Here is a 57,671-nt window from a genome sequence, read left to right as displayed (position 1 = left end):
AATTCGAAGTCCGCGCCGAGCTTGTCCATCTTGTTGATGAAGCAGATGCGGGGGACGTGATACTTTTCGGCCTGACGCCAGACGGTTTCGGACTGCGCTTCGACGCCTTCCTTGCCGTCGAACACGGCGACGGCGCCGTCGAGGACGCGGAGGGAGCGTTCGACTTCGATGGTGAAGTCGACGTGTCCGGGGGTGTCGATGAGGTTGAGCGTGTAGTCACGATCATTGCGCTTCCAGAGGCAGGTCGTCGCCGCGGACTGAATGGTGATGCCGCGGTTCTGTTCGTCCTCGAGGAAGTCCATCGTCGCCGTGCCTTCGTGCACTTCGCCCATCTTGTAGATTTTGCCCGTGTAGAACAGGACGCGTTCGGAGACGGTGGTCTTGCCCGCGTCGATGTGCGCGGCGATGCCGAAGTTGCGCACGTGGCTCAGGGCGCCGCTGTTGGCGGTGGACGGGGTGGGCGTGGCTTGCGTGCTCATGGTCGATCTCGTGAAAAAAGAAGGATGCCGTTCGCCGCACGCTCGGTGCGTTGGCGGGTCTTGAACGATGGATTGACGTGGGGGTCACGCCCGGCGAAGGCCCGTCCATCGGTCCCGACCCGATGGACGCATGCCGATCGGCGGGTTCAGCGGATTGGATTTCCTCGATACAAAGCGATGGCCCTCATGCCCTTGCGGGACGCGCGGATCGCTCAAAATCCCCGGAGCGCAGCCGCTCGGGGTAGCCCAAAAGCATACCCCTCGTTTTCTGACCCGTCAAGCAACTTTCGGTTACAATTCCGCTTCCCCTGTAGTCGAGGGCTCAGCGCAGCAGAGCCCCGGATACGGGCGCCTTCGCCAAGTGATCACAACCCCCGGACCCATCAGATCATGCCCAAACGCCGCCCCAATCAGCTCCGCCCCGTCAAAATCACCCGCCATTACCCCACCGCCGCCCCCGGCTCCGTCCTCATCGAAATGGGACAAACCCGCGTCCTCTGCACCGCAACCCTCAGCACCACGCCCCCCAACTGGCTCCCCCGCGATCCCAACACCGGACAGTTCACCCGTGGTTGGGTCACCGCCGAGTACAACATGCTCCCCGGCTCCACCCCCGACCGCCAAAAGCGTGGCCCCAACTCCCGTGCCACCGAAATCCAACGCCTCATCGGCCGCTCGTTGCGCGCCGCCGTGAATCTCGAAAAACTTCCGGGGGTCGCCATCACCTGCGACTGCGATGTCCTCCAAGCCGACGGCGGCACACGCACCGCCTCCATCACCGGCGCCTACGTCGCCCTCGCCGACGCCCTCGCCTTCGCCCGTCGTGAGAACATCATCCATCAAAACCCCATCCTCGGCCCCGTCGCCGCCGTCTCCGTCGGCCTCATCGATGCCAAACCTTACCTCGACCTCGACTACGCCCTCGATTCCAACGCCGACGTTGACCTCAACGTCGTCATGAACCACCGCCGACAGTTCATCGAAATCCAGGGCACCGGCGAGCAAACCACCTTCACCCGCAAACAACTCGACACCCTCCTGAACCTCGCCTCCCGCGGCATCACTAAGCTCCTGTCCGCCCAACGCAAGGCTCTTGCCGTTTAGCGACGGGGCACCGCCCCGCGTTCTCCTCTATAATGGCGCAACCACTTCCCTCACGACGGAGCGCGCCATGTCCCAACGCCTCCCACTATCCCTCCTCCTCATCGCGCTGTTCTCTCCCCTCGCCCGCGCCGACGAATTCAAAGCCCAACTCGACCTCTCCGCCGGTGACGCCAGGCAATCGGGCGTCGAAGCGGATGGCGCCAAGCTTGCCGACCCGCTTGTCCCTCGCCCCGTGCTTCACCTCAAAGTCGGCCAGCTCGCCGCCGCCCACTGGAAAGTCTCCTGCATCTCCGATCAGAAAATCCCCAACATGCTTGTGCATTTCTACATCGCCGGCGAGGACCACGTCGGCGACCGCACCGAGCCGGACCTGAGCAAGAAGAACGTCGCCGTCGAGAGCGCCGTGTCGATGGACTTCGAGCCCGGCGACGCGACCTCCGCCGACATGCCCTTCCGCATCGACGAGCCGGGCGCCTACCGCGTCCAGATCGAAACACTCGACGCCGCCCGTCAGCATCAGCACGAGCACGCGAGCGTGATGGACATCATCGTGGAGGCGGACAAATGAAACGACCGCTCGCGCTGCTCATGGTGTTGTGCGCCGCCTCGATCGCCCGCGCGGAGCATTTTGATGTGCGCATCACCGTCGAAGCCGGTTCGGAAGTGAAGACTTCCTACACCGATCCGCACGACGACCCGAACGCGGAGAATGAAATTCCGACGATCGACGTGACCCACGATCAGACGTTCATCTTCCAGTTCACGATGACCAACGTCTATCCGCACAAGATCCGCAAAGACGTCGGCGTCCACTATTCGATCACCCGCCAGAACAACACCAACAACACTACCGCCGACCCGAAGATTCTCGACGGCGAATTTCAGGTGAACTTCAAGCCGCAGGGCATGGCGGGCCTGCGCCAGAAGCTGCAAATTCACGACCCGGGCCAATACCTGATCTTCGTCACTTCGCTGCACAGCGGGTCGGATCATGAACACTTTTCGAAAATGATGCTGAACGTGAAATGAAGTGGAGGAAGCGCGTGCGGAAGGCCCGTTCGATATGACCAATGACAAATACCTCATGCCTAATGGCAAATGCATTGGTCATTAGGCAAGAGGTATTTGTCATTGGTCAAGTAGAGCCAAAGTCAGGAGTCGCATCATGAGCGTTCACGTACCGCCGATTTCCCGCCGCCGGTTTTTGCAGGTTGCCGCCGCGTCGGTGCCGGGGCTTTTGGCGCTGCGGTACGTGCAGGCGGCGGATGCGGACGCCGATCTGTTCGCGCTGCTTTCCGATACGCACATTCCGGCGACGCCCGACATGGTTTCGCGTAATGCGAACATGACCGACAATTTCAAGCGTGTGTCCGACGAGTTGCTCGCGCTGCCGACGAAGCCCGCCGCGGTGCTCGTCAATGGCGACTGCGCATTCACCAAGGGCCTGCCCGAAGATTATGCGCACCTGGCGACGCTGCTCGATCCGCTGCGGCAGGCCGGGCTGCCCCTGCATCTGAACTTGGGCAATCACGACAACCGCGACACGATTCTGGCGAGCATGACCCACTACCGACCGTCGGACGAGCCGGTGCCGGGCCGCCGCGTGACCGTGCTCATGACCCCGCGCGTCAACTGGTTCATGCTCGACACCCTCGACAAAACCAACTCCACGCCCGGCGTCATGGGCGAACCGCAGCTCGCCTGGCTCGCCAAGGCCCTCGACGCCCACGCCGATAAACCCGCCGTCATCTACGCCCATCACAATCCCCAGTGGGCCTCCCCCGAAGCGCTCTCCGGCCCGAAGATCAGCGGGCTCACCGACACCGCCGCGCTCTTCGATGTCCTGGCCCCGCGCCGTCACGTCAAGGCCTTCATCTTCGGCCACACCCATCACTGGTCCCTCGACCAACGCGACGGCATCCACCTCATCAACCTCCCGCCCACCGCCTACGTCTTCTCCGCCGGCCAACCCAACGGCTGGGTCAGCGCCCAACTCGCCGACAACGCCATGACCCTGACCCTCCACTGCCTCGACAAACAACACCCCGACCACGACCGCTCCGCCACCCTCCCCTGGCGCGCCTGACCGTTCCCCCGTTTAGCGGCCGGGCAACGCCCGGCGCTTCGGTCGCGCGCGCCTCCGAATCGTCTCGCGCGATATGATGCCCATTGATGAAGACGTTTGAATGTACATGCGGCGCGCGGTTGTTTTTTGAGAACAGTCAGTGCCTGGCCTGCGGGCGCGATGTGGGGTGGTGCCCGATCTGCCGCGCGATTCGGTCGCTCGATGTGGATGCGGACGGCGGGGCGACGCGCTGCGGGTACTGCCGGGCGGCCCTGATCAAGTGTCACAACTACGCGGTCGAGAACGTGTGCAATCGGTGCGTGGTGAGCGATGTGCAGGGCACGGCTCCGGGGGCGCTGTGCGATTACTGCCGATTCAATCAGACGATTCCCGATCTGACCGTGGCGGAAAATCGGCAGCGGTGGTATCGGCTTGAGCAGGGCAAACGCCGCCTGCTCTACACACTCGACCTGCTGGGCCTGCCCTACGGGACGGCGTCGGACGGCGTGCATCCGCCTCTGTCATTCGACTTCAAGGCCGACGCTTCGATCGTCCGTCAGAACTGGTTCAGCTTCGGCCAGCATGAACAGGTGCACACGGGCCACCTCGACGGCAAGATCACGATCAACCTGCGCGAGGCCGAGCCGGTCGAGCGCGAGAAACTGCGTGTCGCCTTCGATGAAGCGCATCGCACGATCATCGGGCACTTCCGCCATGAAATCTCGCACTACTACTGGCAGATGCTCGTATCGGGCCGATGCGAAGACGCCTTCGCCGCCGCGTTCGGCGACCATCGCGCGATCAGCTATGAGAACGCCCGGCAGAACTACTATCAGCAGGGCCCCGCGCCCGACTGGCGCGCCCGGTTCGTCAGCGCCTACGCGAGCATGCACCCGTGGGAGGATTTCGCCGAGACGTTCGCCACGTATCTGGACGTGGTGAGCGTGCTGGATACGGCGGGGAACATGGGCCTCTACGCCGTCGACCCGCGCCATGCGGAACTCGATCCGATGCTCGAGCGCTACGAAAAGCTCGGCGTCATGTTCAACGAGATGAACCGCGCGATGGGCCTGACCGATCTGGTGCCCGAAGTCTTCAGCCGGCCGGTCGCGGGAAAGATGAAGTTCGTCCACGACCTGATCCGCGCCGCCGTGCGAACCGAGCGGCAGGGCGGGTTGTTTGATGATCCCATGTGAGGGCGGCACGGGCACAGGCGATTCGGCTTTGTGCCTTTCAATGACCAATGACAAATGCCTAATGACCAATGCATTGGTCATTAGGCATTCGGCAATTGTCATTGGTCATATCAGACCGCGCGTTCAGCGGCGCCTGCGGAACATCGCGCCGGCGCCGAGGAGGACGATCGCTGCGGTCGTCGGCTCCGGGATGGGCAGCATGTTGATGACGCCGTTGGCGAACGGACCGTTGGGGCCGTCGACGATGTACTGAAGCGCGATGCCGGACAGGCCGGCGAGTCCGGTGATTTCGGTGCTGGTGATGAATCCGCCGGGGATATTCGTGGCGGTGGCGTTGAACTGGCCGGTGTTGCTGAGCGTCGCGCCGAGGATGTCGCCGTAGGTCGGATGGCCGATGACGTCATCGAACAGCACGCTCAGATCGCCCTGCACCGTGCCGGTGAGCGTCAGCACATCGGGGTCGGACCCGCCGAAGACGTTGCCGTCGAGATCGAGGACGAACGTCACCGTCGGCAGCGAAACATCGAGCGTCGCCGCGGCGGCGCCGGTGGACATGAACGTATTGTTGAACCACGATCCCTGATACTGGACCATGATCGCCGACGCGCGCGGCACGAAGCTCGCGCAGACGGCAAGGACGATCAGACTCGCAAGACGCGTGAGTGCGATGGGCTTCATCATGTCGATCCCCTTTGTGTGAAGCGATGGAACAGTTTCGATTATGGTCCGATCGCCGCGGATTTCAACGGGAATTTTGATCTTTTTTGAAAATCGCGCCGGTCATCGGCGACCGCGATGCGCCTAAGCGTCGGCTATATCTCTTTTTCGGGTCCCTCGAAAATTTCATGTGTTACAATGCATTTTTCCATTCATGAGGAGCCCGCCATGTCCGATTCCCTCTCGCGTCGTCATTTCATCCAATCCTCCGCCGCGCTGGCCGCCTCGCTCGCCGTCGCCTCGCGCGGTTACGCCGCCAACGACACGATCAACCTCGGCGTGATCGGCTGCGGCGGGCGCGCCCGCGGGGCGCTGATGCCCGCCCTCAAGAAGATGGACAAGGTCAACATCGTCGCGGTCTGCGATGTGTACGACCCGCGCGCCCAGGCCGGGAATTTTCTGGCCGGCGGCAAGGCCTTCATGACGCGCGATCACCGCGCGCTGCTCGACCGCAAGGATGTCGACGCCGTCGTCATCGCCACGCCCGATCACTGGCACGTGCCCATCACGATCGACGCCTGCGCCGCCGGCAAGGATGTCTACGTCGAGAAGCCGCTGACGCACAACCTCGCCGAGGGCGCCGCGGTGATCGAAGCGCAGAACAAGCACAACCGCATCGTGCAGGTCGGGATGCAGCAGCGCTCCATGCCGCAGTTCGCATGGGCCAAACAGGTCATCGCCGAGGGACTCATCGGCCCGGTGCACAAGATTCACATGAGCTGGAACCGCAACTTCCTGCCGTTCAACAAGCCCAATGTGCACGTCAAACCCGAGGAAGTCGACTGGCAGCGCTTCTGCGGCAACGCGCCCCAGCAGCCGCTCGATGCGTATCGCATGCTCGACTGGCGGTGGTTCTGGGACTTCGGCAACGGGATTCTCACCGACCTGATGGTGCACTGGCTCGACGGCGTGAACATGGTGCTCGACCTGCCGCTGCCCGACACCGCGACGACGATCGGTCAGAACTTCGCCACCGAAGGCGTCTGGGAAACGCCCGACACGATTCAAACGCTCTTCGAGTATCGCGAGCGCAAGATTCAGCTTCATTTTGAAGGCACGTTCGTGAGCACCTACGGGCGCGCGGGCACGACGCTCATGGGCGAGAAGGGTACGATCTATCTCGATCGCGGTCGCTACGAACTGCACGGCGAACCCAACCGCGGCATCGAAGACAAGGAACAGATCTACAGCGACGGCGTGCGCGGGGCGGACTTCTTCAAGGTGCCCGACGGCGAAGCGCTGCATCTGGGCACGTGGCTCGACTGCGTGCGCACGCGGAACAAACCCAACGCCCCGGCCGAAGCGGGCGTCCTCGCGGCGGCGGGAGCGCACATGGGCAACATGGCGTACCGGCAGGGCAAGGTGATTCGGCGCGAAAGCTGATCGCCGAGCGCGGTGATTCACAAGATCAAAACAACAGCGCCGACCGGGCAAGCCGATCGGCGCTGGGGTGGTGTTGGGAGGATTGAATCACTTGGCGTTGTAGCTGAACTTCTGGCCGCCGACGCTGGCTTCGAACATCAGGCCCTGCTGTCCGCGGGTGAAGATTGCCACGCCGTGGGCGTAGTCGGCATTGGCGGCGGCGCCTTCGGCGGCGGCGACGGCGGAGGCCTGGGCGCTGAACTCCATGTTGCCGCCCTTGAACTCGTCGACGGCGGCCTTATCCTTGAAGAAGATCAGCTCGCTGTACGTCTGTCCGCCGAGCTGGAGGCCGATCGAGCCCTGACTCAGGCCGGTGTAGCCGACGATCTGACCGCCTTCATAGAGGACGCCGTTGCCATGCGCCGCGCCGATGCCGGCCGCGCCTTTGGCGACTTCGGGGAACACGGCGTACGCCGCGGCGCCGTCGAAGAACCTCTTGAGCGACGAGTCGGCCTTCTTGTACTGATCGACCGTGCTCATCGCCGCCTTCTCCAGACTCATCTTCGGCGTCGAGCCCTCGGTGTCGGACTTGTAATCCGAACAGGCGGCCATCAGACCCATCATCAATAAAGCCGCAAGAAGCGTGCAGGTACGTGTGCCGAACATAGGACACCTCCAAAAGATAGGGAATTGCGTGCCGGGGGGCTTGTGAAAACCGGGCCAACACCCGATTCGCCCGCCCGATACCCTGCCGCGTCCTATTATACGTCAGACCTCGCGCTCGCGTGCGGTCCAATTCGTGTTTGCGTTTCTCAAAATGTCCGTGACGCCATTTCGAAGGGAAACACGCATGTCCAAGTTTTTTTGTTTTATCTCCGTGTTCGCAACCTGTGTGGTGATGTCGTCGATGTTGTGCGCGGCGGGGCTTGAAGGCGACGCGATCAAAACCGACGACGGCGATCTGATCATTCACCCGATCAATCACGCCACGCTGGAGATGAGTCTCGACGGGAAGGTCATCGCGGTCGACCCGGTGGGCGGGCCGGAGGTGTTCGCGAAGTTGCCCAAGCCCGACCTGATCCTCGTCACCGACATTCACGGCGACCACTTCAACGTGCCGACGCTGACGGCGCTGGCGCGGAAGGGCACGGTGCTGGTGGCGCCGGCGGTCGTCGTCGAGAAATTGCCGCAGGAACTGGGCGCGACGATCGTGCCGCTGGCCAACGGGCAGACGACGACGCAGATGGAGATCACGATCGAGGCGATCCCGATGTACAACCTCACGCCCGAGCGCGCGCAGTTTCACACCAAGGGCCGGGGCAACGGGTACGTGCTGACGCTCGGCGGCAAGCGCGTGTACCTGAGCGGCGACACGGAGGATATCCCCGAGATGCGTGCGTTGAAGAACATCGACGTGGCGTTCGTGTGCATGAATCTACCGTACACGATGGACGTCGAGCACGCCGCCGACGCCGTGCTCGAGTTCAAGCCCGCTGTCGTCTATCCCTACCACTACCGCGGCAAAACGGGCATGAGCGACGTGAACCATTTCAAGGAACTCGTCAACGCCAAGGACGATAAGATCGACGTGCGTCTGCGCGACTGGTACGCCAAATGACGTCCCTGTAAAGCCGCGACCGCCGGTCGCGCTTCGGCGCATTTACGGATTGACGCCAAGAGCGCGACCGCCGGTCGCGGCTTTACAAAAAAGAACCGCGACACTCGGCCGCGGTTCTCAGTCGGATCAATTGAATCGGACACTCAAAGCTTCGTCGGATGCAGCAGCGTCAAATCCTGCCGGCCGGCGAAACCCGCGGCCGTCTCATGCCATGCCACGATCGTATCCTCGCCCCGCCGCCAGCACAGGCAGACTTCCCGCCCTTCGTGCAGCGCGGGGAAATCGATCAGGCCCAGGTCGTAGTCCTTAAGCTCCACGCCGACCTGATGCAGTTCGTCCACGAAGTGGTTGAGCTGATCGATCGATGCGGCGTACTGGTCCTGAAGCGTGTCGGCATCCTCGCCGGGCATCGGGCGTTCGACGCGCTCCTGAAGCGCCACCGCCTCGCGATACGTTTGACGCACATCCTCCACGATCCGCCGCACGTACGGCAGGGCGCGGTTGGCCTCGGCGACCGAGAAATACTTGCGGTCGGACTTGGGTTCGGACGCGGTTTCGTAGTCGGGCTGAATGGGCATTTTTTCTGTGACTCCAGCGAAAAAAACCTTCGCTCCCGCGACCGTGTTCAGGCCGCTTATTTCATTATGAATCGCATTTGAGCATAGTCAAATCAAACGCGATTTCCATGCCTGAAAACCCCATATGGGGCTTATCGGTCAGGAAGGGCATGGAGGATCAATTCGCTTTTGGGATCGTCGCGCCGCAGGTTACACGTTAAAGAGGAAGTGACACACATCCGAGTCGCGCATCACGTAATTCTTGCCTTCGACCCGCATTTTACCGGCCGCGCGGATCGCCGCCTCCGTCTTGTGCTGCACCAGGTCCTCGACCTGATACACCTCCGCACGTATAAATCCGCGCTCAAAGTCCGTGTGAATCACGCCCGCCGCCTGCGGCGCCGTCGCGCCGATCGGAATCGTCCATGCCCGAATTTCCTTCGGCCCCGCCGTGTAGTAGCTCTGCAAGCCGAGCAAGTGGTAAATCCCCCGCGCCACCGTCGCCAGCGCCGGCTCCTTGAGCCCCAGCGACTCGAGCATCTCCGCGCGATCCGCTTCGTCAAGCTCGCTCAGCTCCGCCTCGATCTTCGCGCACACCGGCACGACTTCCCCGCCGTGCGTTTTGGTGTACTCGCGCACCTTCTGCACGAGCGGCCCGACGCCCGTCGGGTCGCTCTCGTCGACGTTGGCGATGTACAGCACGCGCTTGGCCGTGATGAACCCGAAGCTGCGCAGCTCCTTTTTGGATTCCTCGTCCATCTCGATCGCCCGCAGCGGCACGCCTTCGCCGAGCGTCTTCTCGCATTGTTCGAGCAGGGCGACGCGCAGCTTCGCCTCCTTCTCGCCCGTCCGCGCCTGCCGGGCCGCCCGGTCCTTGGCGCTTTCGACGACCTGAAGGTCCGCGAGCATCAGTTCCGTTTCGATCGTCTCGATGTCCCGCACCGGATCGACCGACCCGTCGACGTGCGTGACATCCCCGTCCTCAAAGCACCGCACGACTTCGACGATGGCGTCGACCTGCCGGATGTGCGAGAGGAATTTGTTGCCCAGTCCCTCGCCGACGCTCGCGCCCTTGACCAGCCCGGCGATGTCGACAAGGCGCAGCGCCGCCGGGATGATCTTCTCCGTCGGCATGAACTTGTTGATCGTCGAGAGCCGCGTATCCGGCACGGGCACGATGCCGACGTTCGGCTCGATCGTGCAGAACGGGTAATTCTTCGCTTCGATCCCCGCCGCCGTCAGGGCGTTGAACAGCGTGCTCTTTCCGACATTGGGCAGACCGACAATCCCAGCTTCCATGATCGATTCTCTAAATAAGGTTCCGGGGGAAGGTTCCGGGGGTCGGACATGGTATGCGAACCGCCCCGATGCGTCATCCGCCCGGCGAATGCCGCTTGCGGCTTAGCAATCCGCCTTGTGCCATTCATTGACCATTGACAAATGCCTAATGCCTAATGACAAATGCATTGGTCATTAGGCATTAGGCATTTGTCATTGGCCATATCCAGCCCCGTGCCCCCGGTGGCAACACGTTCCTAAATGTTTACCCAAGCCCATAAGATTCACCCCCGCCTCGGCTATTACTGAATAAAAGGTGCGCCCCGATCTGCTCGGGTCAGCGGCAAGAACACAAGCATATGCCTGTCGATAAAGAACTTGCGACGCTTCTGGCGAGTCATCAGAATCGGCTCTACGCCTATGCCCTGTCGCTGGTGGGCGAGGCGCGGTGGGCGGAGGAGCTTTTGCAGCAGGCGAATCTGGTCATCTGCGACAAGGCCGACGACTTCGTCCGCGGCTCGGATTTCATGGCCTGGGCCGGGGCCATCGTTCATTACACCGTGCTCGCCGACCGCAAAAAGCGATCGCGCGATCGGCTCGTGTTCAGCGATGAAACTCTCGCCGCCCTCAAACAGACGATCGACGCCCGCACCCGTCAGGTCGATCGCGTCTCGCTCGCCCTGCACGAATGCCTCAAGCACCTGACCGACCGCCAGCGCTCGATCCTTCGTCACCGTTACGACCTCGATCAGACGGTGCTCGCCATCGCCGAGGCGCTGAACATGACCGGCAACGCCGTCGATCAGGCCCTGCTCCGCATCCGCCGCGCCCTGGCCGGCTGCATCCGCAGGAAACTCGATGAGGACGCCGTCTGATGAATGAAGTCAATCAGACCATCCCGCGGGTGCAGGAACTCTGCTCCCAACTCCTCGACGCCCGGCTCGACGCCGCCGCCTTCGCCGACCTGGACCGCCTGCTGCGCGACGACGCGGAGGCGCGCGATGCGTATCTCCAATTCGTCCTCATCCACACCGGCGCGCGGCGACAGAGAGCCGCCGACCAGACGCTTCGCCCCAAGGCGGGCTCAGCGTCGGCGTGGGTTTCGTACGAGCGTCTTCCACCGCGCGCCACGCCGACGCTGAGCCCGCCTTGGGGCGAAGCGTCTGGTACGCCGCCGCCCTGATCACCCTCGCCGCCGCGCTCTACTTCGTCCTTTTGCCTTCCACTCCCCACTCCCCACTCCCCGCTCCGCACTCCGCCGCCCCGGCGTCTTTCGCCGTCCTCAGCGACCTCTCCGACGATGCGCAGTTCGACAACACGGACGGCTCCCTCCCCCTCGGTTCCGACCTGGCCGGCCCCATCAAACTCACCGCCGGCCGCGCCCAGCTCATGTTCAAATCCACCGCCGTCGTCGACCTGACGGGCCCATGCGAATTTGAAATGACCGGCCCAAACCGAGGGCGGCTGACCTCCGGCAAACTCGAAGCGTACTGCCGCCCCGAGGCGCATGGGTTCACGATCGACCTGCCCGGCGGGGTGCGCGTCGTCGATCTGGGGACGCGCTTCGATCTGGTGATGCATGCCGAGGGCGATGGACGTATCACGGTTCGTGAGGGACGCGTCGAGGTTCGGCTGCCCACGAACCCCACGGCCGCGCGCCTCGAAGCCGGACAGACCGGGCGGTTGACGATGACGCAAGGCGTGGCGGGCCTTTCGGAGATTGGGCCGGCCAATTTCGTCGTCAACGGCGGCTTTGAAGACGCCGCCACCATTGATCAGCCGGGCGCCTTGGGTCTGTGGAATCTGGCGCTGTCGAACACGCGCCCCGCCGGTCAGCTCAGCACGATCAGCGGTTGGACCGTCGCCGGCTGCGGGCGCTGGCTCATGGGCCCCGATTACTTTCAGCCGTCCGAAGGGCAGCGCTGCCTGAACCTGACGAATTATCCCGGCCAGTCGATGGCCATCGAACAGGCCGTGCGTGTCGTACCCGATCAGCGTTACGTGCTGCGTTTGGATCTGGCGGGCCGATTCGATTCGCCGCGGCGTTCGTCGTCGCAGTCGATTCATGTGCAGATGAGTGATGACGCCGGCGCACTGGTGGACCGCACGCTTTCGGTCGCGCGGCCGGAGGGATTCGACCGTGTGACGCGGCCGGGCTGGCAGCCGCAGTCGATCAGCTTCCGCGCCCGGTCGGAGCGGATGATCCTGCATCTTCAGACCGCCGCCGGGTCGGACGACTTCGGCGTGGTCGTGGACAATATCCGGGTTGAACAGGCATCGGACAATGACGAGCTGGTAACGTCGCCGGTCTCCTCAACCCCCCCAACCTTGATCGCAACCCCCAAGCTGGAGAAATAAAAAATGACGCGCCATCCGACGTTCCTCCTTGTGCTTCTGGCCGGTCTGTTCGGTTTCGCCGACGCCGCCTCCGCCGCCATCATCTCGATCAATCAGGCGGCCCTGACCAGCGTTTCGCAAATCGACAACACCGGCACCTATATCAGCGGAACGAACCTGTTCGGCGCCAATACCTCCGTCACCGTCAACGGCGTTCAGTTCAAGGCCACCCTCAGCGGCAGTTATTTTGAAGGGCCCGCCAACACGCCCGGCACGTTCCGCTATGTGAACGGGTCGTCGGCGACCAGCGGCATCTTCCCCGGCAGTTCGCTCGATACGAATCTGGTCACGCTGCTCAGCTCGACGCTCTTTAGCCCCAACGTCGCGGATATGGCGGTCGTCGGGCTCGACGCGACCAAGACCTATCGCCTTCAGTTCGTCAGCGGCGAGAATCGAGGCACCGTCGGCTCCGTCGAGAGCCAGGACTACATCCTCCGCAGCGGCACCTTCACCCCCAACGGCGGCATCGGCACCTACACCGCCGGCGCGACCGTGGGCTCGTTCACGCTCAACCTTGTGAACAAAACGGCGGATGCCGCCAAGATCGTCACGGTCCTCTTCACCGGCTACACCGCCTTGGACCTCAAGGCCGCCGGGGGCGGGACGCAGGCCTATATCAGCGGCCTGGCCCTGCATCAGGTCACCTTGGTGCCCGCGCCCGCCGCGCTGCCCGCGGGGCTGGGCCTGTTGAGCATCATGACGATGCGCCGTCGGCGCGCCTGATTCGGAATGTCCGCCTGCTTGCATTCGCGCGGCGAGAGCCGCGCGAATGCGTTGGACCTCGTTGACCTTCGCGCGCCCGAGGCGCGGCTTGTTCGTGTGACTCGATCCGTTAATCATGGAGCGGCATCGTGCGACGTGCTGCATTCACCTTGATCGAAATGCTGGTCGTGGTCACGATCATCGCGCTGTTGGTCGCGCTTCTGCTGCCGGCGATGAAACGGGTCCGGCTCGCGATGGATCGGACGATGTGCGCGACGCATCAGCGTCAGGTGCAGGCCGCGTTTCTGGGCTTCGCCACCGACCGGGCGGGCAAGCTGCCGGACATGGCGAGTGTCGTCACGTCCGGCCGGCATATGCTCTGGTGCTGGCCCAACGCCATCGCCGACACGCTGCGCTACGACTACGCCGGCGGATCGTGGGAAGTGATGACCTGTCCCGCGGACAAGTACGCCGACGAAAAGCTGTTTCTCTATCAGCCGCCCACGTTCTCCGCCGTTTCCGGCGCCGGGCAGTTCCGCATCACCAGCTTCTCCGCCACGACGACAAGCTGGCTGACGCCCGGCGGATCGGGCGGATCCTTTGACACGCTGGGCAACAACTACGCGCTGTTGCGCGTGCAGGACGGACAGGCGTCAACCCCGCTGCTGATGGACACGACGTATCGCATTCCCGCAAGCGATGTGTCGGGCGTTTGGGCATGGCGCTGGAATCTCGAGCCGCATTCGTATCACCCGTATTACGGGTTCCACCCCGGCGAATTGGGGCAGAGCGGCGGGCGCAATCTGGCGGGTATCAACGTGGCGATGATCGACGGCGCGGTGCGCTGGTGCGACTTCGACGAGCTGCAACTGCGCGTCTACAACAAAGGCACGGCTCCGTATCGGCAGTACTGGTGGTGAGCGGCGCGTCGCGTCGTTTGGGGCGGCGCAGCGATGTGCGTCGGGGCGAGGGGGTCATTTCGTCCGTTCCGCGCACAAGCGTTTCGTTTTCGCGCATGGGGATGGCAAATTCGCCATGGGCGTGCGCATGGGTTTTTGTAAGTCCTTGATTGATCGCGCACCGGCGCGACGGGGTTGGCCGCGGCGTGCGCACCGGCGCACCGGCTGCCCGAGTGGTGCGCTCATAACCCTGTGAAATACCGCCGACAACCCGCCATTGGCGACGGGAGCGGGGCGATGGCGGGGTTTCCGCGCCGGTGCGCGCGGGGTCGGGACGCGGGCAACGGGGCGTTCGTTTATACTGGGGCTCCCCATTTTTACGGAGCCCGCCATGCAACGAATGCTTCGATCGCTTTGCGTTTGTCTGATGGTTGTCCTGGCCACGCCGGTCTTCGCAGCCGTGCGTTTGCCGGGGTTTTTCAACGATCACATGGTGCTTCAGCGGCAGATGCCCATCGCGATCTGGGGCTGGGCCGACCCCGGCGAAGCGGTGAAGGTCACGCTCGGCGACGACAGTGTTTCGACGAAGGCGGACGACGCGGGGCACTGGCGTCTGGAATTGCCCAAGCGTGAGGCGGGCGGCCCGCTGACGCTCACCGTCGCCGCTTCCAACACGCTGACGATCAACGATGTCCTCGTCGGTGAAGTCTGGCTCTGCTCCGGCCAGTCGAACATGGAGTTTACCGTCGCCGGGTCGGTCAACGCCCCGGCGGAGATCGCCGCCGCGGATTATCCGCAGATTCGTCATGTGCTTATCGCCAAGCGTCCCTCCGCCGTGCCGCTCGATGATATCAGCGCGCCGTGGCTCGTCTGCTCGCCCAAGACCGTCGCCGGTTTCACCGCGGCGGGGTACTACATGGCGCGGAAGCTGCATCAGGAACTCAAGGTGCCGATCGGGTTGATTCATTCGTCATGGGGCGGGACGCGCATCGAGCCGTGGACCCCGCCGATCGGTTTTCAGATGGTCCCCGCGCTCAAAGGCATCGCCGACCAGATCGCCTTGCGCACGCCGGATAATCCTCAGTACATGCAGGCCGCTCAGAAGTACGTGGCGGAGACGAACGCCTGGGTCCGCGACGCTCAGCAGTCCTTGAAGGATCACCAAGCCATCGCCCCCGCGCCCGGCTTCCCCGATGCGCTCAAGCAGCCGACCGATCATCAGGCCCCGACCATGCTCTACAACGGCATGATCCACGCGCTCGTCGGCTACTCCATGCGCGGCGCGATCTGGTACCAGGGCGAATCCAATCACAATGAGGGCATGCTCTATTACGAAAAGACCAGGGCGCTCGTCGAAGGATGGCGCAAGCTCTGGGGCATCGGCGATTTTCCGTACTATTACGTGCAGATCGCGCCGTTTCAGTACGGCAACGAAGCGCCGGAAATGCTCGCTGAATTCTGGGAAGCGCAGGCCGCCATCGAGCAGATTCCCAACACCGGCATGATCGTCACCAATGACATCGCCACCCTTCAGAACATCCACCCGCCGGATAAACAGGACGTGGGCCTGCGGCTGGCGCTGCTGGCCCTGCATCGCACCTACGGGCGCGAGGATGTCGTCGACACCGGCGCGACGTTCAAGTCGCTCAAGCAGGAGGGCCGCGAACTGCGCGTCACCTTCGACCACACCGCCGGGAAACTCGCTTCGCGCGACGGCAAGCCGCTGACGAATTTTGAAGTCATCGGGGCCGGCGGGGGATGGGAATCGGCGGAGGCGAAGATCGATGGCGACTCGATTCTGCTGAGCAGCCCGAACGTGGCGGCGCCCGCGGCGATGCGTTTTGCCTGGAACAAGCTGGCGACGCCGAACCTTGTCAACGGGGCCGGCCTGCCCACCGGCGCGTTTCGGGCGGGCGAAGTGCCCAAGCCCGACTTCCTCGGTGCGATCGACGATGCCAAGGGCTACGAGCTGGCGTACGACATGGACCTGTCGAAAATCGGCCCGGCGTTCGCGTACACGCAGGACCTGCACGGGAAGGTGGAGAAGTTCGATCGCGTGGCGTATCTGCTCGAGCTTCAGCCAGGGACCGGCTCGCCGCAGTATGTCTGGGTCTCGATGAAGGCGTTCACCGATGACGCGGCCAGGATCGGCATCCCGACGTTCGTCTCCGACGCGACGTTCCAGCAGAAGGTCGAGGCGATGACCATCGCGTCGAACGTCAACGGGATCAAGACCGGTTCGAACCTCGCCGGGAACATCGAGTTCTGGCCCAACAACTATGCGCCGCCGAACACCGCCTCCGTCCCCGGCGCGTCCAATGAGGCTTACGACATCGGCGACCAGCTTGCCGAGCCCAAGGATGGCTACGGCTCCATGCAGGTGCACAATACCGCCGCCAAGCAAACCGTCTTCGCGCTCAACCACTGGGTCGCCGGCGCCGGCGCCGATTTGGGCATCGGCAACTCCGATGGCAAAACCTTCGACTGGACCTTCGCCTCCAACGCCGGTTCCTACCCCTTCAAACGCCTGCGCGTGTTCGTGCACCCGGTCCACTGATCGCGCCCGCTCGCACCCGAAAGCTGAGGGATGGCCATCCCTCAGCTTTCTTTTTGCGCGCTTACCCCGTTTGCCGAACCCGCACGATCGGAAGCCGCCGCGGAAGGATCGGCGATGGGGGTGCACAAAAATTGGTCGGACCGCTGAACGTGGGGTAGTTTGAAATCGGCGATCACCCAGGGGGCCGATCGCTTTTTGGTCTTGCCAAACTCTCGGAGGAGTTTTGGAGTGAAGCGCGGCGGTTTCTTCCCCCCGGAAGCCGCCGTGTTTTTTATTGGCGCAGCCGCCCACTTTTTACACACTTTTCCAGCCGGTCCAATTTTCCTGCTCATGTTTCGCGCAGCCGATCCGCGATTTGATCAAAATTCGCGTTTGGTCCGCCATTTGTTTCTTGCTGTTCGTGCGCTGTGTGGTTGTTCACTCATTCTCTGGAGATGGCACATGTCGATGTTCAAGTCGCTGGTGGTCGCCGCGCTCGCTGGTTTGGTGACGCTCGTTTCGATGCCCCGCCCGGTGCAGGCGGCGGACAAGGAGCCGTTGACGATCGCCTACTCCGACTGGCCCGGCTGGGTGGCGTGGGAGATCGCCATTCAAAAGCACTGGTTCGAGGAAGCGGGCGTCGACGTCAAGTTCCTCTGGTTCGATTATGTGCCGTCGATGGACGCCTACGCGGCCGGCAAGGTCGACGCGGTGTGCATGACCAACGGCGACGCCCTCGTCACCGGCGCGACCGGCAAGGCCTCCGTCGGCATCATCATCAACGACTTCTCCAATGGCAACGACATGATCGTCGCCCGCCCCGGCATCAACACCGTCAAGGACCTCAAGGGCAAAAAGGTCGGCATCGAAGCGGGCTTCGTCGAACATCTGCTCCTGCTCACCGCACTCAAACAGAACGGCATGACCGGCGATGACATCACGATCGTCAACACGCCGACCAACGAAACGCCGCAGGTCCTCAAGAGCGGGGCCGTCGAAGCCATCGGCGCGTGGCAGCCCAACTCGGGGCAGGCGCTGAAAATCGTCGGCGGATCCAGGCCGATCTTCACCAGCGCCGACGCCCCCGGCATCATCTATGACCTGCTCTACGTCTCGCAGGAAAGTCTCGACAAGCGGCGGGACGACTGGATGAAAGTCGTCAAGGTCTGGTACCGCATCGTGGCCTACCTCAAGGACGAAGCCAACCGCGACGAGGCCCTGAAGATTCTCGCCGCCCGCGTCGACATCAAGCCCGAAGAGTACGAGCCGTTCTTCAAGGGCACATACATCCTCTCGCTCGACGAAGCGATGATGAAATGGAAAAAGTCCACGAGCGCCGACGACCTGGGCTCCGTGTACGGATCGACGATCCTCGTCAACGCGTTCAACGTCGAGCAGAAAGTCTACGAAAAGCCGCTGGAAATCGAGAAGTATCTCGATCCGAGTCTGACGATGCAATACGCCAAGTCGCTGGGCAAATAGGGTCCGGCGCGTCGGCTGGCGTGCGATGAGCGACGAAACCCGAAGAGGCGCGGGCCCGCGGATGCGGGCTTGTCGCATGATGACATGATCCCCGCAGCACCGAGGCACTCTTGAGCGAAGGACGCACCCCACGACGCCGGCGCCGCCCGTGGCTGGCTGTGCGGCAGCCGATCGGCCCGCGCGCGGCGGCGATGCTCACGGCCATGTCGTTCATCGGTCCTCTCGCGCTCTGGTGTCTCGTCAGCTATGTCCCGTTCATCTGGCATCCCGATGTGCGACTCGACATCGCCGCGCTGCGCGACGATTCCACCACGATCTACACCGCCGGCGACCACCTGAGCCGCGCGTACTTCGCCGAGTTCGTCCAAGCCATCCGCGCGGAGAATCAGAAGATCGTCGACACGCGCAAAGCCGGCGGGACGGAGGAAGCGTCGTCATCCGGCCGTCGCGCGAATCTCAAGAAACTGCGGCAGCTCGCCTCGGTGGGACTCGCCAACGGCTGGCTCGACGAGAAGACCAAGGAAGACGACGCAGCGATCTATCAGCTATGGGAAGGACTGGCGACAGGCCGGCTCACTTCGACGAATGTCGCCATCACCAACGAGAACATGGGCGTCATCCGCGACAACTGGTCGCATCTTGGTGCGGCGGGTCCGGCGTATAGTTTTGCGAAGCTCCCGGCCGAGCCGTTGCTCAAGCTTGTTCCGCAGGGGCAAGTGTCGAACCCCGACTATCTCCCCCCGCCGCATCGCGTGATCCTCACGGGTTTCGCCGATTGGGTCAACGATCCGGGCAACGACAAGGCGACGATGGGTCAGCGGCTCGTGCAGAGCGTCTATATCGTCTTCGGCGGATTCCTCATCAGTTGCCTCATCGGCATCCCGCTGGGCATTCTCTGCGGGACATACTCGCTGATATCGCGGATATTTGAGCCGTTTATCGACTTCTTCCGCTACATGCCCGCCCCGGCGTTCAGCACGCTGCTGGTGGCGATCCTGCTCGCGCACAACGCCCCGAAAATCGCGCTGGTATTCATCGGCACGTTCTTCCACATGGTGCTCATGATCGCCAAGACGACGCGTATGCTCGATTACAGTCTGATCGAAGCGGCGCAGACGCTCGGGGCGGACAATCGCCGGCTCCTGACGCGCGTGGTGATCCCCGGAATTCTGCCGGACCTTTATAATGATTTGCGCATCCTGCTCGGATGGGCATGGACCTGGCTGGTCATCGCGGAGTTGATCGGCGTCAAGAGCGGGCTGACGGAGTTCATCGAGACGCAGGGCCGGTGGCGGAATTTCGATCGCGTCTTTCCGGTGATCATCATGATCGGGCTGCTCGGGTTCTTCACGGATCAATTGTTGATGGCGCTGCGGCGCATCTTGTTCCCATGGGAATACGCCATGGAGGGTCGGGCGAAGACGTGGTTCGGCCGCATCGTCGAAGCGATGCGCACGCCGCCGATTCCTCCGCCGCGCTTGAAGGCGAAGCTCGAGGCGCAGGCGCGGGCGATGCGAAAGGGGGCGGCCGATGTCGGATTTGATTGAGCTGCCGGACTATCGGCTGATGAGCCCGGCGGTGCGCGAGCGGTTCGATCGCCTCTATCAGCGGCCGATCGTGCTGGACGTGATGGATGTGGACAAGACGTTCATCAGTCCGCAGGGCCAAACGATCGCGGCGCTGCGCGGCATTCGCTTTTCCATTCATCGGCGCGAGATCATCTGCATGATCGGCCCGTCGGGCTGCGGCAAGAGCACGCTCAACCGCATCGTCGCCGGCCTGGACGAGCCGACCGACGGACAGATTTTGCTCGACGGCAGGGAAGTCACCGGACCGGGGCCTGATCGGGGCATGGTGTTTCAGAGCTACACGCTGTTTCCCTGGCTGAGCGTGCTCAAGAATGTCATGTTCGGCCTGCGTCTGCGCGGGCGCGACCGGGCGAGCGCCGAAGCGGAGGCGATGCAGTGGATCGACATGGTGGGGCTCTCCGAATTCGCGCATCATTATCCGCAGCAGCTTTCGGGCGGCATGAAGCAGCGTGTCGCCATCGCCCGGGCACTGGCGAATCGGCCGCGCATTCTGCTCATGGACGAACCCTTCGGCGCGCTTGATGCGCAGACGCGGTGTCAGATGCAGCAGTACCTTTTGCAGATCTGGCAGAATGTGGACATCACGATATTGTTTGTCACGCACGATCTCGACGAAGCGATTTATCTATCCGATCGCATCGTCGTGCTCGGGCGCAATCCGGGGCACGTGATGGAGATCATCGAGACGCCGATTGCGCATCCGCGCGGGCCGGAGTGTCTGCTGAGCTCGCCTTTTCTGGCGGTGAAGCGGCGGCTTGAGGAACTGATCCACCCCGCCGGCGCCGCGGCCGAGAAGCCGCTGCCGATTTCCCGCATGACGAAAGTCGGGGACGATGTCTTTTGAGGCGGTGGGACTTAAGTCCCACCGCCTTGTTTTACATATGCCCGCCATCCCCTGAAGTGCGTAATATCGATCGCCCCATCCAGCGCCCGCGGCTCGGCGACGAACCCATGCACCGCGCCGCCGTCATCGAGCGTCACCGTCCCGATCGCCAGCGGTCCGGGCACGTCATCGACGAAACTCCCGAACGCTTCGACACTCATCGTCCACACTTCGACTTCGATCGCCGCGCCGCTCTTGCCGACATGCACCAGGGCCGGTTTGGCCGGCTTGGAATTCGCCAGCGCGTACAACCGATACGCCGCCGCCGTGCGACATGATGCGATCAGCTTCGCCCCGCGCGACATGAGTTGCCAATTGAGCGGCATCCCCGAAAGATGCGCCCCGACCACGACAAGCTTCACCATCTCCCGCGGTCTCGCCAGCGGCCGAACCGCCGCCTCCGCCTCGCCCGCAAACCGCCGTGCCAGATCGAGCAGCGTCGCCTCGCTCCACGCCCGCCCGATAAACGTCACACCGAACGGCAACCCGTCCGCCCGCAAACCCGCCGGCGTTGCCACGCCGCACCAGTCCAACAGGTTCATGAAATTCGTGTAATGCCCGAGGTTCGTGTTGAGCTTGATCGGCTCCGCCTTGACCTCCTCAATCCGGTACATCGTCGGAGCAGTCGGCAGCATGAGCACATCTGCGACCTCCCAAACCTTCGCGCACTGCCCGCGCAGTTCTTCCAGCAGATACATCGCGCCAAATGCCTCATCCGCGCGAATCTCCTTCGCCTTCCCGATGATCGTGCGCACGGTTTCATCGATATCCGCTGCATCGGCATCGAAGAACTTGGCGATCGCCGCATACCGCTCCGCCACCCACGGCCCGCCGTACAGCAATCGCGCCGCAAGATGCAACGGCTCATAATCGAACTCGACCGCCTCGCCGCCGAGTTCGACGCACCGCGCAATCGCCTTCTCATACATCGCCGCCGCCGCGGAATCGCCGAAGAATTCCCGCTGATTCTCCCGCAAAATGCCGAAACGAAACGCGCCGGTCGCTCGCGTCAACATCGGCGTCCATCGCGCGTATGCGTCCGCCTCGTCATACGCGCCGACCACATCCAACACACGCTCCGCATCGCCCGCGTGCTTCGTGAAAATCGAAACGCAGTCGAGCGACCGGCAAGCCGGCACGACGCCGCGCATGCTGATCCGCCCGCGCGTGGGTTTGAGGCCGATGAGCCCATTGAACGCCGCCGGCACGCGCCCGCTCCCCGCCGTGTCCGTTCCGAGCGCGAACGTCACCAGTTCATCCGCCGTGACGACCGCCGATCCGCTGCTCGATCCGCCGCTGATGTAGTCGCGATGGTAAACGCTGTGACAAGCCCCATACGGCGAGCGCGTGCCGACAAGCCCCGTGGCGAACGCGTCCATGTTCGTCTTGCCCACGAAGATCGCCCCCGCCTCGAGCAACCGCTGCACGGCGAACGCTGTCGCGCTCGGCGTGTACGCATACGCCGGGCAACCCGCCGTCGTCGGCACGCCGGCGACGTCGATGTTGTCCTTGACCGCGAAGGGCACGCCGTACAGCGGCAGCGCCTTCCGCGCTTCGCCCGCGATCGCCGAAAGCTCCGCCGCCCGGCGGCGCAAAATGTCCTGCGAAACCCGATGAATCCATGCCTGCGGCTGATCGTGCCGCCCGATCCGCGCCAGCACTTCCTCGACGACTTCCCTCGGATCGATCGCCCGCGCGTCGTAGGCCGCCCGCAGTTTGGTCATCTCACCGATCGGCAGCATCATGCTTCCTCCATCATCACAAACAGCGCCTGACCCGCCCGCACGATTTGTCCCGCCTTGCACACCGCCGCATGCACCTTCCCATCGCCCGCCGCCACAATCGGCGTCTCCATCTTCATCGCTTCCAATATCGCCAGCGTGTCGCCTGCCTTCACGCGCGCGCCCGCTTCGACAAGCACCTTCCACACGCTCGCGCCCATCGGCGACTCAATCACTTCGCCGCCGACCGGCACGTCAATCTCGACTTCCGCCGGCGCGCTTCCGGCCGCCGCCGCTTCCGCCCGGCGAAACTCGCCGCGCCGTTCCCACTCCGCACGCTCCGCCTCGAACGCCGCCTGCTGCTTCCGCTTGAACGCCGCCGCGTCGTCCCGGATCGACTCCAAAAAGGCGTGATAGTCCCTCAGGCGGAACGTGATCTTCTCGACGTCGAGCTTGACGCGCCCATGCAGAAAATCCCCGCGAAACTGCATCAATTCGTCGTGCGATACTTCGTAAAACCGAAGCTGATCGAAGAAGCGCAAAAGCCACGGCGAACCCGGCTCAAAGTCCGCCGTGCTGCGCCAGCGGTTCCATACCTGTGCCGTGCGCCCCACGAACTGATACCCGCCCGGGCCCTCCATGCCGTAAATGCACAGGTACGCGCCGCCGATGCCGACCGCGTTCTCCGGTGTCCAAGTCCGGGCCGGGTTGTACTTGGTCGTCACCAGCCGATGACGCGGATCCATCGGCGTCGCCACAGGCGCACCCAGATACACATCGCCCAACCCGAGCACAAGGTAGCTGGCGTCGAAGAATATCCGCTTCACGTCATCGACGCTCGCAAGTCCATTGATGCGCCGGATGAATTCGATATTGCTCGGGCACCACGGCGCATCGTCGCGCACCGACTGCATGTACTTCTGAATCGCGCGCTGCGTGTCGCTGTCGTTCCATGACAGCGGCATCCGCACGATGCGCGCTTCGACCTCCATGTCGTCCACCGCCGGAAGATCGTCCTCGATCCGCGTCAGTGCGTGAACCAGTTCGTCAAACGGCAGCACGCGCGCATCATAATGAATCTGCAGCGAACGAATACCCGGCGTCAGATCAATGACCCCCGGAAGTTGTTCCTTTTGCAGCCGCGTCATCAGGGCGTGGACGCGGAAGCGCAGGTCCAGGTCAAGCACCAGCGGGCCGTATTCGATGAGCATCGACCGATCGCCCGAACGGCGGTACACGACGCGGGACCGATCGCCCGCGGCGGGTCGATCGAGCCAGACGTAGCGCGGCCCGGACACGAGCGGCGCCAGCGAGAAACTCTCCGCCGGCGGCGCGGTCAGCGTGTCGATCATGGCGTCCTGTTTCATTTCCATCGCGCTCGCATCATCGGGGCAGATGCGGACGAAACGGACCGTGTCGCCGGTGGCGAGCTGGCCAATTTTCCAAAGCTCCGCCTGTACGATCGTCGCCGGGCAGACAAAGCCGCCCAGACTCGGCCCGTCGGGCCCGAGAATGATCGGCATGTCGCCGGTGAAGTCGATGGTGCCGATGGCGTAGGCGTTGTCGTGGATGTTCGACGGATGCAGCCCCGCCTCGCCGCCGTCGGAGCGCGCCCATGTCGGCTTGGGCCCGACAAGCCGCACGCCCGTCCGCGCCGAGTTGTAGTGCACCTCCCAGTCCGTCGCGAAAAGCATCTCGATGTCGCGGTCGGTGAAAAAGTCCGGCGACCCGTGCGGCCCGTCCATCACGCCGATCTTCCATGTCCTGGTGAGCATCGGCGCGATGTCATCGCCGACCGCGCGCGGCTCCGACACCGTCGGCTCGTGCGCCAGATGCAGCACATCACCGGTGCGCAGCGTGCGACCGGCGTGCCCGCCGAACTGGCCGAGCGTGAAGGTCGATCGACTGTTGAGGTAGGCGGGCACGTCGAGTCCGCCGGCGATGAGCAGATAGCTGCGCGCGCCCGGGCCGGTGATGCGCCCGAGCTTGAGCGTCGCGCCGGCGGGGATGTCGATCGGCGTGTAGCGATCAACGGGGGCGCCGTCGAGTTTGGCGTTCATGTCCGCGCCGGTGAGGCAGATGACGGCGCGCGTGTTGAAGCGCAGCGTCGGGCCGGCGACGGTCAGCTCCAGGCCGGGCGCGCCTTCGGGATTGCCGACGATCCGATTGCCGAGCCGGAACGACAGATGATCCATCGGCCCGCTCGGCGGTACGCCCACGTCCCAGTACCCGATCCGCCCGGGATAATCCTGAATCGTCGTGAAATTGCCCGGAGATAGCACGTCGATCGTGGCGGGCGTGTACACGTACTTCGAGAGATAACGCGTCGTCATTTCGCCGCGCGCGAATGTGTCCGAGCGCACGACCGCACGCAGGTAATCGACATTCGTCTCGATGCCCGAGAGACGCGTTTCGTCGAGGGCCTTGGCGAGTTTCGTCACCGCTTCATCACGCGTCGTTGCGGTGACGATCAGCTTGGCGAGCATCGGATCGTAGAACGGCGAGACCTCCAGGCCGGGTTCGACCCATGTGTCGATCCGGCAATCGGCGGGGAAATGCACCTGCGTCAGCGGGCCTGCTGAAGGACGGAAGTCTTTGGCCGGGTCTTCCGCATAGAGTCGCGCCTGAATCGAGTGCCCGCGCGGGGGCGGCAGGGGGTGATCCATGAACCGGTCATCCCCGGCGGCGAGGCGCACCATCCATTCGACGAGGTCGATGCCGAGCACCTGCTCGGTCACGCCATGCTCGACCTGCAAGCGTGTGTTGACCTCAAGGAAATAGAACGCATTGCGGGCGACATCGTAGATGAACTCCACCGTGCCGGCGGAGCGGTAGTTGATGGCGGAGCCGAGGCGCGTCGCGGCGTCGAAGAGCCGGGCGCGGTCGGCGGCCAAGAGTCCGGGGGCGGGCGTCTCTTCGATGACTTTCTGATTGCGCCGCTGCGTCGAGCAGTCGCGCTCGCCCAGCGCCAGGACGCGCCCGTCGCCGTCGCCGAAGATCTGCACCTCGATGTGGCGCGCATCGGCGACGTACCGCTCCAGATACACGCCGGCCGAACGGAAGTTGGCTTCACCGAGGTGCCGCACCACGTCGAACGCGGCGGAAAGCTCGGTGGGATTGTGACAAATGCGCATGCCGATGCCCCCGCCGCCGGCGGTGGCTTTGAGAATGACGGGGTATTGGATGTGCTGGGCCGCCTGGAGCGCCGCGGCTTGGGTGTCGAGGAGTTCGGTGCCCGGCAGGAGCGGGACGCCGGCACGTTTGGCGATGGCGCGGGCGGTATGTTTGAGACCGAAATCGCGCATCTGATCGGCAGTCGGGCCGATGAATATGATGCCCGCTTCGTCGCACAACTGCGCGAAGCCAGCGTTTTCCGAGAGGAAGCCGTAACCGGGATGAATCGCTTGCGCGCCGTGACGTTTGGCGGCTTCAAGGATGCGATCGGCACGCAGGTATGACTGGTCCACCGGCGCGGGGCCGAGGCATTCAGCGAAGTCGGCCATCGCCACATGCGGCGCATCGCGGTCGGCTTCGGAGTACACGGCCACGCTGCGCACGCCGAGCTTGCCAAGCGTACGCATCACACGAGCGGCGATCTCGCCGCGGTTGGCGACCAGAACGGTATGGAACATAGCACTACTCAGAGTCAGCTAGGCGGACGGATCCGAGACAATCATGCGCACGCGCGTGGGGTTGAATCCGTTGCAGGGGTTGTTGATCTGCGGGCAGTTGGACACGACGGCCAGACAATCGATCTCTGCGCGGAGATCAACGAACTTGCCGGGGGCGCTGAGGCCGTCGACGATGCCCAGCGACCCGTCGGGTTCGACGGGGACGTTCATGAACCAGTTGATGTTCGAGACCATGTCGCGCTTGCCCATGTCGTAGGGCAGCAGGGCGTTTAAGAAGTTGTCGACACAGGCGTGCTGACAGCGCGTGTGATGCCCGTAGCGGAGACTGTTGGACTCGACGCTGCACGCCCCGCCGGATGTGTCGTGTCGCCCGCAGTTGTCGGCGATGATGGTCATCATCGGGTCGCCTTCGTTGCTCATGAGCTTCGTGCCGACGGAGAGGAAGATATTGCCCTGCTCGACGATCGTTTCGCACGAGCTGTAGCGCACGCGCGGCTCGTGCAGGTCGTACACAAGGAAGTCGACGGCCTGATTGCCTTCGAGGTCGACGATGCGCAGCGTCTGTCCGCGCAGGACCGGATGCGACCACGGCGCGCGGGGGGGCACGACATGGTCGTACACGATCGGGCCGGGCAGATTTTCGAGATGGGGATCAGCGGTTTGGGTAATGGCGAACTCCATGCCGAGCGATCAGCGGTTGTAGTAGTCTTCGACGTTCTGAAAGGCGCGGACGGATTCGGGGGAGGCGCATCGGATCGGGTCATCGAGCGGCGTGACCGGGCCGCGCCATGCGGTGACTTGCAGCGGCGTCACGGTGTATTGCTTGCGGGGATCGAGGACGTGGGGCGTATTGGCGAGGACGAGCAGCACGCGCATCTCGGCGCGAAGCGTGACGAAATCGCCCTGTTTTGAGGCGTTTTTGACGAATGTCAGGGAGCCGTCGGGTTCGATGCGGACGCCTTTGAAGAAGTTGACGTTGGGGCCCAGATCGCGGCGGGTCAGGCCGTGCTTGGCGAGGCCGAGCAGGAGTCGATCGCGGGCGGAGGGGGCCTTACCGCTGTTGGAGCCGTCGCCGTATTTTTTGGCGTTGCGTTTTTCGGTGGAGCAGCCGCAGAAGGTGTCATGGCAGGCGGCGGTGTCTTCGGTGATGCTCATGAGCGCGCGGCCCATGTCGGACAGCAGCAGCTTGCCCGCACCGAGGTAGGCGTTCCACTGCACCTTGACTGTGTCGGCGATGTTGAGTCGCTCGAAGGGTTCGTCGGCGTTGTAGACGACGCACTGGGCGCACGCATCGCCTTCGAGATTGGTGAGCCGCACGCGCGTGCCGCGCTCAAGGAGGCGCGCGGCGTACCCGCCGGGCGCAATGGCTTCATGCCAGACGACGTCGGCGGGCTCGACGCCGGGCGGAAGATCGGCGGCGCGCGAAGCGGGGATGGTCGGCATGCAGGGGACGACGGTGCCGGCCATCGCGCGGGCGTGGTCACGGGCGGCGGTCGGTGTGGAGGTATCGTGCGTCATGGGGAGCACCTTGCTTCAGTGCAGCGGCGGGAGGCGATGCGCGGTGACGGCGAGTCGGACCTGCTTGACGCCTTTGATGGCGCTGATCTGGTCGGAGAGGGACTTGAGTTTTTTGGCGGGGCCCTGCACGAGGAGGACTTCGAGACTGTGATCGTGCTCGAGGAAGACGTGCTGGGAGGAGATGGTTTCCTTGAGGTAGCGGCGCTGGACCTGGGCGAGTTCATTGCGGATCAGGCCGCGGTTGGAGCGGTAGACGATGGTGATGGTGCCGGCGACGACTTCGGAGCCGAGGGGGTGTTCATGTTCGACGAGCTGATGCTCGATCATTTCGGCGAGGGCGCCGGAGCGACTGGGGAGATTGCGACGGGCGACCATGGCGTCAAGCCGGTCGAGAAGATCGGCGGGCAGCGAGACGGAGAAGCGCGTCAGGTTCGGTGTGGACGGGGCTTGGATCATGTGTTACATTTTTAGTGAAACGTAACACTGTGTCAAGTGCGGCATGGGGAGTTCGGAGTGGGGAGTGGAAGGCGGGGAACGCGGAGCGGTGCTTTGATGGATGTGGGGTATATGCAGGGATTGCTTTCGGCGCGGCGGTTGGGACGGCGGGTGGTGTGGCATGGGGTAACGGATTCGACGAACACGCGGGGGCGAGCGGCGGTGGAAGCGGGGGCGTGTGCGGACGGTTGGGTGTTTGCGGCGGGGGCGCAGACGGGGGGGCGGGGGACGGGTGGGCGGACGTGGGTTTCGGGGGAGGCGGCGGGGTTGTGGTGTTCGCTGGTGCTGGTGGAGCCGGTGGTTTGGGAGGTTTTGCCGCTTTTGGCGGGGATTGCGCTGGCGGGAGCGCTGCGCGATCAGTGGGGCGTGAGGTCCCATTTGAAATGGCCCAATGATGTGATGATCGACGAGCGGAAGCTGGCGGGGATTCTGGTCGAAGCGGCACGGGCGCCGGGCGGGGAGCGGGCGGCGATCGTCGGGCTCGGGGTCAACTTGCGGCAGACGCAGTTCGAGGGCGCGATTGCGGACACGGCCGTGTCGCTGCGGCAGGTGATCGGCAGGGATGTGCCGACGGAAGCGATGCTCGCGGCGTGGCTCAATCAGATGGAGATGCTGCTCGACGGCGGGGCGGACGTGCGGTCGATGTGGCTGTCGATGACGCAGATGATCGGGCGGACGGTCAAGGTGCGCCATCGCGACGGCGAGGCGACGGTGCGCATCATCAATCTGAATGAGCGGGGGGAGCTGATCGTCAGTGATGAATCGGGCGCGGAACGGGCGCTGATCGCGGCGGGGGAGTTGGGGAACAAGTGCTAAGCCGCAAGCGGCGGCAAAGCGGCGAGCGGCGGGTCATTCGCCGTCGGGTTCGATCGTGACGGTGAGGGACTTGGAGGCGAACTGCTGCTGATAGAGTTCGGCGCGCTCCTTGTGGGTCACGAGCAGCAGGGCGACACCGGTGCGGTCGGCCTCGCGCATCTTGCCGCGGGCGTCGTTCCATCCGATCGGCGTGAGCTTGCAGATCGTCTCGGTGACGTACTCCATCGTGTTCACGTCATCGTTATGGAGCAGCACCTTGTACGGCGGAAGCTGCTTGGGCTTGGGCGGGGCGGCCTGCGGGCGGCGCTCCACCGTCGCGGCGGCGCCGGCTTGATCGGACTTGGCGGTATCGGTCATGGCATCTTTCCTGTCGTCACATCAGGGCGCGGTCGCGGCGGCGGTCGGCGTCGTCGGAGCGCCCGTCTTATCACGGATCATGACTTTGAGCAGCACGGGGTTGCCGTTGAGCTTCTGATGGTTGTCGACGTTGTCCGCAAGCGTCCCCAGCGACATGACCTTCCAGCGCACTTCGTGGGCCGGCGTGGCGGGCGACTGCGCCGCGACCCAGTCCTGATTGTGCTCCAGATCCACGACCGCCTGCTGGTTCACCGGGATGTCCAGCGTCCAGACCGTCTGGCCCGTCACGGTGTCGACCAGCGACAGCGACAGGGGCATATTCGGCGTGGACACGAAATTGTGCCGGTCCCAGCTCGTGCCGTACGGGAAGTTCGTGGAACAGCCGGCGGACAGGGCGAGCAGGACGGCGAACATGGCAATCATCAGACGCTTCATACGAATCCTCGCTTAGAGTACCCTATGATTATACACAAACCCGTTTCCACCGCAGCGCGGAGGATCTCATGGCCGAAAACGACAAGTCCAAAGATGTATCGGCAGATCGGCGGCGATTTTTTCGACAAATGTTCATCAAGGCCGTCGAAGGCGCTGAAAAAGTCGGTCGCCAGTTCGCCGAGCGGGCCCAGATTCAGCACCATTTCGACCCCCCGCCCCGACCCCGACCGGCCTATAACCCGACACTCTACCATTCCCCCGACATGACCTACGGGCCCCCCTGGCCCCCGACCTTCGGCCCTGATATGCCCGCCGCCATCCGTAAAAAACTGCGCGAACGGGCTCATTTGCCGGGCACGGTCAGCCGCGACGGGGCGGATTGAACAATTCGAGAATGTGCAACCCATCAATGTCCGGACGTCGGGCCGTAAGGCCTGTCGGTTAGCCATCAAATCGACACCGTTCTCACGATCACAAAGTCCCGAAGCGGCTCGTTGCCCGCTGATCCGAATTAGTTAACAAGGTTTCGTCGTAAACGACTGTGATTCCAAGAAATAAGTGTTGCGTGGACCGCTCGGTCGCTTTACTATTCTGACCGTCCGATCCGCGTTGTGTCTTTTCAATCGTGCTACCGGTTTCGTGCCATCTTTTTTTCTCAACACACATGAAGGGCGGTCGCTGATGGGTTCAATCGGTTTATTCGTTTTTCTATTGCTGGTGCTGATTGCCGAGCTCGCGTACTTCATCACGCAGCGTAAGAAGCTGCCGGCCCAGAGCAGCTACACGAAAACCAACGACGGCCAGTGGACGCGCTTCGAGGTCACGCCCGGCCGGGGCTCGATTAACGGGGCCGCGATTTTCCCCATCGTCGGCGGCGGACTCGTTCTCATGGTTTTCCCGTGGGTCTGGGTGCAGTTCGTCGGGTTCCTGGTGGCGGCGCTGGGGCTTTGGATGACGCTCCGGGACGCCCGCCCCGCGATGCATCGCCACGCCATGCAGTTCCGTGTCTCGCCCGACGCCATCGAGTCCAACGGCCGAACCTTCAAGAGTGATGACCTGCATCGCCTGATCATCAAGAACGCCATCGACACCGATTACGAAATCGCCATCACCTCCAACTCGAAGGCGAACATCCAGGCGGTCGACCGGATGAACGACCGCATCCGTGCCTCGAAGATGGCTTTCTCAGTCAATGCAGAAGAAGGCGGCAAGAGCTACGAATTGGCCGGCGGCCTCAACGACACGACCGCCAACGGCCTGATGACTGACGTGGCGCGCCTCATGAATCTGACCGAGTCCGCGTAAGGCCTCGCCGGCATGTCACCCGATTTTGACGAACTCGTCGATGCTCAGGCCGAAGCCCTCTAAGCCGTGGTAGTGGTGCGGATTGTTGGCCAGCAGCTTGAGTTTGCGGATGCCCAGGTCGCGGAGGATTTGGGAGCCGATGCCGATGTTCGTGGCGGTTTCGGCGGACATTTCACGCTGGACGGCCGGGGCCTGAGATTCGTCGAGCGACTGGAGCCGGCGGAGCAGGCCCGAGCCCATGGCGTCCTGACGCATGTAGACGACGGCCCCTTCGCCGGCGGTCTGAACGAGACGCATCGCCTCGCGGAGCGAGCCGCCGGTCGGCGTCAGCTTCGTGCCGAATACGTCCGTCAGAATGTTCTGTGCATGGACCCGCACGAGCACCGGGTCGGTGATCTCCTGCTGCCCGACGCGCCCGGTGACCAGCGCGACATGCGGCAGGGCATCGACCATGCTTCGATACGCAATCAATCGGAACGGACCGCATTCCGTGTCGATGGGTACCTCGGCGATGCGTTCGACGAGCTTTTCGCGTCCGAGTCGGTACGCGACGATGTCGGCGACGGTGCACATCTTCAGATGATGGCGCTCACAGAGGACTTTGAGCTCGGGCAGTCGGGCCATGGACCCGTCGTCGTTCATGATTTCGATGATCGCCCCCGCGGGCGGCAGGCCGGCGAGGCGGCACAGATCGACGGAGCCCTCGGTCTGCCCGGTGCGGACGAGGACGCCGCCTTCGCGGGCGCGCAACGGATTGATGTGCCCGGGGCGGGAGAGATCGGCGGGGTGCGTAGCGGGATCGGCGAGGAGGCGGATCGTCGTGGCGCGGTCGGCGGCACTGACGCCGGTGGTCACGCCGAAGCGCGGGGCGGCGTCGACGGTGACGGTGAACGCGGTTCCAAGCTGGGCGGTGTTGACGGGGCTTTGGGGCGTGAGGTCCAGTCGATCGCAGGCCGCGGCTTCGAGGGCGACGCACAGGACGCCGCGGGCGTACTTGGTCATGAAGTTGACGGTTTCGGCGGTGATGCGATCGGCGGCGGCGACGAGGTCGCCTTCGTTTTCGCGCTGCTCGTCATCGACCAGCACGATCATCCGGCCGGCACGCAGCTCATCGAGAATTTCACCGATCGGGGCGAAGCTCACAGGTCACTCCTGAATCGCAGGCGTTCATTGTAGCAGGGTCGCCGGACGCGCAGCTTCTGCCGATCGGCGGCGAAAGTTGCGCGGCGTCGGCAGGTGTTGCGCGAAGGCGGCGGAACGGGCCGGAGTGTGTGAGTTATTCAAAAATGCCTTGTTTTGCAGATGTTTTTGCGTGTCATGCGGTTTGGCACGCCGGGCGCTCTCCGTTTCGGCACGGCTCTTGCCATGTGCGTTTCGCCACGGTGCGGCAGCGTATGCCCGCCGGGCCGAGCGTGCATGGAGGCACCCGTGAACGGACGCAACTGGAAAAAGATCATGCGGGACAGCGGTGGGCGGAGCCTCGGCTCGCTGCTCGTCGAGATGGCGCAGGACGCCGCCGACGAGCACATGCGCCAGCTCACCCGGTCCCTGAACAGCATGCACGGCGCGGTCGGTGGAACCGACCGCCGGCATGCGGTGAGCGATGACACGCTTCTCGACGGGGAGGTGACATCGTGAACTACGGGCTCTATCTCTCCGCCGCCGGGATGCTCACCAACATGCACCGCCAGGATGTGGCCGCCAACAACCTGGCGAACGTGCAGACGATGGGCTTTAAGCGCGACCTGACCACGTTCATGCAGCGCCTGCCCGCGTCCAAGGAAAACCCCGGCGCCGATGAAGCCAACGCATTGCTCGACCGCCTCGGCGGCGGGCTCTTCGTCGCGCCCACCAAGCTCGACACCACCGAAGGCCCGCTCATCCGCACCGGAAACGACCTCGATCTGGCCATCGGCGGCACGGGCTTTTTCACCGTGCAGGTCAAGGACGCCTCCGGCGTGCACACCCGCCTCTCGCGCGACGGGCGACTGACCTTCGGCGCCGACGGGCGACTCGTCACCACCGCCGGCGGACACGATGTGCTCGACACGACCGGCCAGCCCATCACGCTCGATCCCGCCAAGCGCGTCAACATCGAGCCCAACGGCGATATCCGTCAGGGCAAGACCGTCGTGGGCCGGATTCGACTCGTCGATGTGGCCGATCCCGCTTCGCTCAAACACCTCGGCGGCGACCTTCTGGAAGTCTCCGATTCAGCGCTCAAGAACGCGACGCCTTCCGACGCCCGCATCATGCAGGGCCAGCTCGAAGGATCGAACGTCGATCCCGTGACGCAGATGCTCGAGATGATCTCGGCGTCCAGCGCGGTGACGACCAACGCGAACCTGATCCATTACCACGACATGGTCATGGACAAAGCGGTCAATGTGCTCGGGCGGGTGGCCTGACGTTGACTGATCGTCGCGGCGGGCATGGAGGCCCGCCGCCAAAGAACTGAAGGATTCGTAACGCATGGCGATTCTGGCACTACATTCCGCAGCGACCGGCCTCAGCGCCCTGTCCACGCAGATTGACGTGATCTCCAACAACCTGGCGAACGTCAACACCGCCGCGTTCAAATCGCAGCGCGTCAACTTCGAAGACCTGCTCTATCAGGACAAGGCCCAGCCCGGCACCGAAAACGCCAATGGCGACAAACGCCCCGCCGGTATCCACATCGGTCTGGGCGTCCGCATTTCCAACACCGACACCAGCTTCGAGCAGGGCTCGGCCATCAAGACCGGCAACGAAACCGACCTGATGATCGACGGCGGGGGCTTCTTCGCCGTGGACATCCTTCAGAACGAAGGCGACGGCATCGGCTACACCCGGGCGGGCAACTTCTTCGTCAACTCCGATGGCGAACTGGTGCTGGGCAATTCCGATGGTCCGCGCATCGAGCCGCCGGTGACGATCCCCGTCGAAGCGACGAAAGTCGACATCAGCTCCGACGGTCAGGTCTTCGCCACGATTCCCGGCACAACCGAGCCGCAGAACGTGGGGCAGATTCAGCTCAGCGTTTTCATCAATCCCAAAGGTCTGCGTCCGATCGGCGGGAACATCTATGTTCGCACCGACGCCGCCGGCGCCTCCGGTCAGGCGAACCCCGGCCAGGACGGCGCGGGCAAAGTCGTGCAGGGCTTCCTCGAAGGTTCCAACGTCGATCCCGTCAAGGAACTCGTCGAGCTGATCAAATCGCAGCGGGCGTTTGAGATGAACAGTCAGACGATCCAGGCCGCCGACCAGGCCCTGCAGGTCGTCTCCAACCTGAGGCGGGCGTAAACCATGGCGCAGCGCATCGTCGCCATTCTGATCATCACCCTCGCGGTCGCCGCCGGCGCCGCGGCGGATGTGATCAGCGTGCGCCCGCTTGTCGAGATCAAGCCCGACGCGGCTCAGATCACCCTCGCCGACGTCGCCCAACTCGATGGCGACATCGCAAAATCATTCGCCGAACTTCCCGTTGGCTCCATCGCCGCTTCGCAGAAGACGATCACGCTCAAACTCGCCGACATTCGCCGGGCCCTTCAGGAAAAAGACGTCAACTGGGGCAAGGTGATGCTGCGGGGCCCGATGGCGACCCGCGTCGAACGATCGATTGTCGCCACGGTTCCGGCGGACGAGGCGCCGCCGCCGACGGCGAACGCGCTCCCGCCGGTCGTCAAAATCGAAAACGCCCCCGACGCCGCCGCCCTCCCCGCGGGGCCTTCGCTTCGCGCGTACCTGACGCAGTGGATCACCGACCAGGTCGGCTCCGACCCGGCGAAAATCCAGATCAGCTTCGACGATGCACAGGATGCGGTGCTCAATCAGTCGCTCGCCAAGTACCGCTTCGAGATCGAGCCCATCGGCCGCAACGTCGTCGGCCGCCTCACGCTCAGTCTCCGCCGCTACGAACGCGAACAGGTGGTCGGCAACGATCGGGTGCGCGCGATGGTCAAAGTGCAGCGCCCGGTCGTCATCGCAAAACGCACCCTCGCCCGCGGGCAGACCATCGTCGACGACGATGTGGAAACCAAAACGCTCTGGCTCGATTCGCTCGTCAAGGAACCGCTCGCCGATGCGGGCAAGATCATCGGGCTTCAGTCCGTCGGCGTCGTCAACATCGGCGAACCGCTCTACCCCGCCGACGTGCAGGAACCCGTGCTCGTGAAGCGCGGACAACTTGTCACCGTCCGCTGTCTGGCCGGGGCGCTGGTCGTCAAGACCGTCGGCCGGGCGATGGACGACGGGCAGATGAACCAGCTCATCACCGTCAAAATCGAACGCACGCGCGACGAATACCAGGCGCGCGTCAGCGGCAATCAGGAAGTCGTCACCGTCACCGGCAATCCCGATGACGTGGGCAAAAAGCAGGAGTGATCATGCACGATGAAGTCGGACATCTGATGCGCATCGGCGTGCTGCTCGTGAGCATGACCGCCGCGGCGATGGCGCAGTCGTCGAGTCTGTATGTCACGACCGAGGTGCATCCGCCGCAGCTTTCGATGCAGCGCGGACAGCAGGGCCTAATCCGCAATCCGCAGATGGAGGCCGCCTCATACACCGCCGTGCTCGTCCCCGAGCCCCGCCGCTTCAGCGTCCAGGACTTCGTCACGATCGTCATCCGCGAACAGTCCACCGCCACGCTCGAATCGACCCTCAACACTGAAAAGAAGCTCAAGAATCAGGCCAAGGTCAATGCCTTCCCGACCGTCCGACTCACCGACCTGCTCAAGGGCAAGATCAGCGCCGGCGACGGCGGCGGGCCCAACGGCGAATTCCCCGGCGTCGATCTCACCACCGACAACAAGTTCGAGGGCTCCGGCGACTACGAACGCAAGGACTCGCTCACCACCCGGCTCACCGCCCGCATCGTCGACATCAAGCCCAACGGCAATCTGACCCTCGAAGCCCGCACGTACATTCAGAACGACTCGGAGAAGCTGACCATCACCGTGACCGGTTACGCCCGGCCCGAAGACGTCACCGCCGACAACTCCGTGCTCAGCACGCAGATGTTCGACCTGCGCGTGAAAAAGACGCATGAGGGCGAACTCCGCAAGGCCAACAGTAAGGGCATCCTCACCAAGATTCTCGACGCGATCTTTAACTTCTGAGGCACGATGCGTAACAGATTCTTCATCCTGACCCTGATCCTCACGCTGACCGCCGGCACGGCCGTGCACGCGGTCCAGCTTCAGGACCTGGTGCGTATCAAGGGCGCGGAGTCGAGCCGGATCCTCGGCATGGGGCTGGTCGTCGGATTGAATGGCACGGGCGACGGGGGCAAGTCGGCGACGACGATGCGCCGGCTCGCCGCCATGATGAACCGTCTCGGCGACCCGGTCGTCACCGCCGCCGAACTCAAGGACGCCAAGAACGTCGCCGTGGTGTATGTCACGGCCGTGCTGCCGTCGAGCGGCGTGCGCGAAGGCGACCGGATCGATGTGCAGATTTCCGCGCCGATGGCGTCGAGTCTCAAGGGCGGACAGCTTGTCATGACGCCGCTCTTGGGTCCGGTGCCCGGCTCGCCGGTGTTCGCCTTCGCCTCCGGCCCGATCGTCGTCGAGAACCCCGACAGCGATCGTGTCGGCGTCGTGACCGGCGGCGCCACGCTGACGCGCGACGTGTTCGCGCAGTTCATGGACAATTTCGGACGCATGACGCTCGTCATCGACCCCGTCAACGCCACCTGGCCGATGGCCAACACCATCACGACGCTCGTCAACGACGAGATCGCCCCCGATCAGCCGCAGATCGCCTTCGCCCAGGATCAGAAGAACATCGTCATTCAGATTCCCGCCAACGAGCGGACGAACCCCAGCGCGTTCATCGCCCGCGTGCTGGAGATTCACGTGGATCCGAAGCTGGTGCGGACCGAAGCGCGTGTCGTGATCAACGAGCGCACCGGCACGATCGTCATGACGGACAACGTGCAGATTTCGCCGGTGGTGATTTCGCACAAGGGTCTGACGATCACGACGATCACGCCCGCGCCGGTGCCGACGTCCGACGCGCCGGTGGTGGATCAGAAATCGTTTATTGGCATCGACCCGTCCAATCAGGGCGGGGCGCGGCTCGCCGACCTGCTCGCCGCGTTCAACCAGCTCAAGGTCCCCGCCGAAGACCGCATCGCGATCCTCAAGGAAATTCACCGCAGCGGGAAGCTGCACGCCCAGTTGATCCTCGAACAGTGAGCCCCATGCAGATTCGACCCATCGACAATTTGAACACCGCCCAGTTGCAGGCCGCCGCGCAGAACGACGCGGCCGGCCGCTTCGGCGAGATGCTCAATGCGCACGCCTCGCGCGATCAGCAGGTGCGCGACGCGGCGACGGAAATGGTGTCCATGGCGCTGGTGCTGCCCATGCTCAAGATGGCGCGCAACGATCCGTTCAAGAGCGACCTGTTCCACGGCGGGCAGGGCGAAGACGCGTTCGGCGCCCAGCTCGATCAGATTCGCGCCCAGCAGGTGGCCGGCAGCGTGAGCACGAACCTCGTCGAAGCGGTCTATCGCCAGTTCGGCGGGAAGATCGCGGCGGCGGCCGGCGCGGCGGGCAAGGGGGTCGATCGTCATGGATAAGTGGTTCGATCAGTTCGAGCACGCGATGACGCTCCTGTTCGCCGAGCACGAGCAGCTTCTGCTGCTCGTCAAGCGCAAGCAGGAGGCGATGCGTCTGGCCAAGCCGCAGCTCGTCACCGACTGTTGCGCGCACGAGAACGAGCGCGTGCAGAAGATCGCCGAGCTTGAGAAGCGCCGCCAGCAGGTATTGGGCCTGCTCACGCAGAAGCTCGCGCCGCAGTCGACGAAGCCGATGACGCTCTCGGAAGTGGCGGAGCATGCGGGCGAACCGCGGCGCGGCCGGCTGCTGGTGATGCACCGGAAACTGCGGGCGCTCATCGAACAGATTCGACGCGAAAACGACATCGCCCGGCGTGCGACGGAGGGATTGCTCCGGCACGTGACGGGTGTGATGCAGATGGTGACCGCGGCCGTGGGAGGCAGCGGAACGTACGGACGGCGCGGCATGAGCGGCGCCCATGCAACGGTGGTCAGCAGCTTCTCTCTGACGGCGTGACGGAATCGATATGAGTCTCACTGGCGCATTACATGTCGGACGCACGGGACTGGCGGTCAGCCAGGCGGCGCTGGAGGTGACGGGCAACAACCTCGCCAACGCCGCCACCGCCGGCTACAGCCGTCAGTCCGCCGTCGTCGCCGCCGGACCCAGCCAGGAAGTCGCGCCCGGTTCGTTCATCGGCACCGGCGCCCGCCTTCAGTCGATCATCCGTCAGACCGACGAGGCGCTCAAGAACCGCCTCCGCGCCGCTGTCAGCGATCAGCAGGCCGCGCAGACCCAGCAGGACCTCCTCTCGCAGATCGAGTCCATCGAAGGCGAACTGACCGATCAGGGCCTGTCCACCCGGCTGGGCGACTTCCTCAATAGCTGGTCGGAACTGGCGTCGAGCCCGTCGGATTCGGGCATCAAATCGCTGGTCATCTCCAACGGCGGGAGCATCGCTTCGTACCTTCAGGATGTCCGCTCGGAACTGACGAATCTGCGCGACCAGATCGATCATTCGCTCAACTCCAACGTCAAGGTCGCCAACGGCCTGCTCGACAAGATCGCCGACCTGAACCAGAAGATCGCGCTGTCGGAAAAGGGATTGGGCACGGACAACGCATTGCGCGATCAGCGCGATCAGGTTCTTTCGGATTTGAGCCAGTACCTGGACGTGACGACGATCGAGCAGCCCAACGGGGCGCTGAACGTCTTCGTGAACTCGACGCCGGTCGTGCTGGGCAATGTCAATCGCGGGCTGTCGCTGGATGTGAAGTCCGATGACGATCAGCTCACGATTCAGCTTCGCGTCACCGCCGACGGCACGCCGCTCAACCCCGGCGGCGGTTCGCTGGGCCAGCTCATCAAGTCGCGCCAGGACGATGTGCTCAACGCCGTCGACGTCGTCGACAATTTCGCCCAGAACCTCATCTTCGAGCTCAACAAGCTGCATGCGTCGGGGCAGGGTTCGACGAAGCTGACCTCGGTCACGAGCAGCAATTACGTGCTGGACCCCACGGCCGCGCTGAACTCGGCCGCCGCCGATCTGCCCTTCTCCCCGGTCAACGGATCGTTTCAGATTCACGTGACGCAGAAGAACACGGGCGCGACGACGACCGTGCAGATTCCGGTGGACCTGGACGGCATCGGGACGGACACGAGTCTCAACGACATCGCGACGGCGCTCAATGCCGTCGGCAACATCACCGCGACGGTCAATCCCAACGGCTCGCTGTCGATCAATTCGAGCACCAGCGATTTTGAATTCAGCTTCTCCGACGACAGCTCGGGGCTGCTGGCGGCCATGGGGATCAACACGTTCTTCACCGGCACGAGCGCGGCGGACATCAACGTCAACGCCGCCCTGAAGAATCAGCCGAACCTGCTGGCGGTCGGGCAGAACAACGTGGCGGGCGACAACGGGACCGCGCTGGCGATCGCCAAGCTCGGCGACCAGCCGATCGCCTCGGAAAACGGGCAGTCGCTGCGCGATCTGTGGCGTCAGCACGTCGAGGACTACGCCATCCGCACCGCCAAGGCGGGCGACGATGTGGACTCGACCACGCTGATCAATGAAAGTCTGACCAATCAGCTTCAGTCGGTGACGGGCGTGAACGTGGATGAGGAATCGATCAATCTGCTCCAGTTTCAGCGGGCCTTTCAGGGCTCGGCCCGGTTCATTTCGGTGGTGGACCAGATGATGCAGACCCTGCTGGAGCTTGTGTAAGAAACCATGTCGACACTGCCTTCCAATCTCGGACGCGTCAGCACCTCGATGGGTGCGAACCTGATGCTGTCCAATCTCCGCCGCACGAACGTGGAGCTGCTTCAGACGAGCAACGCCCTGTCGACAGGCAAGCGCGTCAACAATCCGTCGGACGATCCCGGCGCGATCGGCTCGATCACCACGCTGCGGAAGTATTTGCAGGATTTCAACCAGCGTTTGAGCAATCTCGGACGCGCGGGCAACATCGTCGATGTGACCGATCAGGCGCTGGGCGAGGCGACGGATCAGCTTCAGCAGGCGGCCTCGCTGGCGACGAGCCAGATCGGCGTCGGGTCCGACACCGCGACGCGCAAGGCGCAGGCGTCGATCATCGACGGCATCCTCGATTCAATGTTCAACCTCGCCAACCGCGAGCATCAGGGCGTGTCGCTCTTCGGCGGCAAGTCGTCGAGCGCGACGCCGTTCGTGTCGGAACTGGGCGGGTACCGCTACGTCGGGGCGCGGCAGAACTTGAACGATGACCTGACCGGCTCGCTGGCGATCGACATCAACTCCAACGGCGTCGATGCGTTCGGGGCCTTGTCAAACCGCGTCGAAGGGTCGGTGGACCTGAACCCGGATGCGACGGCGACGACGCGGCTGGCGAATGTCAACGGCGCGCGCGGCAAGGGCGTCACGCTGGGCACGATCACGATCGACGTCAACGGCACGCAGACGAATGTGGACCTGTCGGCGGCGGACACGCTGGGCGATGTGGCGAACCTCGTCAACAACGCGCTGGGCGCGGCGGGGTCGCTGGCGGTGACCGCCAACGGATTCACGCTGACCGCCGGTGCGGGCAACACCATCACGATCTCCGACAGCGGCGCCGCGGCGACGGCGGCGGACCTGGGCGTCGGCATCACGGCGACGGCGGGCTCGACCGCCGGCGGCGATGTGGACCCGAAGCTGACGCTGCTGACGGATTTGGGTCAGCTTGGCGCGGCGGTGAATCTGGCCGGCGGCGTGAAGATCACCAACGGCGCGACGACGAAGATCATCGACACTTCGACGGCGTCGACCGTGCAGGACCTGATCAATGCGTTCAACACGGCGGGCGTCGGCGTGCGGCTGGAGATCAACGAGGCGGGCACGGGACTGAACCTCGTCAACGAAGTGAGCGGCATCGACCTGTCGATCGGCGAGAACGCGGGCGGGACGACGGCGACGGGTTTGGGCATCCGCAGTCTCAATGGTTCGACGCAGCTTTCGGATTTCCGCAACGGGCAGGGCGTGCGAACGGCGGCGGGGCTCGACGATTTCCGCATCGACCTGGCGGACGGCTCGACGAGCATTCTCGTCAACCTCGACGGCGCGACGACCGTCGGCGATGTCATCGCGGCGATCAACACGGCGGGCGGGGGATCGGTGACGGCCTCGCTGGCGGCGGACGGCAACGGCATCGCGCTGACGGACAACATCGGCGGCGCGAGCGACTTTAAGGTCGTGGCGGTCAATGACAGCTTCGCGGCCGAGGACCTGGGGATCCGCAAGAACGTCGGCACGGCGTCGACATTGACGGGCGATGACCATGCGAAGGTGCGCAGCGAGAGCGTGTTCACGCACCTCGTCGCCCTGCGTGATGCGTTGCTCAACGACGACACGGCGGGGCTCACGCTCGCCGGTCAGGCCATTTCGGGGGACATCGAAAAGCTCACGACGGAGCGCGCCAAGACGGGCGTGCGTTCGAATCAGATCAGTGCCGAGACTTCGCGCGTGACGGATCGGCAGGTGAGCACGCAGTCGCTGCTCTCGAACATTCAGGACACGGACTATGCGTCGGCGATCACGCGGCTGACGCAGTTGCAGCAGCAGCTTCAGGCGAACCTGTCGGCAGGGGCGCGGATTCTGCAGTTGAGCCTGTTGGACTTTTTGCAGTGAGCGTTTCACTGCTGGAATGCGCCGGTTCCTCGGCCGGAACCGGTGACAGGATGTCGCGGATTCGATCACGGTGGTCGAGTCTCATCCAGGATGGATGGCCGCATTCATGAAGGACACACCCATGCTCGTACAGACCTCTCGATTCGGACCGGTGGAGATCGACGACGATCGCGTCATCAGCTTCCCCAAGGGCCTGCTGGGATTCTCCAGCTACAAGCAGTATGTGCTGATTCAGCCCAATGAGGAGAGCTACTTCTTCTGGCTTCAGTCGATCGAAGCGCCGGAGCTGGCGTTCGTGGTCACGGACCCGAGTCTGTTCGTGAGCGACTACGACGTGCCGCTCAAGGCGGAGCAGATGGCGGAGCTGGGAATCGAGCAGGTCGGCGACGCGCAGGTGTTCGTCATCGTCAACAAGCGCGGCAACCAGCTCACGGGCAACTTGCAGGGCCCCTTGGTGGTGCATGCGACGCGGCGCGTGGGCGAGCAGTTGGTGCTTTCGGATCGGCGGTTCCACACGCGCGTGGTGCTGGTGGAGCTTGGGGAATCGGTATCGGCGGCATCGGCGTAAGTGTGAGCGTCAGGTCCCTCAAGAGATTCGGTTGATCCAAAGGGTTCATCGTTGAGACTCGCAACCCACATCTCGAACACCCACGGCGCCGCGGAGCGGCGTCCGCTTGCAGGCCCACGGAAGGAGCCGAGCCATGCTGGTTCTATCTCGTCAGCGCGACGAAACGATCATGATTGGCGACGACATCGAGATCACCGTCGTCGACATTCGCGGGGACAAGGTGCGATTGGGCATTACCGCCCCGTCGTCGGTGCCGGTGCACCGCAAGGAAGTGTACGAAGCGATCAAACGGGAGAATCGCGAAGCGAGCCAGGGCATGAACATCGAAGACCTGGATCGTGCACAGAAAAAGCTGCAGCGCCCCGATGTGAAGCCGAAAGGTCCGAACGGTTCGGGCCCGGCGACGGGCGGCGCTCAGAAGTCATAGGTCTACTTACCGTGTATCGAACGGGCCGAAGCGGCCCTGGGAACCCCTTGTCCTCGCGGCGGAACGCCCATGCCTCGCATCCTACGAAGCATGAAACAAAGCGCCCCGTCGCCTTAGCCACAATCAAGGAGGATTGTCATGGCTAGGATCAACACCAATGTCGCGTCACTGATCGCACAGACCAACCTCAAGAAGTCCAACGATGATTTGCAGGTCCGCCTGCAGCGATTATCGACCGGGCTTCGCATCAACAAAGGCGCCGATGACCCGGCCGGCCTGATCATCTCCGAGCGCATCCGCGCCGAGGTGAGCGGCGTCAACCAGGCCATCAACAACGCCGAGCGGGCCTCGAACGTGCTCGCCACGTCCGAAGGCGCCCTCTCGGAGGTCTCCTCGCTGCTCACTTCGATCAAGGCCTTGACGGTCGAGGCGGCTAACAACTCCGCCTTGAGCAAGGAGGAGATCGAAGCCAACCAGCTTCAGGTCGACTCCGCCGTCGACTCCATCACACGCATCGCCAACACGACCAGCTTCGCCGGTCTGAAACTGCTCAACGGCTCGCTGGACTACATCACCAGCGGCGTCGCCACCAGCGCCATCAGCGATGTCAACATCTTCTCCGCCAACTTCGGCACCAACTCGAGTCTGCCCATCTCGACACAGGTCCTCGCCAGCGCTCAGAAGGCCGGCCTGTTCCTCTCGACCGGCTCCGTCACGATCCCTTCGGCCGTGACCCTCGAAATCGCCGGCTATAAAGGCACGGACGTCATCCAGCTCGCCTCCGGCAGCCGCCTCTCCGCCATCGCCTTCGCCATCAATCGCTCCAGCGATTCGACCGGCGTCACCGCCCGCGTCGTCAGCGGCGCCGCCGCCGGACTCTCCGCCCTCGTCTTCGAGTCCTCCGACTTCGGCACCTCGCAGTTCGTGTCCGTCAACAAGGTGCCCGGCACCGGCGGTTCGTTCCTCCAGACCTTCGACAAGATCGGGGCCGGCGCCGTCTCGACCGTCCGCGACACCGGCGCCGACGTGCTCGCCCTCGTCAACGGAACCCTCGCCATCGGCGACGGCACCAAGGTCCGCGTCAACACCGCCGCCCTCAAGCTCGAACTCCAGCTCACCGACGCCTTCGCTCAGAAGACCGGCGCCGCCGGCACCAAGACCTTCGCCGTCACCGGCGGCGGGGCCACCTTCCAGCTCGGGCCCAGCGTCGAAACCAGCCAGCAGATCAGCTTCGGCATCCAGTCCGTCAACGCCAGCCGGCTCGGCAACTCCGTCGTCGGGTTCCTCAACTCCATCGTCAGCGGCGGCGCCAACTCGCTCGTCGCCGGCAAGACCGCCGACGCCGGCGCCATCATCGAAGCCGCCATCACCCAGGTCGCCGTCTTCCGAGGCCGCCTCGGCTCCTTCGAGAAGAACACCCTCAACACCAACGTCAACAGTCTCCAGACCTCCCTGGAGAACCTCTCCAGCGCCGAGTCGCGCATCCGTGATGCCGACTTCGCCGAGGAAACCTCCAAGCTGACGCGCGCTCAGGTCCTCACCAGCGTCGGCACCAGCGTTCTGGCGCAGGCCAACAGCACCAGCCAGAACGTCCTGGCCCTGCTCCGCGGCGGCTAAACGCCCCCGACATCGGGTTCCCCCATCGATAGAAAACCGGGCTGAGGATCAGCCCGGTTTTTTTACGCGCTCACCCAGGCCGCGCACCGGCGCGGAACGCGCCCGGCGATTTCCCCCGCGCCGCCGTCCGGTCGTTTTTGCCGCGCCATCGACGGATTTCGCACTTTTCAACCGTATCTCCGCGCGCACGGGCGCGCCCGTGCGCACCGCCGATCCCATCGCGTCATGCCGGTGCGACGCTTTTGCCGGACTTACATCAACGCTTGCGCACACGCGCGCCTCTGTCGACGCGCCCGTGCGCGATTGGCGCAACACCCGTGCGCGTTTTGACGCAATCGCTCAGGACCGATTGACACTTCCGCATCGCTTGACGCGCCGCACCTGCGTCCCTTATGAACAGGGAACGGAGGCGCCTGATGCATCGCCACATGGTCCAGAACAAAGTCCCTCGCCTGTTCGCGCTGGTCGCCGCATCGCTTTTGATCAGCGCGGCGGTTCATGCGGAGCCGAAGCACTACGACGTCGTCATCTACGGCGGGACGGCGGGGGGCGTCGTCAGCGCCGTGTCGATCGCGCGCGAGGGCGGCGTGTCGGTCATCGTGCTGGAGCCGACCGAGCATGTCGGGGGCATGGTGAGCGGCGGTCTCGGCTGGACGGATTTCGGAACGTGGCAAAGCATCGGCGGGATGGCGGCGGAGTTCTACCGGCGGATGAAGGCCCACTACGACGATCCCGCCGCATGGAAATTCGAGACGCGCGAGGACTATCTCAAACGCGTCGGTCATGCGGTCAACGACGGCAAGTGGTGGTTCCATGAACCGTCGGCCGCGTCAACCGTGCTGAACGAGATGATGAAGGAAGCAGGTGTCACCGTGCGGACCGGTCACCGGCTCGCGAGCGTCGAGAAGCGGGACCACCGCATCGTCGCTCTCCGATGCGAGAACGGCGAGACATTTACCGGCCGCGTCTTCATTGATGCGACCTACGAAGGCGACCTGCTCGCCAAGGCGGGCGTCTCGTATCGCGTCGGGCGCGAGTCGTCTGCGGAGTACGGCGAGAAGTATGCCGGCGTCGTCGCGCGGAAGTGGTCGACGCGCAAACAATGGGATGCGGACATTGACCCGCACGAGCCGGACGGGTCATTGATGTTCGGCGTGCAGGACGTGCCCCGCGGCGAGGACGGGGCGGGCGACAAGAAGGTGCAGGCGTACAACTATCGCATCTGTCTGACGGACGTGCCGGAAAATCGCATCCCCATCGAGAAACCGGCGGGCTACGACGCGAGCCGCTACGACCTGCTCGCCCGCTACATCGCCGCCAAGCCCGGGCTCAAACTTCAGCGCGGACTGCTCGGAAGATTCTCCCCGATGCCCAACCGCAAGACCGACATCAACGACGGCGGGCCGTTCTCGACGGACCTCATCGGATTCAGTTGGGATTATCCCGACGGTGACGAAGCGACGCGCCGATCCATCCTGCAGCTTCACATGGACTACACGCAGGGCTTGCTCTACTTCCTCGGTCACGACCCGCGCGTGCCCGAGTCGGTGCGCCGCGAGATGCTTGAGTGGGGCTATCCCAGGGACGAGTTCACGAAGAACGGACATTGGACGCCGCAGCTTTATGTGCGCGAGGCAAGGCGGATGGTCGGGGCGTATGTGATGACCAGTCACGATCTGGAGACGAACCGCACGAAGGAGGATTCCATCGGTCTCGGCTCGTACGGGGCGGACAGTCATCTGGTGCAGCGCATCGTTGACCACGGCGTCGTCCGCAACGAAGGCAACCCCAACGATTTCACACCGGGGCATCGGCCCTACGAGATTCCCTACCGCGCGATCACGCCCAAGCGCGACGAATGCGACAATCTGCTCTCGACGTTCTGCGTGTCGGCCTCGCACATGGGGTTTGCCTCGATCCGCATGGAGCCGGTGTTCATGATCTTGAGCGAAAGCGCCGGCCTGGCCGCGGCGGACGCGGTGCGCCATGATGTGGCCGTGCAGGAAGTACCCTACGCGCGGCTCGGTCCGAAGTTGATCGAACGCAAGCAGCTTGTGAAGCTTGGGGATTTGTCAGCGAAGTAGCGCGAAGGTAGAGCGGTTTTACGAATCAAATCGCTTTCTCAACGAGCCGCGACCGTCAGGGAGCGGTCGAAACAGGTCACAATGAGCGGCGCCGTGACCGCTCCCTGACGGTCGCGGCTCGTTAAACTCCGCCTTCTCACACGCACACTATGAACGCACGCCGCAAGCGGCGTCGCTAAACGGGGGGGATTGGAAGCCCTCCCCCGATGAGGGGGAGGGTTGGGTGGGGGTGGATCGCATCAGGCCAGACCTGTATCCGCATCGATGCGAGCGTAGATCGGACTGATGCGCTTCACCCGCCCCCAGCCCCGCCCTCAAGGGCGGGGGGCGGCAAAGCCCTCCCCTCGGAGGGGGAGGGTTGGGTGGGGGTGGATCGCATCAGGCCAGACCTGTATCCGCATCGATGCGAGCGCAGATCAGACTGATGCGCTTCACCCGCCCCCAGCCCCGCCCTCAAGGGCGGGGGGCAGACGAACGGCGGCGCATCGACAGCGTGAGCGCGCCGAGCGCGAGCAGGCCGGCGGTGGTGGGTTCGGGGATGGTGTCGGGGACGACGGTGAATTCGACGATGTTTTCGCCGGGGATGAAATCGTACAGAGGGGTGAGCACGCCGGCGGTCGGGCCGGTCAGGCCGACTTTGTAGAGGGTGCTGGTGAGTGTCTGATCATCCTGCAGGACGAGATAGGCGATGCCGGTCGCGCCGCTGATGTCCATGCCGGCGTAGACGCTCGACGAGACGCCGATGCCGTTGAGCGTGACGGGGGTCAGACTTGACACGGTGTACTCGTCAAATGTGCTGTTGATGAAGGCCACGTCGATTTGGGCGAGTGAATCGGTGGTGCCATCGTAGCCGTACCACGTTGAGATGGGAGGTGGATTGGTCAGCGGGCCGTTGTTCGAGTAAGCGATCGCGGTCAGCGCGGGATAGGGAAAAGCTGGATTAACAGCGTCATAAGCCAATGTATCGTTATCTCCGTGCCCTACCTCCCGTAAGCCGGTGTCGGGGTTGACCAGCGAAGGAGTTAAACTTGAAAACACATCCGCGACGGCGAAGCGCACCTTGTCGACCGAGGGGTCGAAGTCCATCGAGACCAACGAAGGATAAGGGTCATTGGGGATAGAGACGTTCACCTCTATGTCAATGTCGCCGGCGCCGGGCGTCAGGACGGCGTTGGACAGGTCGACGGTGTACAACTGCGCGCGTCGAACTGAAGGATTCGTCGTAACGCCCGCCACATAGACCTGACCGGTATTGGGGCGATAGTCGATGGCGGCGATGGTCTGGTTGGGGGCGATGCCGGAGAAGGTCCCGATATCGACGCGCTGTCCGGTGACAGTGTCGTATTTGAAAAAGAGGTTGTCGGAGTTGAAGCCGTAGATCGTTTCGGCGTGGGCGGGGTTTCGGGCGGCGGCGAGGAGGACGGCGGCGAGAAGCAGTTTGACGAATGAATGGCGCACGGCAATGCACTCCAAAATCGGCGCGGGGGTTTTCCGGCCGGGGTGGACCGACGGGATGACGAGCACGTCCGCGCGGCCGCACAGCCGCGCGTCGGACAGAACGCCGGCGCGATGCGATCGCGCTGAAGGCGCTAAGTCGCATGGGGTGGAATGCAAACGGTGTGCCATGATTTTCGATGATCGGGCGGCGAGGGATTGCCGCGTCGCAAGTCCGCGGGGCGTCTGTACTTCATCATGATGCGGGGCGGGCGATGCGGACGGGCGCGATGAGCGGGGTGAAAACTGTGTGCGTGCGGGTGTACTGGTTTGGCGACCGGAACGGCCTATGGGGAAACACGAAACACGAAGGGGATTTTGCGCGTGCGGGGTTTTTGTGCGGGCGAATTTTTGGGGGATTTGGGGGTGGCGGTGGAATTTGCGTGATGTTTTCGGACGTTGGGTGTTGATAGGGAAAGTCACTTATGTCGGGGTTGGTTTGAGCCGAAGGTTGAAGGGCATAGCGAAAAATGCGTATGAAGCGATGAAAAGGCGCAAGAACTGCGGGTCCGGCGGGGATGATGCCGGAGTTGTCCGATAAGTGAAAACTTTTTTTCGGGTGATTGATCGGCGAGTTAACTGCCGAATGAGAGCAACCGATAGGACATGCTGAGCGTGCTTTCTGTGAGGGTCGTAGAGACCTGAACAAACACGAGGACTGGACCGCTACACACTGAACAACGGATTGTAGGCCCGCGTTGGGCCGACGCTCAACACGAGCCACGGAACAGGTCACTTTTAGGGTTCATGGAGGACACCTCATGAGTCGCATCAACACCAACGTCACGTCTTTGCTGGCCCAGCGCGTTCTGCGCCAGCAGAATGAGTCGCTCAACACGAGTCTTGAGCGGCTCAGCACCGGTCTGCGGATCAACCGCGGCAAGGACGACCCGGCCGGCCTGATCGCCAGCGAATCGCTGCGGTCCGAAGGCGCGTCCATCACGGCCGCCATCGGCAACGCGGAGCGCGCCGATCAGGTGGTCAACATCGCTGAAGGCGGCCTGACCGAAGTGTCGGGTCTCTTGACCAACCTTCAGTCGCTCATCGGCCAGTCCGCCAACGACGCGGGCCTGAGTCTCGATGAAAAGAACGCCAACCAGCTTCAGATCGACTCGATCCTCCAGACGATCGACCGCATCGCGTCGTCGACGAGCTTCCAGGGGACCAAGCTCCTCAACGGCAACTTCGACTACACCACCACGGGCATCAACGGCTCGCAGCTCACCGACGTCAAGATCGACTCGGCGAAGATCCCCAACGGCGGGACGCTGACCGTGACGGCCAACGTGGTGACCAGCGCCCAGACCGGCCAGGCCTTCCTGTCCGCCGGCACGGGCAACGTGCTCTCGGGCACGAGTCTGACGATCGAAGTCGCCGGCAACAAGGGCCTGCAGCAGTTCACCTTCGCCTCCGGCACCACCGGCGCCCAGATCGTCGCCGCCGTCAACTCCTTTAAGGAAGTCACCGGCGTCAGCGCGTCGATCAGCACCACCAGCGGCGCGTATGTGCAGTTCTCCTCGACGGAGTTCGGCTCGTCGCAGTTCGCCTCGGTCACCAAGGTCGCCGGCAACTCCGCCTACGACAACGCCATCAACACGGCGACCGCCACCGGCGGGTCCTCGACCGCCAAGGACACCGGCCGCGACGCCGTCGTCACCATCAACGGCGCCTCGGCGCAGGTCGATGGTCTGACCGCCACGATCTCCACCGGCTCCCTGGCCCTGACGGTGAGTCTCGCTTCCGCCTTCAACACCGACGGCGGCAGCTCCTCGTTCACCATCACCGGCGGCGGCGCGAACTTCCAGCTCTCGCCGACCCTGGACCTGGCCGGTAAGACCTCCATCGGCATCGAAGCCGTGACGACCGGCCGCCTCGGCTCCGCCAAGAACGGCCACCTGTCCGACATCGCCTCCGGCGGTGCCGCCAACGTCGTCACCGGCGACGTGGACAAGGGACAGCGCATCGTCAACGACGCCATCTCCCAGGTCGCCAAACTCCGCGGCCGCCTCGGGTCCTTCCAGACCAACACCGTCGGTGCGACCATCCGCTCCCTCGGCGTGGCCTTGGAAAACAACGCCGCCGCAGAAAGCCAGATCCGCGACACGGACTTCGCCTCCGAAACGGCGCAGCTCACCCGTTCGCAGATCCTCGTCTCCGCTGCGACGAACGTCCTGCAGCTTGCCAACTCCACGCCCCAGAGCGTGCTCCAGTTGCTCCGCTAAACGATCGAGTTCTTCCGATCGCTGATCCAAAGGCGGTGACCGCAAGGTCACCGCCTTTTTCATGCGCGAAGTTTTCGCGAGGATGCGGGCGCCCCTTCGGGGCGGCCGCTAACGCCAACCCCCGATCCCCTCACCCCCAGACCCACAGCAACCCCGGCACGATGATGACGCAGAACAGGACCATGTTCCAGAGCCACAGGCCGCTGGCGAGTCGGGGTTCGAGGTGGAAGAGGTTGGCGATGATGACGGTGTTGAGGCCGGTCGGGACGAAGGCCTCGATGATCATGACATCGTGGACGAGTCGGCTGGGCGGGTGGCCGGCGGCGGTCATGGCGGCGAGGAGCGCGGCGGTGAGGACGGGGTGGGCGACGAACTGGACGAGCGCGAGCAGGCCGTGCAGGTGCAGCGTGTGCGCCGTGTCGCCGAAGCGGAAGCGCAGGCCGATGCCGATGTGCGACCCGGCGGCCCCGGCGAAGAAGAGGATGTCCATGACGTGCCATTGCGCGATCTGCGTCGGGACGGGGATGCCGGAGAACTTGAGGGCGAGGCCGACGAGGGCCATATACAGCGGCGTGGCGCGGGGCGTGATGAAGCTTTCGAGCATCAGTCGGCCGACGTGCATCTTGCCGTCGGACCCGTAGTGGGCGGCGACGGGGTAGAACAGGAGCACCATGAACATCTGCATGCTCGTGACGAACGCGATGCCGTAGCGCAGCGCATCGTCATGCGGCTCGAGCAGGGCATAGCAGAGGTAGGCGCCGAGGGTGAACCCGTGGTTGGAGATGACGGAGGCGATGATCATGACGCCGCGCGTTTTGCGGGGGCAGCGGGCGAGGATGACGAGCAAAAGCATGACGAGCGCGGCGGCGATCATGAGGATCGGCTCGCAGATCATCAGCGTCGTCACATCGCGGGCGGCGTCGTTTTTCAGGCCCCAGAAGGCAAATAGCGTCACCGGCGACCAGAGCCAGATCACCGTGTGCAGATGGATCGGCCGGCTCCACCGTTCGGGGGCCCACCCGCGCTTGCGGGCCGCATACCCCATCGCGAAACACGCCATGCTGAACAGCACGAACACAATAAACATCACGGTGCGTTGATCGAACATCGGCGCGAGTATACCTTGTCAGTGTGTCGGCGGCGTCACTGAACCTTTGCGGATCGGAAGAATCATGAGCAACTCCCTCTTCGAGCGTTACAAGAAACATCTGTGCGTCTGCCCGTCGATCGGGCTCAGTCTCGACATCAGCCGCATGACCTTCGCGGATGACTTTTTCAAGAAGATGGAGCCCAAGCTCGATCACGCCTACGCGCAGATGGATCAGCTTGAAGGCGGGGCGATCGCCAATCCCGATGAGCAGCGCATGGTGGGGCACTACTGGCTGCGCGATGCGAAGCTGGCGCCCGATGCGGCGCTGACGAAGGAGATCACCGGCACGCTGGCGCGGATCAAGAAGTTCGCCGCCGAGATTCACGCCGGCGGGAAGTTCAGCGAGGTGCTGGTCATCGGCATCGGCGGCAGCGCGCTGGGCCCGCAGTTCGTCGCGGACGCACTGGGCGATCCGTCGACGGACAAGATGAAGGTGCACTTCTTCGACAACACCGACCCGGACGGCATGGCGCGCGTGCTGCGCGTGCTCAAGGGCAAGCTCGACAAGACGCTCGCCGTCGTCGTCAGTAAATCCGGCGGAACCCCCGAAACGCGCAACGGCATGCTCGTCGCGCAGGCGGCCTACAAAGCGGCGGGCGTCGACTTCGCCAAACACGCCGTCGCCGTCACCGGCGAGGGCTCGAAGCTTGACAAGGTCGCCGCGTCGGAGGGCTGGCTGCTGCGGCTGCCCATGTGGGACTGGGTCGGCGGACGCACGAGTGAACTGGCGGCGGTCGGACTTCTGCCGGCGGCGCTTCAGGGTATCGACATCGACGCCATGCTCGCCGGCGCCGCCGCCTGCGATGCGGTCACGCGCCAGCCCGACACGGCCAAGAACCCCGCCGCTCTGATGGCGCTGATGTGGCACCACGCCACGAACGGGCGCGGCGAGAAGGACATGGTCGTCCTGCCTTATAAGGATCGCCTCCTGCTGTTTAGCCGCTACTTGCAGCAGCTTGTGATGGAATCGCTGGGCAAGGCCGATGACCTTTCGGGCAAGAAAGTCGAGCAGGGCATCGCGGTGTACGGCAACAAGGGCTCGACGGATCAGCATGCGTACGTGCAGCAGCTTCGCGAAGGCGTGAACAACTTCTTCGCCGTGTTCATCCGCGTGCTCGAAGACGGCGCCGCCGGCGACATGCCCACGAAGCTCGAAGTCGAGCCGCAGGTCACCAGCGGCGACTACCTCGACGGGCTCTACCTCGGCACGCGCTCCGCCCTCTACGAGAACGGCCGCCAGTCGATCACGATCACGGTCAATCACGTCGACGCCAAAACCGTCGGCACGCTGATCGCGCTCTTTGAGCGCGCCGTCGGGTTCTACGCCTCGCTGGTGAACATCAATGCGTACCATCAGCCGGGCGTCGAAGCGGGCAAGAAGGCCGCCGCCGCCGTGCTCGATCTGCAGCGCAAGATTCTCGCCGCCAAACCGGGCGCCAATGCCGATGCCGCCAAACTCGCCGCCCAGATCGCCGCGGCGGATCAGGTCGAAACGGTCTATCACGTGCTGGAGCACCTCAAGGCCAACGGGCGGCTGGGGTGATCCGTTCCCCGGTTCCGCGGCCTATACTTCCGTGACGCCCATGTACGACCGCATCATCTCCAACCCGGCCATCCTCGGCGGCAAACCGTGCATTCAAGGCACGCGCCTCAGCGTCGAGATGATCGTCGAACTGCTCGCCACCGGCGCGACCATCGACGACCTCCTGCGCCAATACCCGCAACTCGACCGCGCCGCCGTGCAACAGGCGATGCAGTACGCCGCCCGATTCCTGCGCAACGAAGTGAACATCACCGCGGAGATCGATCGTTGAGACTCGAAGCGTTCGGGCTCGTCGCGGATGAAAATATCCCGCGAGCGCTTGTCGCGCAGCTTCGCACATCGGGATACGACATCGTCAGCGTGACCGAAATCGGTTTGGCGGGTGCGGACGACCAATCTGTTCTTGAACGCGCCCATACCGAGCGGCGGGTGGTGCTCACACATGACAGCGACTTCGGAACGATGGCGATTGCCGGTCGCATTCCATTTACCGGGATCGTCTATCTGCGGCCGGGCCATCTGAGCCCGGCCTTCACGATCGCGACGTGGAACACCTTGATCGGGTTATCCGTGGAGTTGATCGAGCCGTTCATTGTCGTGGCCGAACGAGCGGAGCAACAGGTCCGTGTGCGTGTCCGTTCGTTGGCGGAATAGGTGATGGCTCGGACGGATCATTCTTTTGCAACCTCACGAACGCATCGGCGGGCCGTCTCGTATAAAATGCGATTATGAACCACGGCCCGATTCCGTCTACGGTCGCTTCCGCCGGCTCGAGCGAGTCCTCCCTCAATCCCGGTGCGATCGTTGAGCGTGTCCGGGCGAATCTCCGCTCGGTGATCCGCGGCAAGGACGACCGCATTGATCTGCTGCTCGCGGCCTTGCTGGCACAGGGGCACGTGCTCATCGAAGACCTGCCGGGGCTGGGCAAGACGACGCTCGCCAAGGCGCTGGCGCTGAGTCTGGATGCGATGTTCCGCCGGGTGCAGTTCACGCCGGACCTTTTGCCGACCGATGTGCTCGGCGGGTCGGTCTACAACAGCACCGAGGGTTCGTTCGCCTTCCACAAAGGCCCGATTTTCACGAACATTCTGCTCGCCGACGAGATCAACCGCGCTTCGCCGCGCACGCAGTCGAGTCTCTTGGAGGCGATGGGCGAGAACCAGGCGACGATCGAAGGCGTGCGACATGCGCTGCCGACGCCGTTCATGGTCATCGCCACGCAGAACCCCATTGAGTTTCACGGCACGTACCCGCTGCCCGAAGCGCAGCTCGATCGGTTCCTCGTGCACATGGACCTGGACTACGCCGACGCGGACACGGAGCGGATGATTCTTTTCGATCAGCAGCGTGAGCACCCGCTCAACGCGCTGACGCCGGTCGTGGAGTGCCAGGCGGTCGAGCGGTTGCAGGCGAAGGTGCGGCAGGTGCATGTGGCCCAGGAAATCGGCCGGTACATCGTCGAACTGGTTCGCGCGACGCGGGGCCATCCGCAGGTGCAGATGGGCGCGAGCCCGCGCGGGGCGCTGGGGCTTTTCCGCATGGCGCAGGCGACGGCGCTGATGGCGGGGCGCGACCATGTCGTGCCCGACGATGTGCAGCAGACGGCCGGCCCGGTGCTGGCGCATCGCATGATGCTCGAAACCAAGGCGCGTTACGGCGGGGCGGACAAGAAGGCCGTCATCGCCGAAGTGATCGAAAAAACGCGCGTGCCGACCTAATCGCCCTCTCCCTTGAGGGAGAGGGTTGGGTGAGGGTGGATCGTATCAGGCGTGATGCGACCGCATGGATGCGGAACATGAATTGACTGATACGTCTCACCCTCCCCCGGCCCCTCCCTCAAGGGAGGGGTGACGAGAGTGACCATGTTCGTGACACGCGAAGGATTCAAGCAGGCGTGGCGGGAGCTGACGCGGCCGCCGGATTGGGCGCGGCACCGGATGCTGTCGCTCACGTCGCACATGTGGCGCGAGCGCTTCACGCGACCCGGCCGTTACGTGCTCATCGGCGCGGTCGCCACGGGCATCGCCGGCTCGTTCCCCGGCAAGATGGTCGGCGCGTACGCGTTCAGCTTCTTCTTCTCGCTGCTCGCGCTGTCGATGATCCTCTCGATGCTCACGCGGGTGCGGATGGACTGCAAGCGTCTCATGCCCGAGCGCTGCGTGGCGGGGTCGTCGGTGACGATGACGATTCGCGTGACGAATCCGACGCGCCGGCCGATGTTCGATGTCGGGGCATACGAGTTTCGTCTGCCCATGCGGGTCGAGGTCGAGGACGATCCGCAGTACGTCGATCGCATCGAGCCGGGCGCGGGGCATGACTTTCAGTACGCCGTGCGCGTCGATCGGCGGGGCAGCTACCTGCTCAACGGGCCGACGGGGCTTGCGGCGTTTCCGTTCGGCCTCACGCAGTCCAAGCGCTTTTTCGCTCAGCCGCATCGGCTCATCGTGTATCCGTCGTTTACGCGGCTCAGTCAGTTTTCGATTCCCGCCGGCCTGCGCTATCAGCCGGGCGGGCTGGCGCTGGCGAGCCGCGTGGGCGAGTCGATGGAGTTCGTCGGCACGCGCGAGTATCAGACGGGCGACCGCATCCGCGATCTGCATCAGCGGAGCTGGGCCCGCGTGGGCATGCCGGTCGTCAAGCAGTTCGAGCAGGAGTTCCTGACGCGCATGGCGATGCTCGTCGACACGCGCCCGCCGCGGCGATGGAGCACGGCGGCGCTGGAGTCGAATCTGTCGATGGCCGCCGCCGTCGCCGACTACCTCGCGCGGCAGGAGTACGTCATCGACCTTTTCGCGGCGGGGCCTCAGCTTTTCCAGTTTCAGGCCGGGCGATCGCTGGCGTACCTCGACAACATCCTCGACATCCTCGCGTGCATCGAGCGATGCGACGAGGACCCGATCGAAGTGATCGGCCCGGCGTTCAGCGAAGAGCTTCGGTCCACGTCGACCGTCATCCTGCTGCTGCTTTCATGGGACGAAAAGCGCGCCAAGTTCATCGAGCAGATTCACGACGCCGGCGTGCAGACGCGCACGATCCTCATCAGCGATGACAAGGCGCAGACGAAGGCGGCGACGGCGGCGGGCTGCACGTGCTTGTCCATTCTCGACGTGCAGCGCGGCGTGGAGGTGCTCTGATGAAAACCGAGCCGCGCAGTCCCTGGGTCATCGGCCTGCTGTGCATCCTCGCCACGCTCGCGCTGGGGTCCAGCGGGCATCTGACCGTCGCGCCATTGATCATCGCCGCCCTCATCGGCGCGAACCTCGTGTTCGGCCGGCCGACCATGCCGCGCCCGCGATCCCTGCTGGCGTTCGTCATGCTCATTCCCTTCGGCCTGTGGTACCGCTCGTACGGATCGGCGGAGGAGAGCAACAGCTATGTGCCGGTGACTTTTCTGTACATGGTCGGGCTGTACATGATGGCGCTGGCGGCGCATCACGTTCTGTCGATCCGGCACGGGGGGAGCCGGGACTACGCGCTGGCGTGCGCGGTGATGGGGATGGGCATGGCGGGGACGGCGGCGCGGAACGTGTGGTACCTGCCGCTTTTGGCGATGTTCATTCCGCTTCTGCTCTGGCACCTGCGTGAAGAGCTTTTCATGCGGCACTGGTCGGACTGGCGGCGCGCGCCGCTGGGGCGGCTCGGGCTGGCGCTGGGCATCCTCGCGACGATGGTGTTGTCCGTGCAGTTCTACGTCGTCGATCAGATTCCGCGCTTAAACGAATGGGCGGTGCAGCAGCTTCTGCGCGGCGGGTCGCGCGGATCGGTGGGCTTTGATCGCAAGACGGACCTGAACACGATCTCGGGCATCTGGGGCGCGGCCAACGATCCGACGGAGCAGGAGATCATGGTGCGCGTCTTCGCCGAGCACAAGCCCGATCCGTACCTGCGCGGGGCGGTGTACGATCGGTATTACGACGGGGCATGGCGCATCATCGACGAGCGCCAACCGCTCTTCCCCAGCGGCACGTATCTGGGCCGGCGCATTTTCAACACGCTCTCCGCCGATTCGGAGGACTACGAAGCGACGGTGTACCCGGATCGCCAGTTCTCCGACACGTTCTTTTTGCCGCTGGGCGTGCACAAGGTGGCGAGCTTCGCCGACCGGGCGCGCTACGGGTCGGCGTACACGATCCGCCCGACGCGCGGATCGAGCACCGGCGGGTACTGTTACTTCGGTCAGACGGCCATGATGCCCGGGCCGACCGATGCGGACCTGCATCTGCCGTCGAACATCGAAGACGACCTGGTGAAGATCGCGCATCAGATCATGCACACGGATCGTTCGCCCGCTCAGAACGCCGCGGACCTCGCCGCGTATTTCAAGCAGAACTTCACCTATCAGCGCGGCATGAAGCGGACGAATCTCGACAAGGATCCGGTGCTCGAGTTTCTGGAGGATGAGCACAAGGGGCACTGCGAATATTTCGCCACGGCGTCGACGCTGCTGCTGCGCGCGATGGGCATCCCGGCTCGATATGTCACGGGTTTCGTCGCCGACGAGGAGGGGCTTGAAGGCATCTGGCTGGCGCGTCGGAAGGATGCGCATGCGTGGGTGGAGGCGTATCTGGGACCACAGGCGGGATGGACGGTGGTGGAGACGACGCCGCCGTCGGCCCGGCCGGCGACGAAGCCGCTCGATACGTCGGCGCGGCTCAGTGAATGGGTCGGCGTCGAGTGGGACCGGATCATGCAGCTCATGCTGCATGGCGGATTCAAGGCGCTGATGCTGGC

The 57,671-nt window shown here is 64.0% G+C and carries 55 protein-coding genes (2 of these 55 only partly in view); 40 read left to right on the top strand and 15 right to left on the bottom strand.

The features are described from left to right. Positions 1-479, bottom strand: the beginning of a protein-coding gene (gene fusA, locus GC162_03120) for an elongation factor G (GenBank protein ID MBI1367627.1). It extends 1,678 nt beyond the left edge of the window; only the first 479 of its 2,157 coding nucleotides appear in the window; it begins with the start codon at positions 477-479; its stop codon lies off the left edge, out of view. A 390-nt stretch (positions 480-869) separates the two neighbouring features. Between fusA and GC162_03115 the strand changes: the two genes are divergently transcribed. From GC162_03115 to GC162_03095, 5 genes are all read left to right on the top strand, one after another. After that, entirely contained in the window at positions 870-1,583 is a 714-nt protein-coding gene (locus tag GC162_03115; GenBank protein MBI1367626.1) for a ribonuclease PH, read from the top strand. 67 nt (positions 1,584-1,650) lie between these two features. After that, positions 1,651-2,151: a hypothetical protein gene (locus tag GC162_03110; protein MBI1367625.1), complete on the top strand. Its 501-nt coding sequence runs from the start codon at positions 1,651-1,653 to the stop codon at positions 2,149-2,151. Further along, complete coding sequence (locus tag GC162_03105; protein MBI1367624.1) at positions 2,148-2,612, top strand: hypothetical protein; 465 nt, start codon at positions 2,148-2,150, stop codon at positions 2,610-2,612. Before GC162_03110 ends, GC162_03105 begins: the two co-directional genes overlap by 4 nt. 136 nt (positions 2,613-2,748) lie before the next feature. Then, the gene (locus GC162_03100) at positions 2,749-3,669 is read left to right on the top strand and encodes a phosphohydrolase (protein MBI1367623.1); all 921 of its coding nucleotides are present in this window, start codon (positions 2,749-2,751) and stop codon (positions 3,667-3,669) included. Positions 3,670-3,755: 86 nt separating this feature from the next. Next, positions 3,756-4,844 carry a hypothetical protein gene (locus GC162_03095; GenBank protein ID MBI1367622.1) on the top strand — a complete coding sequence of 363 codons (1,089 nt, stop codon included), beginning with the start codon at positions 3,756-3,758 and terminating at the stop codon, positions 4,842-4,844. 123 nt (positions 4,845-4,967) lie between these two features. On the opposite strand, the gene GC162_03090 is transcribed toward GC162_03095, so the two are convergent. Then, positions 4,968-5,525 (bottom strand): PEP-CTERM sorting domain-containing protein, encoded by a 558-nt coding sequence (locus GC162_03090; protein MBI1367621.1) that lies wholly within the window; start codon positions 5,523-5,525, stop codon positions 4,968-4,970. 204 nt (positions 5,526-5,729) lie between these two features. Between GC162_03090 and GC162_03085 the strand changes: the two genes are divergently transcribed. Then, positions 5,730-6,944 (top strand): gfo/Idh/MocA family oxidoreductase, encoded by a 1,215-nt coding sequence (locus GC162_03085; protein ID MBI1367620.1) that lies wholly within the window; start codon positions 5,730-5,732, stop codon positions 6,942-6,944. 87 nt (positions 6,945-7,031) lie between these two features. Here the strand turns inward: GC162_03085 and GC162_03080 are convergent, their stop codons facing one another. Then, on the bottom strand, positions 7,032-7,589 hold the full coding sequence (locus tag GC162_03080) for a hypothetical protein (protein ID MBI1367619.1): 558 nt from the start codon (positions 7,587-7,589) through the stop codon (positions 7,032-7,034). A gap of 184 nt (positions 7,590-7,773) precedes the next feature. Between GC162_03080 and GC162_03075 the strand changes: the two genes are divergently transcribed. Continuing rightward, the gene (locus GC162_03075; protein ID MBI1367618.1) at positions 7,774-8,541 is read left to right on the top strand and encodes an MBL fold metallo-hydrolase; all 768 of its coding nucleotides are present in this window, start codon (positions 7,774-7,776) and stop codon (positions 8,539-8,541) included. A gap of 143 nt (positions 8,542-8,684) precedes the next feature. Here the strand turns inward: GC162_03075 and GC162_03070 are convergent, their stop codons facing one another. Both GC162_03070 and ychF read right to left on the bottom strand, forming a co-directional pair. After that, positions 8,685-9,119, bottom strand: coding sequence for a DUF2203 family protein (locus GC162_03070; GenBank protein MBI1367617.1), 435 nt, complete (start codon positions 9,117-9,119; stop codon positions 8,685-8,687). Positions 9,120-9,308: 189 nt separating this feature from the next. Beyond that, positions 9,309-10,397 (bottom strand): redox-regulated ATPase YchF, encoded by a 1,089-nt coding sequence (ychF, locus tag GC162_03065; GenBank protein ID MBI1367616.1) that lies wholly within the window; start codon positions 10,395-10,397, stop codon positions 9,309-9,311. Positions 10,398-10,735: 338 nt separating this feature from the next. Between ychF and GC162_03060 the strand changes: the two genes are divergently transcribed. The 9 genes from GC162_03060 to GC162_03020 all read left to right on the top strand — a co-directional run bounded on the left by GC162_03060 (position 10,736) and on the right by GC162_03020 (position 20,825). Continuing rightward, the gene (locus tag GC162_03060) at positions 10,736-11,251 is read left to right on the top strand and encodes a sigma-70 family RNA polymerase sigma factor (protein MBI1367615.1); all 516 of its coding nucleotides are present in this window, start codon (positions 10,736-10,738) and stop codon (positions 11,249-11,251) included. Further along, entirely contained in the window at positions 11,251-11,559 is a 309-nt protein-coding gene (locus tag GC162_03055; protein MBI1367614.1) for a hypothetical protein, read from the top strand. Before GC162_03060 ends, GC162_03055 begins: the two co-directional genes overlap by 1 nt. Beyond that, positions 11,526-12,734 (top strand): DUF642 domain-containing protein, encoded by a 1,209-nt coding sequence (locus tag GC162_03050; protein ID MBI1367613.1) that lies wholly within the window; start codon positions 11,526-11,528, stop codon positions 12,732-12,734. The genes GC162_03055 and GC162_03050 overlap by 34 nt, the downstream gene beginning before the upstream one ends. Before the next feature lie 3 nt (positions 12,735-12,737). Beyond that, positions 12,738-13,496, top strand: a complete 759-nt coding sequence (locus GC162_03045; GenBank protein MBI1367612.1) for a hypothetical protein — start codon at positions 12,738-12,740, stop codon at positions 13,494-13,496. Between the two features lie 158 nt (positions 13,497-13,654). After that, complete coding sequence (locus tag GC162_03040; protein MBI1367611.1) at positions 13,655-14,395, top strand: hypothetical protein; 741 nt, start codon at positions 13,655-13,657, stop codon at positions 14,393-14,395. Between the two features lie 370 nt (positions 14,396-14,765). Continuing rightward, positions 14,766-16,931, top strand: a complete 2,166-nt coding sequence (locus GC162_03035; protein MBI1367610.1) for a 9-O-acetylesterase — start codon at positions 14,766-14,768, stop codon at positions 16,929-16,931. 447 nt (positions 16,932-17,378) lie between these two features. Beyond that, on the top strand, positions 17,379-18,392 hold the full coding sequence (locus tag GC162_03030; GenBank protein ID MBI1367609.1) for a transporter substrate-binding domain-containing protein: 1,014 nt from the start codon (positions 17,379-17,381) through the stop codon (positions 18,390-18,392). Positions 18,393-18,583: 191 nt separating this feature from the next. Beyond that, entirely contained in the window at positions 18,584-19,939 is a 1,356-nt protein-coding gene (locus tag GC162_03025) for an ABC transporter permease subunit (GenBank protein ID MBI1367608.1), read from the top strand. Further along, entirely contained in the window at positions 19,935-20,825 is an 891-nt protein-coding gene (locus tag GC162_03020; protein ID MBI1367607.1) for an ATP-binding cassette domain-containing protein, read from the top strand. Before GC162_03025 ends, GC162_03020 begins: the two co-directional genes overlap by 5 nt. An 11-nt stretch (positions 20,826-20,836) precedes the next feature. Here the strand turns inward: GC162_03020 and atzF are convergent, their stop codons facing one another. Genes atzF through nikR form a run of 5 tightly spaced genes read right to left on the bottom strand, consistent with a single transcriptional unit; the run spans position 20,837 to position 28,191 of the window. Next, positions 20,837-22,588, bottom strand: a complete 1,752-nt coding sequence (atzF, locus tag GC162_03015) for an allophanate hydrolase (protein ID MBI1367606.1) — start codon at positions 22,586-22,588, stop codon at positions 20,837-20,839. Between the two features lie 17 nt (positions 22,589-22,605). Then, positions 22,606-26,217 carry an urea carboxylase gene (gene uca, locus GC162_03010; protein MBI1367605.1) on the bottom strand — a complete coding sequence of 1,204 codons (3,612 nt, stop codon included), beginning with the start codon at positions 26,215-26,217 and terminating at the stop codon, positions 22,606-22,608. Between the two features lie 18 nt (positions 26,218-26,235). Continuing rightward, entirely contained in the window at positions 26,236-26,898 is a 663-nt protein-coding gene (locus GC162_03005; protein MBI1367604.1) for a DUF1989 domain-containing protein, read from the bottom strand. A 9-nt stretch (positions 26,899-26,907) separates the two neighbouring features. Next, complete coding sequence (locus GC162_03000; protein MBI1367603.1) at positions 26,908-27,735, bottom strand: DUF1989 domain-containing protein; 828 nt, start codon at positions 27,733-27,735, stop codon at positions 26,908-26,910. Positions 27,736-27,750: 15 nt separating this feature from the next. Beyond that, on the bottom strand, positions 27,751-28,191 hold the full coding sequence (gene nikR / locus GC162_02995; protein MBI1367602.1) for a nickel-responsive transcriptional regulator NikR: 441 nt from the start codon (positions 28,189-28,191) through the stop codon (positions 27,751-27,753). A 96-nt stretch (positions 28,192-28,287) separates the two neighbouring features. Between nikR and GC162_02990 the strand changes: the two genes are divergently transcribed. Further along, positions 28,288-29,046, top strand: a complete 759-nt coding sequence (locus tag GC162_02990; protein ID MBI1367601.1) for a biotin--[acetyl-CoA-carboxylase] ligase — start codon at positions 28,288-28,290, stop codon at positions 29,044-29,046. Between the two features lie 33 nt (positions 29,047-29,079). Here GC162_02990 and GC162_02985 read toward each other — a convergent pair whose 3' ends face one another. After that, on the bottom strand, positions 29,080-29,403 hold the full coding sequence (locus GC162_02985; GenBank protein ID MBI1367600.1) for an ATP-dependent Clp protease adaptor ClpS: 324 nt from the start codon (positions 29,401-29,403) through the stop codon (positions 29,080-29,082). 21 nt (positions 29,404-29,424) lie between these two features. After that, positions 29,425-29,838, bottom strand: a complete 414-nt coding sequence (locus GC162_02980) for a hypothetical protein (protein MBI1367599.1) — start codon at positions 29,836-29,838, stop codon at positions 29,425-29,427. A 128-nt stretch (positions 29,839-29,966) separates the two neighbouring features. Here GC162_02980 and GC162_02975 point away from each other — a divergent pair, with 128 nt between their 5' ends. Both GC162_02975 and GC162_02970 read left to right on the top strand, forming a co-directional pair. After that, positions 29,967-30,221, top strand: a complete 255-nt coding sequence (locus GC162_02975; GenBank protein MBI1367598.1) for a hypothetical protein — start codon at positions 29,967-29,969, stop codon at positions 30,219-30,221. A 298-nt stretch (positions 30,222-30,519) separates the two neighbouring features. Then, the gene (locus tag GC162_02970) at positions 30,520-31,143 is read left to right on the top strand and encodes a hypothetical protein (protein MBI1367597.1); all 624 of its coding nucleotides are present in this window, start codon (positions 30,520-30,522) and stop codon (positions 31,141-31,143) included. Between the two features lie 15 nt (positions 31,144-31,158). Here the strand turns inward: GC162_02970 and ribB are convergent, their stop codons facing one another. Next, entirely contained in the window at positions 31,159-32,286 is a 1,128-nt protein-coding gene (gene ribB / locus GC162_02965; protein ID MBI1367596.1) for a 3,4-dihydroxy-2-butanone-4-phosphate synthase, read from the bottom strand. A gap of 285 nt (positions 32,287-32,571) precedes the next feature. Between ribB and GC162_02960 the strand changes: the two genes are divergently transcribed. The 14 genes from GC162_02960 to GC162_02895 all read left to right on the top strand — a co-directional run bounded on the left by GC162_02960 (position 32,572) and on the right by GC162_02895 (position 46,531). Continuing rightward, positions 32,572-32,781, top strand: a complete 210-nt coding sequence (locus tag GC162_02960) for a hypothetical protein (protein ID MBI1367595.1) — start codon at positions 32,572-32,574, stop codon at positions 32,779-32,781. Next, positions 32,778-33,551 carry a flagellar hook-basal body complex protein gene (locus tag GC162_02955; protein ID MBI1367594.1) on the top strand — a complete coding sequence of 258 codons (774 nt, stop codon included), beginning with the start codon at positions 32,778-32,780 and terminating at the stop codon, positions 33,549-33,551. The genes GC162_02960 and GC162_02955 overlap by 4 nt, the downstream gene beginning before the upstream one ends. Positions 33,552-33,615: 64 nt before the next feature. Further along, on the top strand, positions 33,616-34,425 hold the full coding sequence (gene flgG, locus GC162_02950; GenBank protein MBI1367593.1) for a flagellar basal-body rod protein FlgG: 810 nt from the start codon (positions 33,616-33,618) through the stop codon (positions 34,423-34,425). 3 nt (positions 34,426-34,428) lie between these two features. Beyond that, complete coding sequence (flgA, locus tag GC162_02945; protein MBI1367592.1) at positions 34,429-35,505, top strand: flagellar basal body P-ring formation protein FlgA; 1,077 nt, start codon at positions 34,429-34,431, stop codon at positions 35,503-35,505. A 2-nt stretch (positions 35,506-35,507) separates the two neighbouring features. Beyond that, a complete protein-coding gene (locus GC162_02940) occupies positions 35,508-36,242 on the top strand; it encodes a hypothetical protein (protein ID MBI1367591.1) in 735 nt (244 codons plus the stop codon). A 6-nt stretch (positions 36,243-36,248) separates the two neighbouring features. Continuing rightward, on the top strand, positions 36,249-37,322 hold the full coding sequence (locus GC162_02935) for a hypothetical protein (protein ID MBI1367590.1): 1,074 nt from the start codon (positions 36,249-36,251) through the stop codon (positions 37,320-37,322). A 5-nt stretch (positions 37,323-37,327) separates the two neighbouring features. Beyond that, complete coding sequence (locus GC162_02930) at positions 37,328-37,708, top strand: hypothetical protein (protein MBI1367589.1); 381 nt, start codon at positions 37,328-37,330, stop codon at positions 37,706-37,708. After that, positions 37,701-38,204 carry a hypothetical protein gene (locus GC162_02925; GenBank protein MBI1367588.1) on the top strand — a complete coding sequence of 168 codons (504 nt, stop codon included), beginning with the start codon at positions 37,701-37,703 and terminating at the stop codon, positions 38,202-38,204. Before GC162_02930 ends, GC162_02925 begins: the two co-directional genes overlap by 8 nt. A gap of 10 nt (positions 38,205-38,214) precedes the next feature. After that, positions 38,215-39,915, top strand: coding sequence for a flagellar hook-associated protein FlgK (flgK, locus tag GC162_02920; protein MBI1367587.1), 1,701 nt, complete (start codon positions 38,215-38,217; stop codon positions 39,913-39,915). Between the two features lie 6 nt (positions 39,916-39,921). After that, positions 39,922-41,835, top strand: a complete 1,914-nt coding sequence (locus GC162_02915) for a hypothetical protein (protein MBI1367586.1) — start codon at positions 39,922-39,924, stop codon at positions 41,833-41,835. A 94-nt stretch (positions 41,836-41,929) separates the two neighbouring features. Further along, positions 41,930-42,403, top strand: coding sequence for a flagellar assembly protein FliW (locus GC162_02910; protein MBI1367585.1), 474 nt, complete (start codon positions 41,930-41,932; stop codon positions 42,401-42,403). Between the two features lie 133 nt (positions 42,404-42,536). Further along, on the top strand, positions 42,537-42,830 hold the full coding sequence (gene csrA / locus GC162_02905; protein ID MBI1367584.1) for a carbon storage regulator CsrA: 294 nt from the start codon (positions 42,537-42,539) through the stop codon (positions 42,828-42,830). A 138-nt stretch (positions 42,831-42,968) separates the two neighbouring features. After that, a complete protein-coding gene (locus GC162_02900) occupies positions 42,969-44,447 on the top strand; it encodes a flagellin (GenBank protein ID MBI1367583.1) in 1,479 nt (492 codons plus the stop codon). A gap of 392 nt (positions 44,448-44,839) precedes the next feature. Next, entirely contained in the window at positions 44,840-46,531 is a 1,692-nt protein-coding gene (locus GC162_02895) for an FAD-dependent oxidoreductase (GenBank protein MBI1367582.1), read from the top strand. A 453-nt stretch (positions 46,532-46,984) separates the two neighbouring features. Here GC162_02895 and GC162_02890 read toward each other — a convergent pair whose 3' ends face one another. Further along, positions 46,985-48,157, bottom strand: coding sequence for a DUF4394 domain-containing protein (locus tag GC162_02890; protein MBI1367581.1), 1,173 nt, complete (start codon positions 48,155-48,157; stop codon positions 46,985-46,987). Positions 48,158-48,786: 629 nt separating this feature from the next. On the opposite strand from GC162_02890, the gene GC162_02885 reads away from it, so the two are divergent. Further along, complete coding sequence (locus tag GC162_02885) at positions 48,787-50,247, top strand: flagellin (GenBank protein ID MBI1367580.1); 1,461 nt, start codon at positions 48,787-48,789, stop codon at positions 50,245-50,247. Between the two features lie 130 nt (positions 50,248-50,377). Here the strand turns inward: GC162_02885 and GC162_02880 are convergent, their stop codons facing one another. Then, positions 50,378-51,355 carry a hypothetical protein gene (locus GC162_02880; GenBank protein MBI1367579.1) on the bottom strand — a complete coding sequence of 326 codons (978 nt, stop codon included), beginning with the start codon at positions 51,353-51,355 and terminating at the stop codon, positions 50,378-50,380. Between the two features lie 64 nt (positions 51,356-51,419). Between GC162_02880 and GC162_02875 the strand changes: the two genes are divergently transcribed. From GC162_02875 to GC162_02850, 6 genes are all read left to right on the top strand, one after another. Next, positions 51,420-52,940, top strand: coding sequence for a glucose-6-phosphate isomerase (locus GC162_02875; GenBank protein ID MBI1367578.1), 1,521 nt, complete (start codon positions 51,420-51,422; stop codon positions 52,938-52,940). A 40-nt stretch (positions 52,941-52,980) separates the two neighbouring features. Further along, entirely contained in the window at positions 52,981-53,211 is a 231-nt protein-coding gene (locus GC162_02870) for a DUF433 domain-containing protein (protein ID MBI1367577.1), read from the top strand. Next, positions 53,208-53,594 carry a hypothetical protein gene (locus GC162_02865; protein ID MBI1367576.1) on the top strand — a complete coding sequence of 129 codons (387 nt, stop codon included), beginning with the start codon at positions 53,208-53,210 and terminating at the stop codon, positions 53,592-53,594. Before GC162_02870 ends, GC162_02865 begins: the two co-directional genes overlap by 4 nt. Before the next feature lie 146 nt (positions 53,595-53,740). Next, on the top strand, positions 53,741-54,658 hold the full coding sequence (locus tag GC162_02860; GenBank protein ID MBI1367575.1) for an AAA domain-containing protein: 918 nt from the start codon (positions 53,741-53,743) through the stop codon (positions 54,656-54,658). A gap of 144 nt (positions 54,659-54,802) precedes the next feature. Continuing rightward, positions 54,803-56,074: a DUF58 domain-containing protein gene (locus GC162_02855; protein ID MBI1367574.1), complete on the top strand. Its 1,272-nt coding sequence runs from the start codon at positions 54,803-54,805 to the stop codon at positions 56,072-56,074. Beyond that, positions 56,074-57,671, top strand: partial view of a hypothetical protein gene (locus tag GC162_02850; protein MBI1367573.1) — the 5' portion only. The gene runs 340 nt beyond the window's last position; only the first 1,598 of its 1,938 coding nucleotides appear in the window; the start codon lies at positions 56,074-56,076; its stop codon lies off the right edge, out of view. Before GC162_02855 ends, GC162_02850 begins: the two co-directional genes overlap by 1 nt.

Source organism: Planctomycetota bacterium (assembly GCA_016125255.1).
Lineage (GTDB): Bacteria > Planctomycetota > Phycisphaerae > Phycisphaerales > Zrk34 > RI-421.
This window is presented reverse-complemented; position numbering and strand designations above follow the sequence as displayed.

Coding starts and splice junctions, on each gene's coding strand:
- GC162_02885 (MBI1367580.1), top strand. CDS start 48,787: ATGAGTCGCATCAACACCAACGTCACGTCTTTGCTGGCCCAGCGCGTT.
- GC162_03095 (MBI1367622.1), top strand. CDS start 3,756: ATGAAGACGTTTGAATGTACATGCGGCGCGCGGTTGTTTTTTGAGAAC.
- GC162_02935 (MBI1367590.1), top strand. CDS start 36,249: ATGCGTAACAGATTCTTCATCCTGACCCTGATCCTCACGCTGACCGCC.
- GC162_03100 (MBI1367623.1), top strand. CDS start 2,749: ATGAGCGTTCACGTACCGCCGATTTCCCGCCGCCGGTTTTTGCAGGTT.
- GC162_02855 (MBI1367574.1), top strand. CDS start 54,803: ATGTTCGTGACACGCGAAGGATTCAAGCAGGCGTGGCGGGAGCTGACG.
- GC162_03035 (MBI1367610.1), top strand. CDS start 14,766: ATGCAACGAATGCTTCGATCGCTTTGCGTTTGTCTGATGGTTGTCCTG.
- GC162_03060 (MBI1367615.1), top strand. CDS start 10,736: ATGCCTGTCGATAAAGAACTTGCGACGCTTCTGGCGAGTCATCAGAAT.
- GC162_03110 (MBI1367625.1), top strand. CDS start 1,651: ATGTCCCAACGCCTCCCACTATCCCTCCTCCTCATCGCGCTGTTCTCT.
- GC162_03070 (MBI1367617.1), bottom strand. CDS start 9,119: ATGCCCATTCAGCCCGACTACGAAACCGCGTCCGAACCCAAGTCCGAC.
- GC162_02875 (MBI1367578.1), top strand. CDS start 51,420: ATGAGCAACTCCCTCTTCGAGCGTTACAAGAAACATCTGTGCGTCTGC.
- GC162_02895 (MBI1367582.1), top strand. CDS start 44,840: ATGAACAGGGAACGGAGGCGCCTGATGCATCGCCACATGGTCCAGAAC.
- flgK (MBI1367587.1), top strand. CDS start 38,215: ATGAGTCTCACTGGCGCATTACATGTCGGACGCACGGGACTGGCGGTC.
- GC162_03085 (MBI1367620.1), top strand. CDS start 5,730: ATGTCCGATTCCCTCTCGCGTCGTCATTTCATCCAATCCTCCGCCGCG.
- GC162_02890 (MBI1367581.1), bottom strand. CDS start 48,157: ATGGCACACCGTTTGCATTCCACCCCATGCGACTTAGCGCCTTCAGCG.
- GC162_03005 (MBI1367604.1), bottom strand. CDS start 26,898: ATGGAGTTCGCCATTACCCAAACCGCTGATCCCCATCTCGAAAATCTG.
- GC162_02985 (MBI1367600.1), bottom strand. CDS start 29,403: ATGACCGATACCGCCAAGTCCGATCAAGCCGGCGCCGCCGCGACGGTG.
- GC162_03055 (MBI1367614.1), top strand. CDS start 11,251: ATGAATGAAGTCAATCAGACCATCCCGCGGGTGCAGGAACTCTGCTCC.
- GC162_02925 (MBI1367588.1), top strand. CDS start 37,701: ATGGATAAGTGGTTCGATCAGTTCGAGCACGCGATGACGCTCCTGTTC.
- GC162_02910 (MBI1367585.1), top strand. CDS start 41,930: ATGGCCGCATTCATGAAGGACACACCCATGCTCGTACAGACCTCTCGA.
- GC162_02880 (MBI1367579.1), bottom strand. CDS start 51,355: ATGTTCGATCAACGCACCGTGATGTTTATTGTGTTCGTGCTGTTCAGC.
- GC162_03105 (MBI1367624.1), top strand. CDS start 2,148: ATGAAACGACCGCTCGCGCTGCTCATGGTGTTGTGCGCCGCCTCGATC.
- GC162_02970 (MBI1367597.1), top strand. CDS start 30,520: ATGGGTTCAATCGGTTTATTCGTTTTTCTATTGCTGGTGCTGATTGCC.
- GC162_03040 (MBI1367611.1), top strand. CDS start 13,655: ATGCTGGTCGTGGTCACGATCATCGCGCTGTTGGTCGCGCTTCTGCTG.
- GC162_03000 (MBI1367603.1), bottom strand. CDS start 27,735: ATGACGCACGATACCTCCACACCGACCGCCGCCCGTGACCACGCCCGC.
- atzF (MBI1367606.1), bottom strand. CDS start 22,588: ATGACCAAACTGCGGGCGGCCTACGACGCGCGGGCGATCGATCCGAGG.
- GC162_03090 (MBI1367621.1), bottom strand. CDS start 5,525: ATGATGAAGCCCATCGCACTCACGCGTCTTGCGAGTCTGATCGTCCTT.
- GC162_02990 (MBI1367601.1), top strand. CDS start 28,288: ATGGATGTGGGGTATATGCAGGGATTGCTTTCGGCGCGGCGGTTGGGA.
- flgG (MBI1367593.1), top strand. CDS start 33,616: ATGGCGATTCTGGCACTACATTCCGCAGCGACCGGCCTCAGCGCCCTG.
- GC162_02900 (MBI1367583.1), top strand. CDS start 42,969: ATGGCTAGGATCAACACCAATGTCGCGTCACTGATCGCACAGACCAAC.
- GC162_03075 (MBI1367618.1), top strand. CDS start 7,774: ATGTCCAAGTTTTTTTGTTTTATCTCCGTGTTCGCAACCTGTGTGGTG.
- ychF (MBI1367616.1), bottom strand. CDS start 10,397: ATGGAAGCTGGGATTGTCGGTCTGCCCAATGTCGGAAAGAGCACGCTG.
- GC162_02980 (MBI1367599.1), bottom strand. CDS start 29,838: ATGAAGCGTCTGATGATTGCCATGTTCGCCGTCCTGCTCGCCCTGTCC.
- GC162_02930 (MBI1367589.1), top strand. CDS start 37,328: ATGCAGATTCGACCCATCGACAATTTGAACACCGCCCAGTTGCAGGCC.
- GC162_02870 (MBI1367577.1), top strand. CDS start 52,981: ATGTACGACCGCATCATCTCCAACCCGGCCATCCTCGGCGGCAAACCG.
- GC162_03045 (MBI1367612.1), top strand. CDS start 12,738: ATGACGCGCCATCCGACGTTCCTCCTTGTGCTTCTGGCCGGTCTGTTC.
- GC162_03115 (MBI1367626.1), top strand. CDS start 870: ATGCCCAAACGCCGCCCCAATCAGCTCCGCCCCGTCAAAATCACCCGC.
- GC162_03025 (MBI1367608.1), top strand. CDS start 18,584: ATGCTCACGGCCATGTCGTTCATCGGTCCTCTCGCGCTCTGGTGTCTC.
- flgA (MBI1367592.1), top strand. CDS start 34,429: ATGGCGCAGCGCATCGTCGCCATTCTGATCATCACCCTCGCGGTCGCC.
- GC162_02940 (MBI1367591.1), top strand. CDS start 35,508: ATGCACGATGAAGTCGGACATCTGATGCGCATCGGCGTGCTGCTCGTG.
- GC162_02915 (MBI1367586.1), top strand. CDS start 39,922: ATGTCGACACTGCCTTCCAATCTCGGACGCGTCAGCACCTCGATGGGT.
- uca (MBI1367605.1), bottom strand. CDS start 26,217: ATGTTCCATACCGTTCTGGTCGCCAACCGCGGCGAGATCGCCGCTCGT.
- GC162_03080 (MBI1367619.1), bottom strand. CDS start 7,589: ATGTTCGGCACACGTACCTGCACGCTTCTTGCGGCTTTATTGATGATG.
- GC162_02975 (MBI1367598.1), top strand. CDS start 29,967: ATGTTCATCAAGGCCGTCGAAGGCGCTGAAAAAGTCGGTCGCCAGTTC.
- GC162_03030 (MBI1367609.1), top strand. CDS start 17,379: ATGTTCAAGTCGCTGGTGGTCGCCGCGCTCGCTGGTTTGGTGACGCTC.
- csrA (MBI1367584.1), top strand. CDS start 42,537: ATGCTGGTTCTATCTCGTCAGCGCGACGAAACGATCATGATTGGCGAC.
- nikR (MBI1367602.1), bottom strand. CDS start 28,191: ATGATCCAAGCCCCGTCCACACCGAACCTGACGCGCTTCTCCGTCTCG.